Source organism: Mannheimia sp., from assembly GCF_056854775.1.
In genome coordinates, this window is sequence record NZ_JBXGGI010000104.1 from 1 (window position 1) to 50,938 (window position 50,938).

At 38.4% G+C, this 50,938-nt stretch carries 48 protein-coding genes, 3 tRNA genes and 3 pseudogenes; 26 read left to right on the plus strand and 28 right to left on the minus strand.

The genetic code is table 11. The features are described from left to right. The 3 genes and pseudogenes from ACJHV0_RS07175 to ACJHV0_RS07185 form a co-directional block, all read right to left on the minus strand. Nucleotides 1-2,001, minus strand: a 2,001-nt coding sequence (locus tag ACJHV0_RS07175) for an AAA family ATPase (RefSeq protein ID WP_483133782.1), incomplete at its 3' end; no start/stop codon positions are given. 256 nt (nt 2,002-2,257) lie between these two features. Further along, nucleotides 2,258-3,007 (minus strand): annotated as a pseudogene (cobB, locus tag ACJHV0_RS07180) (Sir2 family NAD+-dependent deacetylase); the annotation flags it as partial. A 90-nt stretch (nt 3,008-3,097) separates the two neighbouring features. Further along, a complete protein-coding gene (locus tag ACJHV0_RS07185; RefSeq protein WP_483133783.1) occupies nt 3,098-5,026 on the minus strand; it encodes a DUF262 domain-containing protein in 1,929 nt (642 codons plus the stop codon). Nucleotides 5,027-5,080: 54 nt separating this feature from the next. Between ACJHV0_RS07185 and ACJHV0_RS07190 the strand changes: the two are divergent. After that, nucleotides 5,081-5,158, plus strand: a pseudogene (locus tag ACJHV0_RS07190) (adhesin); the annotation flags it as partial. Between the two features lie 31 nt (nt 5,159-5,189). On the opposite strand, the gene ACJHV0_RS07195 reads toward ACJHV0_RS07190, so the two are convergent. Then, nucleotides 5,190-6,149 carry a PP2C family protein-serine/threonine phosphatase gene (locus ACJHV0_RS07195; RefSeq protein ID WP_483133784.1) on the minus strand — a complete coding sequence of 320 codons (960 nt, stop codon included), beginning with the start codon at nt 6,147-6,149 and terminating at the stop codon, nt 5,190-5,192. 281 nt (nt 6,150-6,430) lie between these two features. After that, entirely contained in the window at nt 6,431-7,390 is a 960-nt protein-coding gene (locus ACJHV0_RS07200; RefSeq protein WP_483133785.1) for a helix-turn-helix transcriptional regulator, read from the minus strand. A 148-nt stretch (nt 7,391-7,538) separates the two neighbouring features. Here ACJHV0_RS07200 and prfB point away from each other — a divergent pair. From prfB to ACJHV0_RS07230, 6 genes are all read left to right on the plus strand, one after another. Continuing rightward, a protein-coding gene (prfB, locus tag ACJHV0_RS07205) for a peptide chain release factor 2 (protein WP_483133786.1) occupies nt 7,539-8,637 on the plus strand; the annotation gives its coding sequence in 2 pieces (ribosomal slippage) (nt 7,539-7,613 and nt 7,615-8,637; 1,098 coding nt in all). A gap of 74 nt (nt 8,638-8,711) precedes the next feature. Beyond that, nucleotides 8,712-9,695, plus strand: coding sequence for an AEC family transporter (locus ACJHV0_RS07210; RefSeq protein WP_334235928.1), 984 nt, complete (start codon nt 8,712-8,714; stop codon nt 9,693-9,695). Nucleotides 9,696-9,716: 21 nt separating this feature from the next. Further along, entirely contained in the window at nt 9,717-10,802 is a 1,086-nt protein-coding gene (locus ACJHV0_RS07215) for a metallophosphoesterase (RefSeq protein ID WP_483133787.1), read from the plus strand. 230 nt (nt 10,803-11,032) lie between these two features. After that, nucleotides 11,033-12,097, plus strand: coding sequence for a galactose-1-phosphate uridylyltransferase (galT, locus tag ACJHV0_RS07220; protein WP_483133788.1), 1,065 nt, complete (start codon nt 11,033-11,035; stop codon nt 12,095-12,097). A 9-nt stretch (nt 12,098-12,106) separates the two neighbouring features. After that, nucleotides 12,107-13,261, plus strand: a complete 1,155-nt coding sequence (gene galK, locus ACJHV0_RS07225; RefSeq protein ID WP_483133789.1) for a galactokinase — start codon at nt 12,107-12,109, stop codon at nt 13,259-13,261. A 126-nt stretch (nt 13,262-13,387) separates the two neighbouring features. After that, the gene (locus tag ACJHV0_RS07230; protein WP_483133790.1) at nt 13,388-14,356 is read left to right on the plus strand and encodes a galactose-1-epimerase; all 969 of its coding nucleotides are present in this window, start codon (nt 13,388-13,390) and stop codon (nt 14,354-14,356) included. A 35-nt stretch (nt 14,357-14,391) separates the two neighbouring features. On the opposite strand, the gene ACJHV0_RS07235 is transcribed toward ACJHV0_RS07230, so the two are convergent. Next, entirely contained in the window at nt 14,392-14,949 is a 558-nt protein-coding gene (locus tag ACJHV0_RS07235; protein ID WP_483133791.1) for a YtfJ family protein, read from the minus strand. 192 nt (nt 14,950-15,141) lie between these two features. Here ACJHV0_RS07235 and yajC point away from each other — a divergent pair, with 192 nt between their 5' ends. The 4 genes from yajC to ACJHV0_RS07255 all read left to right on the plus strand — a co-directional run bounded on the left by yajC (nt 15,142) and on the right by ACJHV0_RS07255 (nt 19,733). After that, nucleotides 15,142-15,435, plus strand: a complete 294-nt coding sequence (gene yajC, locus ACJHV0_RS07240) for a preprotein translocase subunit YajC (protein WP_025236401.1) — start codon at nt 15,142-15,144, stop codon at nt 15,433-15,435. A 36-nt stretch (nt 15,436-15,471) separates the two neighbouring features. Continuing rightward, nucleotides 15,472-17,313, plus strand: a complete 1,842-nt coding sequence (secD, locus tag ACJHV0_RS07245; protein WP_483133792.1) for a protein translocase subunit SecD — start codon at nt 15,472-15,474, stop codon at nt 17,311-17,313. 10 nt (nt 17,314-17,323) lie between these two features. Beyond that, nucleotides 17,324-18,298: a protein translocase subunit SecF gene (gene secF, locus ACJHV0_RS07250; RefSeq protein ID WP_334234339.1), complete on the plus strand. Its 975-nt coding sequence runs from the start codon at nt 17,324-17,326 to the stop codon at nt 18,296-18,298. Between the two features lie 133 nt (nt 18,299-18,431). Then, nucleotides 18,432-19,733: an NCS2 family permease gene (locus ACJHV0_RS07255; protein ID WP_334229698.1), complete on the plus strand. Its 1,302-nt coding sequence runs from the start codon at nt 18,432-18,434 to the stop codon at nt 19,731-19,733. Nucleotides 19,734-20,023: 290 nt separating this feature from the next. Here ACJHV0_RS07255 and fbaA read toward each other — a convergent pair whose 3' ends face one another. Then, entirely contained in the window at nt 20,024-21,100 is a 1,077-nt protein-coding gene (fbaA, locus tag ACJHV0_RS07260) for a class II fructose-bisphosphate aldolase (protein ID WP_025216893.1), read from the minus strand. A 101-nt stretch (nt 21,101-21,201) separates the two neighbouring features. Next, on the minus strand, nt 21,202-22,377 hold the full coding sequence (locus ACJHV0_RS07265; RefSeq protein WP_025236405.1) for a phosphoglycerate kinase: 1,176 nt from the start codon (nt 22,375-22,377) through the stop codon (nt 21,202-21,204). Between the two features lie 218 nt (nt 22,378-22,595). Between ACJHV0_RS07265 and ACJHV0_RS07270 the strand changes: the two genes are divergently transcribed. Further along, a complete protein-coding gene (locus ACJHV0_RS07270; protein ID WP_334229696.1) occupies nt 22,596-23,984 on the plus strand; it encodes an SLC13 family permease in 1,389 nt (462 codons plus the stop codon). Nucleotides 23,985-24,072: 88 nt separating this feature from the next. On the opposite strand, the gene ACJHV0_RS07275 is transcribed toward ACJHV0_RS07270, so the two are convergent. The 5 genes from ACJHV0_RS07275 to ACJHV0_RS07295 all read right to left on the minus strand — a co-directional run bounded on the left by ACJHV0_RS07275 (nt 24,073) and on the right by ACJHV0_RS07295 (nt 30,775). Beyond that, entirely contained in the window at nt 24,073-25,431 is a 1,359-nt protein-coding gene (locus ACJHV0_RS07275) for a sodium-dependent transporter (RefSeq protein WP_483133793.1), read from the minus strand. Nucleotides 25,432-25,516: 85 nt separating this feature from the next. Then, the gene (locus ACJHV0_RS07280; protein WP_283386186.1) at nt 25,517-26,344 is read right to left on the minus strand and encodes a Dam family site-specific DNA-(adenine-N6)-methyltransferase; all 828 of its coding nucleotides are present in this window, start codon (nt 26,342-26,344) and stop codon (nt 25,517-25,519) included. An 8-nt stretch (nt 26,345-26,352) separates the two neighbouring features. Further along, a complete protein-coding gene (gene aroB, locus ACJHV0_RS07285; protein ID WP_334256841.1) occupies nt 26,353-27,441 on the minus strand; it encodes a 3-dehydroquinate synthase in 1,089 nt (362 codons plus the stop codon). A 29-nt stretch (nt 27,442-27,470) separates the two neighbouring features. Next, nucleotides 27,471-27,995 (minus strand): shikimate kinase AroK, encoded by a 525-nt coding sequence (gene aroK, locus ACJHV0_RS07290; protein WP_025236410.1) that lies wholly within the window; start codon nt 27,993-27,995, stop codon nt 27,471-27,473. A 230-nt stretch (nt 27,996-28,225) separates the two neighbouring features. Then, complete coding sequence (locus ACJHV0_RS07295) at nt 28,226-30,775, minus strand: penicillin-binding protein 1A (RefSeq protein ID WP_483133794.1); 2,550 nt, start codon at nt 30,773-30,775, stop codon at nt 28,226-28,228. 125 nt (nt 30,776-30,900) lie between these two features. Here ACJHV0_RS07295 and ACJHV0_RS07300 point away from each other — a divergent pair, with 125 nt between their 5' ends. From ACJHV0_RS07300 to ruvB, 11 genes are all read left to right on the plus strand, one after another. Beyond that, nucleotides 30,901-31,602: a competence protein ComA gene (locus ACJHV0_RS07300; RefSeq protein ID WP_483133795.1), complete on the plus strand. Its 702-nt coding sequence runs from the start codon at nt 30,901-30,903 to the stop codon at nt 31,600-31,602. Further along, nucleotides 31,578-32,099, plus strand: a complete 522-nt coding sequence (locus tag ACJHV0_RS07305; protein WP_483133796.1) for a hypothetical protein — start codon at nt 31,578-31,580, stop codon at nt 32,097-32,099. Before ACJHV0_RS07300 ends, ACJHV0_RS07305 begins: the two co-directional genes overlap by 25 nt. A gap of 1 nt (nt 32,100) precedes the next feature. Beyond that, nucleotides 32,101-32,634: a hypothetical protein gene (locus tag ACJHV0_RS07310; RefSeq protein WP_483133797.1), complete on the plus strand. Its 534-nt coding sequence runs from the start codon at nt 32,101-32,103 to the stop codon at nt 32,632-32,634. 1 nt (nt 32,635) lies between these two features. Beyond that, nucleotides 32,636-33,049 (plus strand): hypothetical protein, encoded by a 414-nt coding sequence (locus tag ACJHV0_RS07315; RefSeq protein WP_463626159.1) that lies wholly within the window; start codon nt 32,636-32,638, stop codon nt 33,047-33,049. Between the two features lie 8 nt (nt 33,050-33,057). After that, a complete protein-coding gene (gene pilQ / locus ACJHV0_RS07320; protein WP_483133798.1) occupies nt 33,058-34,371 on the plus strand; it encodes a type IV pilus secretin PilQ in 1,314 nt (437 codons plus the stop codon). A gap of 79 nt (nt 34,372-34,450) precedes the next feature. Further along, nucleotides 34,451-34,864: a transcription antitermination factor NusB gene (nusB, locus tag ACJHV0_RS07325; RefSeq protein WP_025236417.1), complete on the plus strand. Its 414-nt coding sequence runs from the start codon at nt 34,451-34,453 to the stop codon at nt 34,862-34,864. 62 nt (nt 34,865-34,926) lie between these two features. Then, the gene (gene thiL / locus ACJHV0_RS07330) at nt 34,927-35,907 is read left to right on the plus strand and encodes a thiamine-phosphate kinase (RefSeq protein WP_483133799.1); all 981 of its coding nucleotides are present in this window, start codon (nt 34,927-34,929) and stop codon (nt 35,905-35,907) included. Between the two features lie 5 nt (nt 35,908-35,912). Next, entirely contained in the window at nt 35,913-36,386 is a 474-nt protein-coding gene (locus ACJHV0_RS07335; protein ID WP_334235908.1) for a phosphatidylglycerophosphatase A family protein, read from the plus strand. 5 nt (nt 36,387-36,391) lie between these two features. Next, complete coding sequence (locus tag ACJHV0_RS07340; RefSeq protein WP_334234325.1) at nt 36,392-37,018, plus strand: LysE family transporter; 627 nt, start codon at nt 36,392-36,394, stop codon at nt 37,016-37,018. 108 nt (nt 37,019-37,126) lie between these two features. Then, complete coding sequence (ruvA, locus tag ACJHV0_RS07345; RefSeq protein WP_025236421.1) at nt 37,127-37,732, plus strand: Holliday junction branch migration protein RuvA; 606 nt, start codon at nt 37,127-37,129, stop codon at nt 37,730-37,732. A 10-nt stretch (nt 37,733-37,742) separates the two neighbouring features. Further along, nucleotides 37,743-38,747, plus strand: coding sequence for a Holliday junction branch migration DNA helicase RuvB (ruvB, locus tag ACJHV0_RS07350; RefSeq protein ID WP_025236422.1), 1,005 nt, complete (start codon nt 37,743-37,745; stop codon nt 38,745-38,747). 71 nt (nt 38,748-38,818) lie between these two features. On the opposite strand, the gene ACJHV0_RS07355 is transcribed toward ruvB, so the two are convergent. Genes ACJHV0_RS07355 through ACJHV0_RS07365 form a run of 3 tightly spaced genes read right to left on the minus strand, consistent with a single transcriptional unit; the run spans nt 38,819 to nt 41,021 of the window. Then, nucleotides 38,819-39,742, minus strand: a complete 924-nt coding sequence (locus tag ACJHV0_RS07355) for a phosphatidate cytidylyltransferase (protein WP_483133800.1) — start codon at nt 39,740-39,742, stop codon at nt 38,819-38,821. Nucleotides 39,743-39,745: 3 nt separating this feature from the next. Continuing rightward, nucleotides 39,746-40,372: a lysophospholipid acyltransferase family protein gene (locus tag ACJHV0_RS07360; RefSeq protein ID WP_483133801.1), complete on the minus strand. Its 627-nt coding sequence runs from the start codon at nt 40,370-40,372 to the stop codon at nt 39,746-39,748. Beyond that, a complete protein-coding gene (locus ACJHV0_RS07365) occupies nt 40,353-41,021 on the minus strand; it encodes a CDP-alcohol phosphatidyltransferase family protein (RefSeq protein WP_334234317.1) in 669 nt (222 codons plus the stop codon). Before ACJHV0_RS07365 ends, ACJHV0_RS07360 begins: the two co-directional genes overlap by 20 nt. 226 nt (nt 41,022-41,247) lie before the next feature. Between ACJHV0_RS07365 and oppB the strand changes: the two genes are divergently transcribed. The 3 genes and pseudogenes from oppB (at nt 41,248) to ACJHV0_RS07380 (ending at nt 44,688) form a co-directional block, all read left to right on the plus strand. Then, nucleotides 41,248-42,171, plus strand: coding sequence for an oligopeptide ABC transporter permease OppB (oppB, locus tag ACJHV0_RS07370; protein ID WP_025236426.1), 924 nt, complete (start codon nt 41,248-41,250; stop codon nt 42,169-42,171). 63 nt (nt 42,172-42,234) lie between these two features. After that, nucleotides 42,235-43,083: pseudogene (oppC, locus tag ACJHV0_RS07375) on the plus strand (oligopeptide ABC transporter permease OppC); the annotation flags it as partial. A 9-nt stretch (nt 43,084-43,092) separates the two neighbouring features. Continuing rightward, nucleotides 43,093-44,688 carry an ABC transporter ATP-binding protein gene (locus ACJHV0_RS07380; protein WP_283386199.1) on the plus strand — a complete coding sequence of 532 codons (1,596 nt, stop codon included), beginning with the start codon at nt 43,093-43,095 and terminating at the stop codon, nt 44,686-44,688. Nucleotides 44,689-44,743: 55 nt separating this feature from the next. Here the strand turns inward: ACJHV0_RS07380 and purN are convergent, their stop codons facing one another. The 12 genes from purN to ACJHV0_RS07440 all read right to left on the minus strand — a co-directional run. After that, on the minus strand, nt 44,744-45,382 hold the full coding sequence (purN, locus tag ACJHV0_RS07385; RefSeq protein WP_483133802.1) for a phosphoribosylglycinamide formyltransferase: 639 nt from the start codon (nt 45,380-45,382) through the stop codon (nt 44,744-44,746). A gap of 89 nt (nt 45,383-45,471) precedes the next feature. After that, nucleotides 45,472-45,546: transfer RNA gene (locus ACJHV0_RS07390), tRNA-Gln, on the minus strand. 25 nt (nt 45,547-45,571) lie between these two features. Next, nucleotides 45,572-45,656: transfer RNA gene (locus tag ACJHV0_RS07395), tRNA-Leu, on the minus strand. A gap of 3 nt (nt 45,657-45,659) precedes the next feature. Further along, nucleotides 45,660-45,736: transfer RNA gene (locus tag ACJHV0_RS07400), tRNA-Met, on the minus strand. A 170-nt stretch (nt 45,737-45,906) separates the two neighbouring features. Next, nucleotides 45,907-46,728, minus strand: coding sequence for a shikimate dehydrogenase (aroE, locus tag ACJHV0_RS07405; protein ID WP_483133803.1), 822 nt, complete (start codon nt 46,726-46,728; stop codon nt 45,907-45,909). Nucleotides 46,729-46,731: 3 nt separating this feature from the next. After that, the gene (gene tsaC, locus ACJHV0_RS07410) at nt 46,732-47,286 is read right to left on the minus strand and encodes an L-threonylcarbamoyladenylate synthase type 1 TsaC (protein WP_283386202.1); all 555 of its coding nucleotides are present in this window, start codon (nt 47,284-47,286) and stop codon (nt 46,732-46,734) included. Continuing rightward, on the minus strand, nt 47,279-47,815 hold the full coding sequence (locus tag ACJHV0_RS07415) for a DNA topoisomerase family protein (protein WP_334253600.1): 537 nt from the start codon (nt 47,813-47,815) through the stop codon (nt 47,279-47,281). The genes tsaC and ACJHV0_RS07415 overlap by 8 nt, the downstream gene beginning before the upstream one ends. Nucleotides 47,816-47,824: 9 nt before the next feature. Beyond that, nucleotides 47,825-48,136 (minus strand): N(4)-acetylcytidine aminohydrolase, encoded by a 312-nt coding sequence (gene yqfB / locus ACJHV0_RS07420; RefSeq protein WP_025236433.1) that lies wholly within the window; start codon nt 48,134-48,136, stop codon nt 47,825-47,827. After that, nucleotides 48,129-48,608, minus strand: a complete 480-nt coding sequence (gene recX, locus ACJHV0_RS07425; protein WP_334228913.1) for a recombination regulator RecX — start codon at nt 48,606-48,608, stop codon at nt 48,129-48,131. The genes yqfB and recX overlap by 8 nt, the downstream gene beginning before the upstream one ends. A 57-nt stretch (nt 48,609-48,665) precedes the next feature. Beyond that, nucleotides 48,666-49,772: a recombinase RecA gene (recA, locus tag ACJHV0_RS07430; RefSeq protein ID WP_025236435.1), complete on the minus strand. Its 1,107-nt coding sequence runs from the start codon at nt 49,770-49,772 to the stop codon at nt 48,666-48,668. A 91-nt stretch (nt 49,773-49,863) separates the two neighbouring features. After that, nucleotides 49,864-50,484 (minus strand): aminotransferase class IV family protein, encoded by a 621-nt coding sequence (locus tag ACJHV0_RS07435; protein ID WP_334248536.1) that lies wholly within the window; start codon nt 50,482-50,484, stop codon nt 49,864-49,866. Beyond that, a partial coding sequence (locus ACJHV0_RS07440) for a chorismate-binding protein (protein WP_483133804.1) occupies nt 50,462-50,938 on the minus strand: 477 nt, incomplete at its 5' end. The genes ACJHV0_RS07435 and ACJHV0_RS07440, both read right to left, overlap by 23 nt.

Genomic DNA, 50,938 nt, shown 5'->3' on the forward strand with positions numbered 1-50,938 from the left:
TTCCAGTGCTTCAAGCCAATCCGTACAATGTTCAAAGAGAGCAAACCGATGTCGGCGAGCCACCACTGTAAAATCGCCTAAGGTGAGATTCTCCAAGTAATCAAAACGGGAAAGCTCTTGCTCATTCAACTCAGGCAGCCCCAATTTTTTCGCTTGACTGATAGCGACAGTTTTACGTTGTTCCACGTTTAAATAGCCAAAATGGAGTTTGAGATCAAAACGGCGTAAAGCGGCTGGGTCAAGATTATCCATCAAGTTGGTGGAAACAATCAGCAAACCTTCAAATTTTTCGATTTGTGTGAGCATTTCATTGACTTGGCTATGCTCCCAACTGCGTTGCCCGCTTTCACGGGCAAACAGAAAGGTATCGACTTCATCGAAAATCAGAGCCATATTGTTCTCTTTCGCTGTTCGGAAGGCTTCGGCAATCTGGTGTTCGGTTCCCCCGACAAGTGGGCTCAATAAATCCGAGCCTTGTCGAACCAATGCTTGCAAGCCCATTTCCTGTGCCAGCCAATTTGCCCAAGCGGTTTTGCCTGTTCCCGGCGGGCCATAGCAACAAATTCGCCCACGTTTGGTGCGTTTTAGCCCTTCGCTGATTTTGTGCATATTTTCCGCACAATTTACCCAGTCTAAATTGTAGGCAATTTTGCTTTCAACAAGCGGTTCAATTTTGCGGAAACCTTGCGAAACCAGCGTTTGATTAAACATTCCCAACGCTTTTTCGGCAAAATCCGCTTGGTTTTCGATAGGAAGGCAGTTCATCACATTAAAGGTACGGGTTAATACCGCCGGCGATAAATCCGCATTTTGGGCAAAATGGCGGATATAGTCGGGCGATAATTTTTCACCAGCCAGTTCCATAATTAAGGTCTCTTTGTGCTTATTCGGCAGCATTGGCATTTCAAACACCATATCAAAGCGGCGGAGATAGGCGTTGTCAATGCAGCGGACTGAGTTGGAAATCCAGATCATTGGAGTCGCATTATTTTCCAAAAAATCATTAACCCAAGCCTTATGCTCTTGGGCGACAGAACGCTCGGTAAATGAACCGGCAAACACATCTTCCACTTCATCAAAAATAATGACCGCACTTTTGCCCGCCAGCAATTTTTGAGCCAAACGGCAATTCTCTAAACGGGTCGTACCACTTAACACATCGCCGTCTTTATCTTGGCTCGCCATTGTGTAAGCGGGTAGATTAAGCGTATTCGCCAACAGTGCCGCAAATTCGGTTTTACCTGTCCCCGCCGCCCCATAAAGCAGAATATTCACCCCTTTTTTCGCTGTTTTTGTGGCAATATCGAGGTAATTCAGCATCATTTCACGCTGCTCAGCGATATGATCATAATGACTGAGTTGTAGTGTTGAAGCGGCTGTCGGCACAGTAGCACGTTCAATTAAAGATTGCTCGCTAATCGGTAGAATCACAAAATCATCGAAATCTAAGGCATCGCCCCAACCCAGATAGTCGTGGAATTGATCGGGGCTATAACTGCGATCAATTAATCCATAGCCGGTTAATTTACCAGTTTTTGCCAGTACCGATTTCACTTCTTTATGATTGACGCCAAGCAAATCCGCCAAAATCAAGCAGGTTTGATTTAAATCCATATGCGGAAGATACTCTAATAAACTGCGGAAATTACGTTCAGCACGGAAGTGAAAAACAAATTGCATTACCGCTTGTTCGGTCAAGGTCAAATTCAGAAATTGAGCGAGTCGAGCCAAATTTTCATAGCCCATTTGCCAACGCTCCGGCAGCTCATTTTGGTTGAGAATAGCTTTATAACGCTCTTTTAATAACTCTCGGGCAAGCGGTTTTAATTCGCTCTCTTTTTCCATTTCTTGCGGCAAACCGATAGCAAATGCCACGTCATCATCACGATAATTATCATTGCGAAAAAACTCCGAAAATAATTTATGCTCAAACATCGCTTTCAGCATAATTTTTTCAGAATAAAGGGAAACGGTTGAAGGGTTTAATTGATAGTTACTCATAAAACATTCCTTTTGCTGATTTCACATCAGTAATTTTACTTATCAATACGACAAAGTGTGTCGCATAAATCGTGCGTTTTATGGTATTTTGATCGGACGAGAGGATTATAACGATGGAAAATAAAAAAGCAAGCGGTCAATTTTCGCAAAAAATTTGCAAATTCTAACCGCTTATGACTTAACCCCCTCCCCTTTGGCGGTACTTACGCCAAAAGGGGAAGAAAGATTATTTACCTCCCTAATAAAGGAAATGAATTTAGAGGCTTGCCAAAATCTCCTCCACAAACTGCGGTACAATCTCCGTTGCCTTACCATAGCGAGTTTCTTTAAACGCCGTTTTGACCTTACTCGGCTCTAAATTGAGTTCAATCGTATGCGATTTCCAGCGGTTTGCTTTTTCCACAAAGCCGGCGGCAGGATACACATTACCCGAAGTGCCAATAGAGACGAAAATATCGCAATCGTAAATCGCCTCGTCAATTTCTAGCATTTGGAACGGAATTTCACCAAACCAAACAATATGTGGACGCAGCCGTGCTGGTTGGGTACAGCAAGTGCAACGCTCGTTCTCGCTGACATCTCCTTGCCATTCATACACTGTTCCTTTGTTCGGACAGCGGACTTTCAGCAATTCGCCATGCATATGAATAACATTCTTACTTCCGGCACGTTCGTGCAAGTTATCCACATTTTGCGTCACAATCAGCAGATTTTCGCCAAGTTTCTCTTCTAATTTTGCCAGAGCAAGATGGGCGGCATTGGGTTGTACTTCGGGGTCAAAGAGCTTACGGCGGCGTTCGTTATAAAAGCGTTGGACTAATTCCCGATCCCGTTTATAGCCTTCCGGCGTGGCGACATCTTCCACCCGATGATTTTCCCACAAGCCGTCCTCGGCTCGGAATGTACGGATACCTGATTCAGCAGAAATCCCTGCACCGGTTAATACCACGATTTTCAGATCCTTTTTCATTTTATTTTTCCTATGAGTAATGAAGATTGTATTATTTTTACAGCGAGAATAAAGAGATTTATAAAATGAATTACAAGTAGGACATGCATAAAAAAGCGGTGTAAATTTACACCGCTATAATAAATATTAAATATCATCTAATCCCAATAGCTTTTCTTTATCAATCTCCCAAGATTCAAAATCAATATCCCAGCGCTCATCCATAAATTCTAACATTTTTAATCCTCTTGTCTTGATTTCTGCTACTGACCAATTCTCATGTTTAGAAACCTCAATTTCACTATATGAACCATTAGAAAAACCCCTTCCATTTTTATTCTCTTTTTTGGTAGGAAAATCATCATTTTGAAGCTCTGAATTTTTAGAACGGCTTAGTAGTAATAAATTTCCTAAATTATGTAAAACTTTCTCTCTCAATTTCTGTCCTTTAACAACACTGCCTATTTGCTTCTTCCAATAATTAGAATTGGCTGATTGTGGATAAATATGCTCTATGGTTTCATCTTTATTTCTCTTAGAAATTTCTTTCCAAGAAACTTTTTCTTCTCCTTTAGCTTTGTTTTGCAAATACATTTCATATTCGTATAAAAAATAAGTAATTCCCCACCAATCATAAAAATATCTTTTATTCTCTGAAATATTTTTCAAAAAGTTATCTACTCTTGCATAGCCGTCGTAAATAAAATCGCCATCATCATTGTCGAATCCACCATCAGTAAGATATCTAATTTCTTTCTGTAGTTCTTTCAATGAGATTGATTTGGTATGAAATTTATATGCCAAACGGAATATATAACTATTCCCTGTACTAGAGTTTTTCTGTGAGACAACAAAAACTAAGAAAATAAACCTTTCAATCTCTTTCAACAGAGATAATAAGTTATTTTCATTTTTTTCTTCTTTCATAACTGCCATTAGTAAGGGGGAAAAATGTCTCACCTTAATGCGATTTATTTTATATAGCCACTCTTTAATCTCTTCACTATAAGAAGATAACTCAGGGCTATTTAAGTAAACCCAGTACTTAATTGTCTCTTGTAAACTTTTTATATATTTCTTAATCTCTTCTGCAGTAATTCTTTCATTTTCTCTATATAATCCATTTACTGTAAAATGAGTATTGAGAAGATATTTAGCATAACTAGCAGCCTCATTTCTATTATAACGATCAAAATACATTACCCAGTGATCAAACAGAAAGCTATCATCATCTAATTGTTTATGGGTATTTTTACCAAGATATGCATAAATTGTTTTCCAAGCTTCATTAATATCTTTTCTTAGAGATTTATGCTCCCCTTCTAACATACTTGTCAGGTAAATTAATCTATTTTTTAATAACTCTAAGTTAGATAAGCTCTTACCTCTATTATTCATGGTTTCGAATGTTATATAAACATCTAACTCATTATCAATTTCATAAAAATTAAATTTAAAATCATCAACTAACTTAATAAATAATGATTTAATTTTATCCTTATCTAAATTATCTAATTTCTCACTAAAAAATATACTAGCACTCTTTAAATTTTTAGTATAGAGAGTATCATTAGGGACTTTATCAGAATATGATGAATCTTGTCCTAGAATTTGTGTTTTATAAAACTCATCACTTGGATCATCTTTTTCATATCCAAAAATATAAGATTTATATCCATCTTTATGACTACGATAAAGAAATTTCTCTATCCAAACAGACTTTCTTTCGAAATAAATCTCATCATCTTCATTTAACCTATTTAATATTTCATTAATCAAGATCATAGAAGTTGTAATTCTTTGCTGACCATCTACTAAATAATAAGCCTTAAATCCTGAAGAAAGTAGCCATTGATCATCTGACCATTTTTCACTACCTATAGTGTTGTTTTTATCAATACCTTCTACCGTTAATAAACCAGTGTAATGAACTTTTCCATTTTTTAATTGGTTCAGATCGTCCCAAAAGTCTTCTAATTGTAATTTCTCCCAAGAGTATCCTCTTTGAAAATCTGGAATTCTAAATAAATTTCTAGTAAAAATCTCATTTAGTGATTGTAACTTATTATCCGCCATAGGAATTTCCTTGTATAAATGTATAAAAGTGAAGAAATATTCATATAATACTGCCAAGCAAGCAAGCAAGCAAGCAAGCAAGCAAGCAAGCAAGCAAGCAAGCAAGCAAGCAAGCAAGCAAGCATATTTTAACCATTTGATTTTAATAGAAAATATATTACTTCTATAAAACTTTATCAATCATTTTCAATGCCCCCTCGATTTCCAAACTAAAAAAATGCATTTTCGGCACTCCAGAATTTATTAGGTTGATGCGTATCAAACCACTTTTTTCTGCTTGGCGGATAAGGTCGGCGGCGTAAATTAGATCATTTTTCATTATTCTCTTCTTGGTTTTATGGATTAATGTGACAGTATCGTGTTGAGTTATCCCCCCTACCCTCATTTCACAGACCACCACCGATAAATCATCATACAAGCGGTGCTTTTTGACCATTTTTCTGCAAATTTGCAGCCGTTCAGTATTGCAGGAGTAGCGTTGCCAAATCATTTTGAGCTGTTTAGGAGTGGGATAATCGTGTAAGCCGTCCGAGCAGAGCAAAATACTCTCGCCTTTTTCAAGTTGAAATTCGGCAGAATGAATACGGAAGTCAGCTGCCTCAACATCAGCAATAATGCAGTCTGACAATGCTCGGTAAATGGAGGCATATTCCGCTGGATCCTGTGCCAATCCTTGCATTTTCATTTCATTCAACACAGTGTGCTCCTCGCTTAGCTGCTGCCACTCCCCATTTGCCATAATTTTGTAAGCTCGGCTGTCGCCTACATTTAGAATTTTGCCTTTACCATTAGAAAGCAATTCACAACCAACAAAGGTGCTACTTATGCCAAAATGAGAAGCAGCGTATTTTTCACAAAGTGCAAATTGTGTGGCTCGCAACCACGTTGAATTTAGTGATTGGCATTTGCTCAACTGCTCCATTAAGAAACGGCTGGCAATTTGAGATTGAGGACTATGCGAAACGCCGTCCGCTACCCCGAAAATCACCTTGTTTTCATCCAAAATATAACTTTCGGCATTTTTCAGTTGCCATTGATAAACCGCTTTACCGTTAAAAAGTGCGTCTTGGTTTTTCTTGTGCTTGTTTCCTGCCTGTTGGCAGAAAGTGAGTTGAAAAGTCATTTAATCTCTCCCGTTTTTTTAAAACAGGCAAATAATGGGAATTAAAAGTCGAGAAAATCAAATTTCTCGATCAAAATCACAAAATTAGCCCGAAATTTGGCTTGGTTTTATGTGAAAGAATAAAGGAAATAAACTGGATGAAATTTCAACCATTAGAAATTTTCGAATAGTTCTATAAGAAGATAGCAGAAGGGTTAATTAAGAAATAGCACAGGCTCAAACGTTATAATACAAGCGGTATATCTTGCATTATTTTTTGCAAAACATCCCGCTTACTTTACCTAAATACTCTCTTTTTCTACATCCCAAATATCCTCACCAAATTTTCTTATCCACCATTCAAGCATATCATTATCGGCAACTGTTGCTTGGAAACGATAGTGGTTGTCAGATTCTTCGAGAATTTTTTGATCTTTTGAAAGTGGCGTTTCGGTGAGGTGGAAACCTGCCTGTTTATCGATAGAAAAAGTCAGTCGAATTTTATCGCCATTACCAAACCCAAGATGCTCGTCATTTTGGTACGCTTTCAAATCAAAATCTTTTGGACGTTCAAAGGTGAATGTAGATATTTCCGCTTTACGGATACGGTGCAGAGCAAGCAGTCGATTATCCTCAAATCCTTCATAACGACAAACCAGATAAATACTCGCTCCTTGTTGAGCAATCGCCAAAGGCATAACAGTTGCCGAGTGCTTTTTGCCAAATTGGTTTTGATATTCAATTTTCAGAAAGCGGTTTTGAAACAGAGCTTGGCTAACGGCAGAAAAAATCTCATCTTTGATTTTTGCCGGCACGAGTGGCAAGCTGGTTGGCGTCGAACAGACTTTATTTAGCCATTGATATTCGGGCTTGTCTTTACTACCTGACACCATTTTATCAGCTTGTTCAAAAAAGGGTTTCATAGATGCCATTAAATTTGCCGGAAGAAGGTATTTTAACTGCTGTTCTGCCAATTTCAGCAAAAGCGATTGTTGTTCATTGAGAATCGGCAAAGCCAACCCTTCCGAGCGAAGTTTCCAGCTATATCCGTAGGGCTTACTTCTTTCATCACACTCAATATCAAAATGCTCACACAGCACTTTTAGCGTGCGTTGAATGCTTCTTAAATCTCGCTCAAAGCCGGCATCCAATATCTGCTGGTGTAAGGTTCTCGCATCAATTTTCTGCGGTAGCTTGGGAATACGACGTAAAATCTCAAGTTGCAGTAGCGTTGCATCAATATCACTAGGTCTTTTTGCCATAATATTCTCCATAAAATATGCTTGGAATTATAGCAAGAACAAGCGGTCAAATTTGGGAAATTTTTTGCAAAAAATTCTGAAAATTTGACCGCTTGCGGTATAATCACGCCCTATTTTGCGAGCCCAAAACTGAAAAAAGGAAGACATAATGTTTGAATTGAACCCAATTAAAACCCAACTTGCGGATTTATCTCAACGAACTGAGGTAATTCGGGGGTATCTTTGACTTTGATACCAAAGTCGAACGCTTAGAAGAAGTGAATGCCGAGCTGGAGCAGCCGGATGTGTGGAATAAGCCGGAAAAAGCTCAAGCTCTCGGTAAAGAAAGAGCGATGTTGGAGCAGATCGTCAATACCATTCGCCAGTTAGAGCAAGGGATTGAAGATGTGGAAGGCTTGATTGAATTAGCAGTGGAAGCCGAAGATCAAGACACCTTTAACGAGGCACAAGCCGAAGCCGATGAATTAGAGAAAAAACTGGCGGATTTAGAATTTAAACGGATGTTCAGCGGTCCGCACGACAGTGCCGACTGCTATTTGGATCTGCAAGCCGGTTCGGGCGGTACAGAGGCACAAGATTGGACGGAAATGTTGTTGCGAATGTATTTACGTTGGGCGGAAAGTAAAGGCTTTAAAGCGGAACTGATGGAAGCATCCGACGGCGATGTGGCAGGAATTAAATCCGCTACGGTAAAAATTTCCGGCGAATATGCCTACGGCTGGTTTAGAACGGAAACAGGCATTCACCGTTTAGTGCGTAAAAGTCCGTTTGATGCGAACAACGGTCGCCACACTTCGTTCTCAGCGGCGTTCGTTTATCCTGAAATTGATGACGATATTGATATTGAGATCAACCCTGCCGATCTTCGCATTGATGTGTACCGTGCCTCCGGTGCGGGCGGTCAGCACGTTAATAAAACCGAGTCGGCGGTGCGTATCACCCATATGCCGAGTGGGATTGTAGTGCAGTGTCAGAACGGTCGTTCGCAACATCAAAACAAAGATCAGGCAATGAAACAGCTTAAAGCGAAACTTTATGAGCTGGAAATGAGCAAGAAAAATGCCGAGAAACAGGCAATGGAAGATAACAAATCCGACATTGGCTGGGGCAGCCAAATCCGCTCTTATGTGTTGGACGACTCTCGCATTAAAGACCACCGTACCGGTGTGGAACACCGCACCACACAGCAAGTGTTAGACGGCGATTTGGATAAATTTGTCGAGGCGAGTTTGAAAGCAGGGCTTTAATTTACAAACTTTCGAGTAAAAATAACCGCTTATATTCCTCCTATTTAAGGAGGAATATCATCTCAGGTAATCAAATGAATATTTTCGACTCTCTTCAATTTAGCATTAGCGTAACATTACCCACCATTTTATTAATGTTATTCGGGATTTTTCTACGCAAGCGAAAATTCATTGATGATGCCTTTTGCAATATGGCGTCAAAGGTGGTGTTTAACTTTACGCTACCGCCAATGATTTTCTTCAATATGCTAAAAAGCCCATTGGATTTCTCAAGCCAAATTAGCTTAATTTCCACCGGTGTGGGAGGGTCGATATTAATTTATTTATGGGCGGAATGGTGGGCGGCACGCCACATTGAAAACAGGCGTTATCGCTGTATTTTCACGCAAGGGACATTTCGTACAAATGCCGCAATTTTAGGCATTGCTTTAATCCTCAATGCCTATGGTGATAAAGCCTTAGCGGCTGCTTCGGTCTATATTTCCTGCTTAGTGATTACCTTTAATGTGCTGGCGGTGATTACGCTAACTTCATCATTGAGCGAGAAAAAAATCAATGTGGGTAGATTGCTCCTGTCGATTTTGAAAAATCCGTTGATTTTAGCCGTAATTGCAGGCTTAATTTTCAACTATTTTGAATTAGCCGGCTCAATTCCCAAACCGCTTGAATCCGCTGGCAAATTAATGGCAAGCTTAACGCTCCCACTCGCTTTAATTTGTACGGGGGCGAGCATTAATTTCAAACAGTTGAAGCAATTTAATCAAGGAACAGAAAGTACCATTAATAAAATTGTGCTGTTTTCTGCTTCCATTCGGTTAATTTTTGCCCCGATTTTCTTTCTCCTGCTCGGTAAATTTGTATTTAAACTGCCACCGATGGAACTCGGCATAGCCTTTGTTGCTGCCTCTGCTCCTGTGGCAGCAGCTACTTATGCAATGACGAGAAGCTACGGTGGAGATGGTGAAGCCGCAGCAAATTTAATCGGCATCACTACTCTTGGCTCAATGTTCAGTGCTAGCATCGGGCTATTTTTATTAAGACAACTAGGCTGGGTTTAGCCTCTCATTTAAGGAATGCTCTTGGAATATCGTTACTACATCACCACCGCCATTGTGGTTGTGGTACTACAACTATTTTTATATAGCTTTGCAAAAACAATCGGCTGGTTGTTTAATTTGTCGGCAAGAAGCCAAAACATCACTCACCTTATTACATTTTTAGCCATTAACACAATGGTTATTTTGCACGTTACTCGCACATTTACCCTATTTCGGGTAATGGCATTTGTATTGGTACTTTTGCTATTTGCATTTTTTGTGAGTTTTTTGACCGCTTGCATTTACAAACTAGCCAAAGGAAATCCTTCCGTTAATCGTAGCTTGAAAGTCATCTACCCTTTTGCCTTCTTAGGCTTAATCGGGCTTGGCTTTTACAATGCTTATGTGCCAACGGTAGTTCATTATTCCATTAAAATAGATAAACCGTTAGACAAACCACTCCGTATTGGTATGGCAAGCGATCTCCATTTAGGAAAATTATTTGGGGCTAAACAACTTGACCAACTGGCAGAGATTTTTAATCAAGAAAAAGTCGATTTGATTTTGCTACCCGGCGATATTATGGACGATAACCTCGAATTTTATCGCTCAGAAAATATGCAAGACTCATTTTCTAAACTCAAAGCACCATTAGGCGTTTATGCCACACTAGGCAACCACGATTTCTTTGGGGCTCAGGAAAGTATTGCACAAGCTATTCGTAACGCCGGCATTACTGTTTTATGGGATCAAGCGGTCGAAATTAATGGAAAATTTGCAATTGTTGGGCGTAATGATGATTTAGTGAAAAATCGCCCTTCTGCCGAGCAATTATTGCAATCAGTAAATACCAAATTGCCTGTGTTCTTACTCGACCACCGCCCAACTGAAATTGAAAAACACGCCAAATTACCGATTGATATTCAAGTTTCAGGGCACGCCCACAAAGGGCAAGTTTTCCCTGCCAGTATTATCACCAAAATAATATATAGACTACATTACGGCTATGAAAAAATCGGGTTGGGGCATTATTTTGTAACCTCAGGCTACGGTTTTTGGGGCATCCCGATGCGGTTAGGCTCGCAGTCAGAAGTGATGATTATTGATGTAAAAGGGAAAGATTTTTAATCATAGGGTGAAACTTGCCCGCTATTGCGATATAAATTGAAATAATTAGTAGGGCAAGCCACTAACATCAACAAACATCACCACAAAAACAAGCTGACAAAAATGGAGAACTGCTTGCAAAATTTTCCGCAAATCTGACCGCTTGACATCATTATTTTGTGATCTATATCACAGTCATTTTTCCTCACTTTCGCTATACTTTTCATATAGTTAATTTCGAGGAGTTTTATATGAGCGAGTTTGTCCTCAACGATCATCCACACCGCCGTTTTAATCCGCTGAAAAATCAGTGGATTTTAGTTTCTCCGCATCGGGCTAAACGTCCGTGGCAGGGGCAACAAGAAGAAGTCGTGCAAGACGATAAGCCGAGCTACGATCCGGCCTGCTATCTATGCCCCGGCAATAAACGCATTACCGGTGAACAGAATCCAAATTACACCAAGCCGTTTGTGTTTAAAAACGACTTTTCTGCCCTACTGCCAGACACACCTGCCCCAGAGCCGAACCAAGATCCGCTGTTCCAAATCTCACACACACAAGGTGAAAGCCGTGTGATCTGCTTTTCGCCCGATCATAGCAAAACCTTGCCACAACTCTCTGCTGATGAAATTACCGATGTAGTAACAGTTTGGCAAGAACAGGCAAACGAGCTGAAAGAGCGTTATCAATGGGTACAAATTTTTGAGAATAAAGGCTCAATAATGGGCTGCTCTAACCCTCACCCGCACGGGCAAATTTGGGCGAGTAATTTTCTGCCGAATGAAATCACCATTGAAGATGAATGCCAAGCCGATTATTTTGCAAAATATAGCTCACCACTTTTATTAGATTACGCTAAGCGTGAATTAGATAAAAAAGAGCGAATTGTAGTAGAAACGGAAGATTGGCTTGCCGTTGTGCCTTACTGGGCGAGCTGGCCGTTTGAAACATTGTTATTACCGAAAGCGAAGCAATTTAAGTCGATTACCGATCTGAACGAAGCGGAAAAAGCTGATTTAGCCTTAGCATTGAAAAAGCTCACGACTCGCTACGATAACTTATTTAACATTAGCTTCCCTTATTCAATGGGCTTCCACTTTGCTCCGTTTAACGGCAAAGAAAATGCACATTGGCAACTGCACGCCCATTTTTATCCGCCGTTGTTGCGTTCTGCTACCGTACGTAAATTTATGGTCGGCTATGAAATGATGGCAGAAACTCAGCGTGATTTAACCCCGGAACAAGCGGCAGAACGTTTAAATGCGGTAAGTGATACTGAACACTATAAAGATAAGAAACCACAAATCGAAAAATAAGGAATTTGAATGAAACCACAAGAAATTGCTTTTCAAAAATTTGAAGAACATTTTGGTTATAAAGCAGAACGCACGGTATTTGCTCCAGGCAGAGTGAATATTATTGGCGAACATACTGATTATAACGACGGATTTGTTATGCCTTGTGCGATTAATTACGGCACGGCGGTAGGCTTTGCTAAACGTGATGATAACAAATGGCGAGTGTTCGCCCTTGATATTAACGAACAAGATGAATTTGACCTAAGCCAGCCAATTGAGCCAAGTGAACACAAATGGGCGAACTATGTGCGTGGTGTGGTGAAATTTGTGCAAGTAAAATGCCCTGATTTCAAACAAGGGGCTGATTTAGTGATTACCAGCGATGTACCTATGTCATCAGGTTTAAGTTCTTCCGCAGCTCTTGAGGTATCAATTGGTAAAACAGCTCAATTGTTGGGAGATTTGCCGCTTTCTCATACTCAAATCGCATTAATTGGACAAGAAGCAGAGAATAAATTTGTCGGCTGTAATTGCGGAAATATGGATCAACTCACCTCAGCTTTAGGACAAAAAGATCATTTTTTAATGATAGATTGCCGTAGCCTTGAGATTAGTCCAACGCCTGAACCACAAGGTTATTCAATCGCCATTATTAACTCCAATGTGAAGCACGACTTAGTAACGGGTGAATACAACAGTCGTCGTGAGCAGTGCGAATTTGCCGCTCACTTCTTCGGTAAAGCAAAATTGCGTGATGTAAGTGCAGAGCAATTTATTGAACGAGCCGCAGAACTGCGTGATGCTAATGAACTTGCCTATAAACGTGCAAAACATATCATCAGCGAAAATCAGCGTGTGCTAGAAGCCGCAGAAGCTCTAAAAGCGAATAATATGGTTAAATTGGGCGAATTAATGGCAGCTTCGCACGACTCTATGCGTGATGATTTTGAGATTACCTGTCCTGAAGTCGATTGCTTGGCTGAAATCGCCCAAAAAGCAATCGGTAAAAATGGCGGAGCAAGAATGACAGGCGGTGGCTTTGGTGGCTGTGTAGTATGCTTAGTGCCAAATGATAAAGTGGAAGATCTTCGCCAAGCCGTTGCTGAAAATTATGAAAAGCAAACAGGCATTAAAGAAACCTTCCATTTATGTACGGCTTGTGATGGAGTCCGTGAGGTCTAAAATCTCCCGACCTAGCACAAGCCGTGCTAGGTTAAATTATCCTAGCTCCTTCGGAGCTGAAAAATAGCCACAGTGTGGCTCAGATTTCTAACCCCATACGGCTCGTATGGGGCAAAGAGGTATGTTATGAACCTATTCACCATCGAAAACCCATTTTTAAGAATTACCTTGTCAGATCTAGGGGCTACTTGGCTCTCTTGTGTAGTAAAAATGCCAAGTGAAGAGCGTGAAGTATTAGTAACCACTTCTGCAAAAAATTGGCAAAAACAGACCGCTTTCTTTGGGGCAACTATTGGGCGTTACGCTAATCGTATTGCCAATGCACAATACTCACTTAATGGAAAAACCTATCACTTAGCCAAAAATAATGGCAAGCATAATTTGCATAGTGGCGAGTTAGGCGGCGATAAAGTAGTCTGGAAAGTAGAAAGTCAGACCGAACAAGCGGTTAAATTTTCCTATATTTTTGCAGATGGCGAAGAAGGGTTTGGCGGTGAAGTGAAAGCCTTTGTAGAATATCGTTTAACCGATAATGAACTGCAAATCAGCTTTGATGCAACAACAAATCAAGATACACCACTTTGTTTAACCAACCACGCTTATTTTAATCTGCAAGGTTCAGAAAATATCTTAGATCACAAGTTGATGATTAATGCTGAGGCATATTTGCCAGTGGATTCAAGCGGTATCCCGAATGCTCCGCTTAAAAAGGTGGAAGGCACAGGTTTTGACTTCCGCACGGCTAAAAAAATCGGGCAAGACTTATTAGCTGATGACGACCAAAAAGCAGTAAAAGGTTACGATCACGCCTTTCATCTTACAAAAAATAGTGAAAATTTAACCGCTTGCTTAGCCGTAGAAGATTTGAAAATGGAGCTTCGCACCTCAATGCCAGCCTTACAAGTTTACACAGGCAACTGGCTAAAAGGGCAACCGAATTTGACTAATGGCGAATATGGAGATTATGCAGGCGTGGCGTTAGAGCCAGAGTTTTTCCCAAATTCCGTAAATCAACCTGAATTATTACAATTTGGCGGCATAACCAAAGCCGGAGAAAATTATCATCATACGATAAGTTATCGGTTTATAATTTGAGAAAAAATAGGCAGGTAAAACCTGCCTATCATTATTTACTGCATTAACGTTTTAACTAAGCTTATCACTTCTTCAATCTGTTTTGACGAAAGAGCACCTTCCGTTGCAAATTTGACTTTGCCTGATTTATCCAACACCGCAATAAAACCCTCTTTTTCTTTTAGATTCCACGCTTTTCTAACATTGCCTTGTTGATCTAGCACGACTTGGCTACGTGGATTTTCTAATTTACCGTCTTCAACATTATTTTTCACAAAAAGCCCGGTCCCCACAATCGCATCGTCCGCATTTACAATGGTTAATGTTTGATATTTTGTAGGATCAAAAGCTGCATTTTTGAGTGTATTAATTAAGGCTGCATTTTTACTCTTTACTGAACTTCTTGCTGCAAAATGAAGCACTACTCGTACTTTTCCGGCAACGGCTGATGAATTCCAACTTTTATAAGCAATTTTGCCTGATTGAATCACTAATTCGCCATCTTTTGCCACCGAAACGGCTGGCAAAGATTGATTTAATTTTACATTATGAGCAAAACTCATATTTGCAAAAAATAGTCCAAAAATAACCGCTAGTTTTCCAACTTTTCTCATTTTTTCTCCTCGTTTTTATAAAAACCGACATAACTTTGTAAACAAACGAAACGATTTTACCCAAATTTTTGTTTAAAAGAAAAGCATTCGATGAATTTTTCTACTCGTTAATTCATTGAATTTGTGGTATTTTAACAGGCGTTTTTATAACATCAATTTTTTATACCACTTAACACAATTTAAGGAGTTTTTATGCAACAAGGTGGCGGAATGGAAATGATCTTTATTCTGATTGTTTTCGGTGCAATTTTCTATTTTATGATTTATCGCCCACAAGCAAAACGTCAAAAACAACAACGTGAATTACTTGCAAGCTTAGCAAAAGGCGAAGAAGTATTAACCAGTGGTGGTTTAATCGGTAAAATTACAAAAGTAACCGCAGATAATGATAACATCGTTATCGCATTAAACGACACAACTGAAGTAACCATTAAGCGTGATTTTGTGGTTGCTGTATTACCTAAAGGCTCATTAAGATCTCTTTAATGCCTCTAATCAAACCTTAACATTTGGGGATTTATTGTGTTAAACCGTTTCCCTCTATGGAAGAATTTAATGGTGATCTTCGTGATCGCCATTGGTGCTTTATATGCCCTTCCAAATTTATATGGCGATGATCCGTCTGTACAAATTTCCGGTACTCGTGGACAACAAGCCACACCAGAAACCCTTACTCAAGTTCAATCTACGCTTTCATCAATGAACATTCAGCCAAAATCAGCCGTGTTAGAAAATGGTTCGATCTTGGTTCGTTTAGAAAGTACTGAACAACAACTTCCAGCCAAAGAAAAAATCTCTGAAGCATTGGGTAATAACTATTCTGTTGCATTAAACCTTGCACCGGCAACACCAAAATGGCTCTCAGATATTGGCGGAAGCCCGATGAAACGAGGCTTAGACTTGCTTGGTGGTGTTCGTTTCTTAATGGAAGTGGATATGAACACCGCTCTTGCTAAACAGCAAGATACCTTACAAGACAGCTTGCGTAATGATTTCCGCAAAGAAAAACTGCAATATAAAGCGGTCAAAAAAGGCGAAAATTTTGCAACTGAGATTGAGTTTGTTGATAACGAAACAGCTGAAAATGCGGTGCGTTTAATTCGCCGCTCTCACCCAACGCTTGATATTTTAGTTAAAGATAATAACGTAACTTTAACCCCGTCAGAGCAAGCTCTTTCTGATTCTCGTAGTATGGCAATTGAGCAAAATCTTTCAATTTTGCGTAAGCGTGTAGAAGAACTGGGCGTCTCAGAGCCAACCATTCAGCGTCAAGGTGCTGACCGCATTGTTGTGGAATTACCGGGCGTGCAAGATACTGCCCGTGCAAAAGAACTTTTAGGAGCAACTGCAACCCTTGAGTTCCGTTTAGTAAATACAGAAGCAAATTTAGCTTCTGCAGCTAAAGGGATTGTACCAGCCGATTCTGAAGTACAAAACACGCGTGATGGTGAACCTGTTGTATTACGTCGTAAGCCGTCTTTAGGTGGCGAGCATATTATTGATGCGACCGCAGGTAAAGATGATCGCGGCTTACCGCAAGTAAGTATCAAATTAGATACTGAAGGTGGCGATATGATGGGCGAAATTACTAAAATGGCAATTAAAAAACCAATGGCAACCCTTTATACCGAATTTAAAGATTCAGGTCGTAAAGATGCAAACGGCAAAGTCATTCTTGAAAAACACCAAGAAGTAATTAACGTGGCAACTATCCAAACCCGTTTAGGCAACCAATTCCAAATCACAGGTATTAACTCACCGGCTGAAGCTCAAAATCTTGCTGTATTACTACGTTCAGGTGCATTAATTGCTCCAATCGTGATTGTGGAAGAACGTACTATCGGGGCATCACTTGGTGCAGATAATGTTAAACAAGGTATGGAAGCAAGTATGTTAGGCTTAGGCTTAACCATTTTATTCTGTTTAGCATTTTATAAAATGTTTGGGGTATTTGCCTCTATAGCATTGGTTGCTAATATGATTTTAACCATCGGCTTAATGTCATTAATTGGGGCAACACTTACAATGCCGGGTATTGCGGGTATTGTACTGGCAGTGGGTATGTCGGTAGATGCGAACGTGTTGATCTATGAGCGTATTAAAGAAGAAATTCGTAACGGTCGCTCTATTCAACAAGCTATTCACGAAGGCTATAGTGGTGCATTCTCAAGTATTTTTGACTCGAACCTCACCACCATTTTAACCTCTCTTGTGCTGTATGCGGTAGGAACAGGTCCGGTAAAAGGCTTTGCGGTAACGCTTGCTTTAGGGGTAATTATTTCTATGTTTACCGCAATTACAGGTACTCGAATGCTGGTAAACTGGGTTTATGGTGGCAAACGCGTGAAGAAACTTTGGATTTAAGGTGGAATAAATGGCTATTGAAAATGTAAAACAAGATGTAGCAGACATTAAACTGCCTTATAAATTAATTCCGTTTATGAAATACCGCTTCATCGGTTTCATTTTTTCGATGATTGTGTCTGCATTATGTATTTTCACAATTGCAACGAAAGGATTTAACTGGGGCTTGGATTTCACAGGCGGTACGGTAATTGAAACCCAATTCTCTCAACCAGCAGATTTGTCAAAACTGCGTAGCGAGCTTGAAAATAGCGGCTATGGCAGTGCTTTAGTGCAAACAACAGGCAGTCAAAAAGATTTAATGATCCGCTTGTCTGCTAATGCCGGCGATATGAGCGTGGGAAATAAAGTGATGGAGATGATCCATCAAAAATTAGATCCAAATGCAACGATTAAAAGTATTGAGTTCGTTGGACCTAACGTAGGTGAAGAGCTTACACAAGGGGCAATTTATGCCACTCTTGCCACACTTGCGATGTTACTTATTTATGTAGGTACACGATTTGAATGGCGTTTAGCGGTAGGTGGTATTGTTGCTTTATTCCACGATGTATTAGTTACGCTCGGGGTATTCTCTTTCTTACAGATTGAGCTTGACCTTACCTTCGTAGCAGCGATTTTATCGGTAGTCGGCTACTCACTGAACGACTCAATTGTTGTGTTTGACCGTGTGCGAGAAAACTTCTCAAAAATTCGCCGTCTAAGTTCAATCGAAGTAGTGGATATTTCATTAAGCCAAACGCTTTCTCGTACTTTAATGACCTCTGTTACCACCCTCTTTGTGGTGTTAGCCCTATTCTATTTAGGTGGTCCAACACTTCATAGCTTCTCGCTTGCATTATTGATTGGTATTGCTTTTGGTACTTATTCATCAATTTATATTGCAATCGGTGTAGCACTACAACTTGGCTTGAAACGTGAGCATATGGTTCAGCCTAAAGTTGAAAAAGAAGGTGCAGATCAAGAAGCCTTTATTGATTACTGATTAACGGTAAGACAAAAGCAGGATTTATTCCTGCTTTTCTTTTTTTTACTTACGCAACCGTTTGCCAATTAATTTAAATTTCTGTAGAATTCGCCCACAAAATTTCCCATTTTATTTTTTCTTTGAGGTTTTTATGTCCTTATTTAAATTTGAAGAACGTGGTTCAAACGTTCGTCAAGAAGTGATCGCAGGTTTAACTACATTTCTCGCAATGGTTTATTCTGTGATTGTTGTGCCTGGAATGTTAAGCCAAGCAGGCTTTCCTGCGGAATCCGTATTTATTGCTACCTGTTTAGTTTCAGGTTTAGGTTCAATTTTAATTGGCTTATGGGCAAATGCACCAATGGCAATTGGTTGTGCAATTTCTCTAACTGCTTTTACCGCCTTTAGCTTAGTGCTGGGGCAACAAGTTTCTGTTCCTGTTGCCCTAGGGGCAATCTTCTTAATGGGCGTAGTGTTTACCATTATTTCTGCAACAGGTATCCGCACTTGGATTTTGCGTAATTTACCAAGCAGCATTGCACACGGTGCCGGTATCGGTATCGGTTTATTCCTACTCATTATTGCAGCAACCAACGTAAAATTAGTCGTGAACAGCGGTATGGATATCCCGGTAAAATTAGGCGATTTTACCTCATTCCCCGTATTAATGTCTTTAATTGGTTTAGCCGCTATTATTGGTTTAGAAAAGCTAAAAATAAAAGGCAGTATTTTATGGGTAATCATCGCAATTACCATTGTTGGGCTAATTTTTGATCCGAACGTAAAATACGCAGGCTTTTTCAAAATGCCAAGCTTTGGAGAAAATTCACTGTTTTTAAGTCTTGATATTATGGGGGCATTAAATACAGCCATTTTGCCTGTAGTATTTGCCTTAGTGATGACTGCAATTTTTGATGCAACAGGCACAATTCGTGCCGTAGCAGGTCAAGCTAATTTATTAGATAAAGACGGTCAGATTATTAATGGTGATAAAGCCTTAACCTCCGACTCTTTCGGCTCAATTCTATCAGGCTTATTCGGCACAGCCCCCGCAGCAGTTTATATTGAATCAGCAGCAGGTACAGCCGTTGGCGGTAAAACCGGTTTAACGGCGGTAGTGGTGGGTATCGGCTTCTTATTTATGCTGTTCTTTCAACCCCTTGCATTCTTAGTACCAAGCTATGCTACTGCCCCTGCGTTAATGTATGTGGGATTATTGATGTTAAGTAATGTTTCAAGATTAGATTTTAGCGATTTCGTTGGTGCAATGGCAGGTCTTGTATGTGCGGTATTTATTGTACTAACCGCAAACATCGTAACAGGTATTATGTTAGGTTTCGCAACACTCGTGATTGGTCGCTTAATTTCAGGCGAAGCAAGCAAGTTAAACTTAGGTACAGTTATTATTGCTATTATTTTAGTGGCATTCTATGCCTTTGGTTTAGCTATCTAATTTGCAAAAAATAGATGCAAAAAGACCGCTTGTAAACATTTTTGATCTGCCCCATAAACTGACAGTTCATAAATTAACTTAAATATTGAGCTCTGTACTGTACAGAGCTCTATTTTTTTAAGCTTAGTTTATTCATTCTATAATAACGAATATACCTGTATAACGCCTGTTTCAAATCAACAATGTAGAAAATTGACAACAATAAAAAATCTGCACCTTAATCAGTTGGTTTAATTGTTCAACTTTTGGGGTGCAGATCAAGCGGTCGAATTTGCTAAAAACTTTGCAAATTATAATACGTTCACGCAGTTTAAGTCTTCGAAAGATTGCTCTAAGCGTTTAGACATAGACTCTTCCATTTTACGTAACCAAACACGTGGGTCGTAGTATTTTTTGTTTGGTGCATCAGGACCGGTTGGATTACCTAATTGACCTTGTAGGTATGCTTCGTTTGCTTTGTAGAATTGAAGGATACCGTCCCATGCTGCCCATTGGGTGTCGGTGTCGATGTTCATTTTGATTGCACCGTAGCTGATCGCTTCACGGATCTCTTCACGAGAAGAACCTGAACCACCGTGGAATACGAAGTCTAATGATTTAGCCGGTAAGCCACGCTCTTTAGATACGAACTCTTGTGAAGCTCCTAAAATAGACGGTTTTAATTTTACATTACCCGGTTTGTAAACACCGTGTACGTTACCAAATGCCGCCGCGATAGTAAAACGTGGGCTGATTGGGCTTAATTGGTCGTAAACGTATAATACTTCTGATGGTTGAGTGTAAAGTTTAGACTCATCCACATCTGAGTTATCAACGCCGTCTTCTTCACCACCGGTTACGCCGATTTCAATTTCAAGGGTCATACCGATTTTATCCATACGAGCAAGATATTCACGGCAGATTTCCATATTTTCTTCGATTGGCTCTTCAGATAAATCGATCATATGTGATGAGAATAATGGACGACCGGTTTCTGCAAAGTGTTTTTCGCCCGCTTCTAGTAAGCCGTCAATCCAAGGAAGTAAGTTTTTCGCAGCGTGGTCTGTATGAAGAATAACAGGCACACCGTATTCAACCGCTAATTGATGAACGTGTTTTGCACCAGCAATCGCACCTAATACATCTGGGCGAGCACCTGAAGTTGGTTTGATGCCTTTACCTGCGTAGAATTGTGCACCACCGTTTGAAAATTGTACGATAACAGGTGATTTAACACGAGCTGCGGTTTCTAATACTGCATTTACAGAGTCAGAACCTACGCAGTTTACTGCTGGAATTGCGAAGTTGTGTTCTTTAGCGTAAGCGAAAACTTTTTGTACGTCGTCGCCTGTTACTACGCCCGGTTTTACGATGTTTAATAATGACATTTTTTGCTTCCTTTGTATTGTATGAAATGTGCAAACGCACATTGTTAAAATACGCGGTCAAATTTGCAATATTTCATTGAAATTTGACCGCTTGTAATCAATTAACCGTTTGCACGTTTCTCTAAAATTTCCACTGCCGGTAATACTTTACCTTCAACGAATTCTAAGAACGCACCGCCACCGGTTGAAATGTAAGAAATTTTATCTTTGATGCCGAATAAATCAATAGCCGCTAATGTATCACCACCGCCTGCGATAGAGAATGCACCATTTGCAGTTGCTTCAGCAATCGCATTTGAAATGATTTCAGTACCTTTGCGGAAGTTAGGGAATTCAAACACGCCTACCGGACCATTCCAAAGAATCGTTTTTGAATTGCGGATAATTTCAGCTAATTGCTCGGCTGATTTATCACCGATATCGAAAATAGATTCGTCTGCTTGTACTTCGTTCACCGCTTTTTCAGTTGCCGGTGCAGTTTCAGAGAATTCGGTGCCTACACGCACATCAACAGGCACAGGAATGTTCGTTACTTGTGCTAAGCGTTTTGCTTCAGGGATTAAATCTTCTTCGTATAATGATTTACCTACTGCGTTACCTTCTGCTGCAATAAAGGTATTTGCGATACCGCCACCCACGATTAATTGGTCAGCGATTTTTGATAAGCTGTCTAAAACCGTTAATTTAGTAGAAACTTTTGAACCACCTACGATTGCCAACATTGGACGTTGTGGTTCTTTTAATGCTTTGCCTAACGCATCTAATTCCGCTGCTAATAACGGACCTGCACAAGCTACAGGGGCATATTCTGCTACACCATAAGTTGAACCTTCTGCACGGTGAGCCGTACCGAAAGCATCCATTACAAATACATCACAAAGTGCGGCGTATTTTTTCGCTAATTCAGGATCGTTTTTCTTTTCACCTTTGTTGATACGCACGTTTTCAAGCACAACAATTTCGTTTTCTTTTACATCAACGCCGTCTAAGTAATCACGCACTAAACGAACCGGAACACCTAAGTCTGAAGCATTTAAGTAATCTACCACAGGTTGTAACGAATTTTCTTCTTCAAATACACCTTCAGTCGGGCGACCTAAGTGAGAAGTTACCATTACTTTAGCCCCTTTTTGTAAGGCTAATTTTAACGTTGGAATAGTTGCCACAATACGAGCATCCGATGTTACTTTACCATCTTTTACCGGCACGTTAAGGTCAGCACGAATAAATAAGCGTTTACCTGCTAAATCAAGGTCAGTCATTTTAATAACAGACATAGTTTGTTCCTCTTTTGATTAGAATTTAAAAAGTGATAACAACTTGATTATATCAGCTTCTAATCATTTTGAGCTAACCTAGATCAAATAAAGTGATAATTTTTATAAATTTTCTGAAAATATTTCTATTTAACAATTTTTTAACCTTTTTTTAATAAAAAGTTCTGGTATAGTGAAAAAACCTTCGATTTAAGATAACAAAATGATTAGGAGTTTATATGTCTAGCACAGCTAAAAATCCTTTAAGAGGGTTAATTATACTTGCTGTTGATATTGTGATTTTCTTTCTATTACTACAATATCTTCCTTTCAGTGAACAAGAAAATAGAGGCTTAGCCCTGCTTGTTTTTATTGGTATTCTTTGGCTTACTGAAGCCTTCAATATTACCGTAACTGCCTTGATGGTGCCGATATTTGCTATCGGGCTTAACGTACTACCCACCAAAGCCGCTTTTGCTCCATTCTCAGAACCAATTATTTTTATGTTCTTCGGAGGGTTTGTGATTGCAGCGGTGTTAAATATCCAAAAAATCGATCTTTGGATTGCTAATCACGTTATCCGCTTAGCCAAAGGTAATTTAAAACGTACTGTCATTTATCTATTTGCAGTAACCGCTCTACTCTCCCTCTTTATTAATAATACCGCTGTAGCCGCAATGATGTTGCCACTCACACTTGGTATTCTACACAAAGTAGATCTTAAAACTAACCGTAACCTTTATGTTTTCGTATTACTAGGAATTGCCTTTAGCTCCAGTATCGGCGGTATTGGCACACTAGTTGGCTCTGCACCAAATGCGTTATTGGCTTCTCAGATTAAAATCTCATTCTCTGAGTGGCTACCATACGGTATGCCGGTTGCAATTTTGCTGATGATTGCAATGGTTATCAGCTTACTCGTTATGCTAAAGCCAAACTTTAACGTGCCGTTTAATGTTGAAATTGAAGATTCGAAACTCAACGGAAAACAACTTGCTACTCTCATCATTTTTATCATTACTGCAATTTTATTGACTTTTAGTAGCTATATTGAGCCTTTTATCCGCAATGCCTTAATGTTAAAAGAATCAATTAAAAATTTTGATGCAGTAATTGCAATGGTCGCAGTTATCGCACTTTGTATTTGTAACACCGCTACTTGGTCTGAAATTCAAGGACGTACCGAATGGGGAGTGTTAATGCTATTTGGTGGCGGATTAGTATTAAGTATTGTGTTACGAGAAACAGGTGCGAGTAAGATTCTAGCAGATACTATCGTTAATTATATCGGTACGAAGCATTGGCTGATTATGACCTTAGTAATGACAGGCTTCATTGTATTTTTAACTGAGTTTACTTCAAATACCGCAAGTGCAGCCTTGATGTTACCAATCTTTATTACGGTTGCAAATTCGCTCGGTTTACCGCCAATTTCGTTAGCGGCAATCATTGCTTGTGGTGCTTCTTGTGCCTTTATGTTGCCTATTGCAACCCCTCCAAATGCAATTGTATTTGCAACAGGTTACATCAAGCAAAGCGAGATGGTAAAAGTCGGTCTTATACTAAATATTTTCTGTGTAACCATTATTGGTTGCTTGTCTTATTTCTTCTGGATGACTTGGCATTAATAGCAAAAAATTATGCTTTTTTAACCGCTTGTAAAAGTAAAAAGCTGTTTGAATACGCATTCAAACAGCTTTATTTATATGTTTCACTCTACAGTGAATTAAAGAAAATCACTAAAATAATCACAGGGATCACAAAGCGAACGTAATTAAACCAAATATTAGTCAATGTTTTACCCGCTCCAAGCTCTTCTTTTGCTTCATCTTTTAATACAAAACCGACAAAAATAGCACTACCTAATGCGGTTAAAATGAAGAGAATATTTCCGCTGATATAATCGAAGGCATCAAAAATGCTTTTGCCCATAATTTGCACATCTTTTAGCACATTATCACTTAATGCTGACGGGATATTGCCTAGTATAAAAATGGTTGCTAAGGTAATAAAAATTGCTTTCTTACGGCTGATATTTGCTTTTTCTTGAAGAGCAGTAATAATCACTTCATAAATTGTTAATGAGGTGGTTAAAGCCGCAACAACCAACAAAGCAAAGAAAATAATCGCAAAAATCGTACCTCCCCACATATTTGAGAAAACAATCGGCAAACTTTGGAAAACTAATGTCGGACCGGAATTTGGTGCAACACCAAAGCTGAATAGCGATGGGAAGATCATAAAACCGGCAAGAACCGCAATAATCGTATTCATCACGCCCGTAATAGTCGCCGTTTTAACGAGGTTTTCATTTTTATCTAAATAGCTTGAAAGCGTAATTAACACACCAAACCCTAGACTTAATGCAAAGAACACCTGCCCTAATACAAACACAAAAAGTTTTGGCGTGATTTTAGAGAAATCAGGCATCAGATAAAATTTAATTCCCTCAACCGCTCCTGGTAAAGTTACATTGCGGATAACCATTACCAGTAAAAACACAAATAGAATCGGCATCAAGTATTTAACTGAACGCTCAATGCCATCAACGATTCCTTTCACTAAAATAAAATAATTTACCAGCACAAAAATAGCAGTATAAGTAATAATAATTGCCGGACTATTAAAAATACTTTGTTGGAAAAATTGATACGTGGTTTCTACCGTAACAGGCATTGAAAGATCAAGGTTGCCCGTAATTAGGCTACCAATATAATTGAGTACCCAACCACCGAGCACCATATAATATGCCAGAATACCAAATGCACCGAGTAACCCCATATAGCCTAGTATTTTCCAAGCAGGGGAGATTTTTTTACCATTTGCCGAACCACCGAAGGCATCAACGGCATTCACTCGCATTCTTCTGCCAATCACATTTTCGACTAAAATCATTGGAATGCCGATCACGATCATTGCAATGCAGAATAGGAATACATAAGCACCGCCACCGTTTTCCCCCACTAAATACGGGAAACGCCACGTCGCTCCAAACCCTACAGTTGCTCCTGCAACAGTCATAATATATGCCAATCTGCTAGACCACGATTGACGCTCTTCATTTTGATTTGCCATTTGATACTCCATAGGCATAAAAATAAAAAATAACGATTAAATAATAAACACAAGCGGTGAAATTTTTAGAAAAATTTGCAAATGATTAGGAAAATAACGCAAATAGTTCGCCGACTTTAATTCGGGAATCCGCTTTCTGCCCAATTGAACGCTGCACTTGCACTGATGTGATTTGAGCGGATTGATAAATCAGCCGAGTAAAATCAGTGTCGTGATTTGAAATTAATACAGGAATGCCCTGCTCTTTCATCTCTAGGGCAAGATTTGCCAAGCGAGCTTGCTGTAACAAACTAAATCCCCCTCCTGCGTATTGAGTAAAGTTAGTCTCTTGCAATAACGGGGCATAAGGAGGATCGCAATAGATAACACAATCTATCGCACTATTTTTTACCAGCTCAAACACCTGTTCAAAATCCGCACAAATAAAAGTCGCTTTTTGAGCTTTTTCTGCAAAAAACCGCAACTCATTTTCAGGGAAATAATGGGTTTTATAACGCCCAAACGGCACATTATAACCTTTTTTTTGGTTATAACGACATAACCCGTTATAACCAAAACGATTTAAATAGAGAAAAATAACCGAACGGCGAAAAATATCTTTGGAACGATTAAATTCCGCACGGCGTGCTTTATAAAAGGTTTCAGTATTCGCTTTTGGGTGTAGAAAAAGCAATTTTGTTTGAGCGATATAATGCTCAACATCTGCTTTTACCGTATTGAAAAGATTAATTAAATCAGGGTTAATATCGGCAAGGATATAGTGTTCAAAGTCAGTATTCAGAAACACCGAACCCGCACCGACAAAAGGCTCAACTAGACAAGCCTTTTTCGGCAAATGGGTTTGAATATCTGAAATAAGGCGATATTTACCGCCCGCCCATTTTAAAAAGGCTCGGTGTTTAGAATGACTCATTTAAATTTTTAACGCTGGGTAAAACGTTCTATAGATGCCAGCACTTGTTCTTCGGTTGCTCTTGCTGAGACATAAGCTTGACCTAGTGATTTCAGTAAAATCAAACGTAATTGCCCGCCTAATACTTTTTTATCTCGCCACATATACGGCAAGTATTCCAAAGGCTCCATACCATCCGGCGAAATAGTAGGTAGGTTTGCTCTCGCCAGTAATTTTTCTAAACGAGCTACATCTTCCACATTCAAATCACCTAAAATGTGCGACAAAGCAGCCGCTTCAAGCATACCAACCGCAACAGCTTCACCGTGTAGCCATACGCCATAGCCCATACGAGCTTCAATTGCGTGTCCAAAAGTATGTCCCAAATTAAGCAACGCACGATCGCCTTTTTCCGTTTCATCACGGGCAACAACATCTGCTTTTAATTGGCAACAACGTTGAATGCAATATTCCAGTTCATCTTGTTTAAGAGAAACTAAATCATCAATATGCTTTTCAAGCCATTCAAAAAAAGTAATATCAAAAATCGCTCCGTATTTGATTACTTCTGCCAAGCCGGCACTCACTTCTCTTTTTGGTAAAGTCGCAAGCGTTTTAGTATCCACAATAACAGAAATAGGCTGATAAAAAGCCCCAATCATATTTTTGCCAAGCGGGTGATTAACTGCGGTTTTACCACCAACGGAAGAATCCACCTGTGCCAATAACGTAGTTGGGATTTGGATAAAACGAATACCACGTTGGTAAGAAGCGGCGGCATAACCTGCCACATCGCCAATTACACCGCCACCTAAAGCAATTAAGGTGCTATCACGATTATGATTTTTTTCTAATAACGCAGTAAAAATCAAATTTAACGAATCCAGATTTTTATGCTCTTCGCCATCAGGAATTAGCACCGAATCTACTTGGCAGCCTAATTCGGTTAAAGTGCGAGTAACAGTTTCGAGGTAATGAAAGGCAACGGTTGGATTGGATACAATCATCACTTTATCGCCTGCTTTTAACGGCGAATAGCTTGCAGCCTGAGCAAGTATTCCCTCTCCAATAATAATCGGATAGCGGCGTTCTTTTAATTCCACATTAACCTGTAACATATCTCGCTCCTTAGCTTAATTTAGGTTTCCTATGCGACTAAATTATCCATCATATCAATGATTTGATTTGCAACCACTTTTGCACTTTGTTCATCAGTATGGATAGTGATATCCGCAATTTCTTCATAAAGCGGATTGCGGATTTTCGCTAATTCTTCTAATGTTTTACGTGGATCTTCTGTTTGTAACAGAGGGCGTTTTTTATCACGTTGCGTACGCTCAAATTGCTTATCCACCGTTGTTTCTAAGTAGATCACGATACCACGAGCCGATAATACATTGCGGTTATCTTTTGACAAAATAGAGCCACCGCCCGTTGAAAGCACAATACCGTGATTTTGCGTTAATTCGTTCAGGATACGCTCTTCACGCTTGCGAAAACCCGCTTCACCTTCAACATCAAAGATCCAATCAATATCTGCACCGGCTCTTTCTTCAATCACGCTGTCGGAATCCAAAAATTCCATTCCTAATGTTTGAGCCAGTTGGCGACCAATTGTGCTCTTTCCAGCCCCCATCGGTCCAATTAGAAAAATATTACGTTTTTCAGCCATTATTTCTTCTTCTATTATTAAAATTTATAAACATTTGATTTGTGAAATTAAAAGAAAAAATGACCGCTTGTTCTACAAGCGGTCTGATTTCTTATAAAAATTGCAATAAAATCCGTTTATTGACTAAAGATATATAAATAACTCACAAATCGCCCAAAATAAAATTGGTCGTTATTATCGCAAGAAATGCCCCTATTTTTCAACTTTTAAGAGCATATTCCTCACAATTTTTAGAATAACTCTCCACTTTGCAATACTCCAGGCGGTGGAAGCCCTAACCGGGCAGGGGCAGTTTGTGCTGGAGATTTTTCAGTATAACCTCTTTCAACCACATAACGTTTTGTTGGTTCAGTACCTTTGATAAAGAACTCTTTACTCCCATCGCCCAAGAAACCGCTGTTTGGATCAATTTTTACTTCAATGATATTTTTAGGCACGACTTGATTTTCAACTTGCTTATCTGCTAATGCAACTTTCATATAATTTATCCAAGCAGGTAAAGCAGTACTTGAGCCCGTTGCTCCTTTACCTAGCTCTTTTTTATTATCATCAAATCCAACATAAACAACTGTCGAAATATCTGCACCAAAGCCGGCATACCAAGTTGCTTTGGAATTATTCGTTGTACCGGTTTTACCACCTACATCAGCACGCTTAATCGTATTTAACATCTTATAACTCGTACCTCGCCAGCCATATTCAGGCTCACCGGTAACCGCTGTTGCTAATGCACTACGCATTAAAAATGCTAATTCATTACTGATAACGTGTGGTGCATAACGTAGCCCTTTAACGTGATGAGAAGATTCCGCCATTAAGCTTGGTGAACCCTTTTCTACGTTATTTTCCGGTAATTCCGTTTCAATTTCATCCGTTTCTTCAACAACTTCTTCACTATTAGAAGTGGTTGCAGTTGTTGTACCAACCTGTGTTTCATCGTGAATTTTAACAGAGTCAAAATATTTAGGCTCAGGATAAATAACCGGATTATCACAAACAGAACAAGCTACTACAGGGTTTGCTTGGTATAGTTCGTAACCTTGAGCATCAATAATGCGATCAATAATATATGGCTCAATTAAGTAACCTCCATTATTAAATACAGCATAAGCACGAGCCATCTCTAATGGTGTGAATGAAGCTGCACCTAAGGCTAAAGATTCTGTTGCCACATATTGGTTACGGTTAAATCCGAAACGTTGTAAATAATCAGCAGTATAATCAATACCTGCCATTTGTAGCACACGAATTGCCACCATATTTCTGGATTTACCTAAAGCAACCCTTGCTCGAGTTGGACCACCATAAACCCCATCAGCATTTTTCGGCTTCCACTCTTTTTGCCCTGGCTTTTTAATTACAATTGGACCATCACTAATAGTAGTTGAAAGACTTAATCCCTTATTCATTGCCGCTGCATAAATAAAAGGTTTAATTGCAGAGCCAACCTGTACTACCGATTGTGTCGCACGATTAAAACGACTTTGCTCAAAGCTAAATCCCCCTACAATAGCTTCAATCGCCCCATTTTCACTATTAATAGAGACTAACCCTGAATTTACTTCAGGAATTTGTCCTAAAGCCCAATCTTTACTTTTATTTTGCCTTACCCAAATTTGCTCACCTACTTTTAAGCCTTTAGGAGCAAAAGAAGCATTAACACGCTTTAATATAGAAGCTTCTCCGTTTGCTAACAAAATCGTATATTTTGATTTGTCTGCTTGCATTACTACCGCAGGTGTAAAAGGCTCTGATTTTGGTAATTTACTTAAATGGTCGATAATTTTTTCATCATCCCAAGCATCATTTCCTGCCCATAATTTTTCAGCTCCACGCCAACCACGTCTGCGATCATAATCAATCAAATTTTCACGCAATGCATCTTGTGCAGCTTTTTGGTCTGCAGAAAGCACGGTTGCATAGACTTTTAAACCTTTGTTATAAGCAATATTTTCACCATAACGTTTTACAATTTCTTGGCGAACCATCTCTGTAACATAATCGGCTCTAAATTCTAAGGTTGCACCATAGTAATTAGCCACAATTGGCTCAGCTTTTGCTTTTTCGTACTCTTCTTGAGTAATATCCTTAGTTTCAAGCATCCTTCCCAAAACTACATTACGGCGATCTTCTGCTCGTTTTACTGAATAGAGTGGGTTCATCGTTGATGGTGCTTTTGGAAGCCCCGCAATAATCGCAATTTCCGAAAGGGTTAAATCGTTTAATGCTTTATTAAAATAGGTTTTTGCCGCTGCAGCTACACCGTGTGAGCGATACCCCAAATAAATTTTGTTTAAATAAAGCTCTAAAATTTCATTTTTCGTCAGAACTTGTTCAATTTCTAACGCTAAGATAGCTTCTTTAGCTTTACGCTCAATACTACGCTCAGGTGTTAAGAAAAAGTTTTTTGCTAATTGCTGAGTAATAGTACTTGCCCCTTGTGTATCGCCCTGACTGGTACGCCACAATGCCCGCATAATCCCTTTAGGGTCAATTCCTTTATGCTCATAAAAGCGAGCATCTTCCGTTGCTAAAATTGCTTTTATAAGCATTGGGGGAACATCTTCAAGTTTAACCGGAATACGACGTTCTTCGCCCACCTCACCAATTAATTTACCGTCTAAGGTAAAAATCTGCATTGGTTGTTGTAGCTCAACATTTTTAAGCGTTGCAACATCAGGTAAGTCAGACTTGATATGCATATAAAGTAAACCGCCAATTACTCCACCTAAAATTAACAGTGAAAGTAAAGCACTAAATATTATTTTTGCGATCCGCATCGAAAAAATCTCTTTTGGTTAATGACGAAATGTAAATTTAAAGCCAATATTAAGTTGCTAAGTATAAGCGAAAACGCCCATTTAGCCTAACTAAATTGCTATAAATTTTACTTATTGAACTTATTATGAAATTACTTAAACCATCAGTGAAAAAGCCTCTATCGCCCATAGTTTTAGGCTTAAGTGAAGATGAGCAATATTATTGCTTAGTCAAAAATCAAGCTGAAAAATTCAGTACTTTTTGGCAAAAAAAGAGTGAAGGGTTAGAAATGGATATTCAAAAGATCATCAAAAAAGAAACTGTGAATGAACCTTTTATCCTTGTTCGTACTATTCCTTACCAATATATCTGGCGAAAAACAATTTTTATCTCTAAAAAACTTGATGAAATCCAGTTACATCAGCAAGTTATCCAAATTTTAAAAAATGAGCAGCCACTTGCAATTGAATTACTCAATTTTGATTATCAACGATTGCCAAGTAGTAATACCAATCTTGATAAAATAACAATTTATGCATTAAACAAAAACTATGCCGAAAGTTTAAACCAATTTAACAATATATTAGATTGCGAGCTACATTGTTATATTCGAGGTATTTTTCATTTAAATCCTCAACTTGATAATAACTTTCCCTGTTTTTCTTTTAAGCAAAAAATAGTTCAATTTACGGAAAGTGAATTACTATTTCCTCAAATTGAACCTAAAGATTGCACTCATTTAGCTAATATTATGATTACCGATATTAATATACCATCTGATGAAGCAAAACAACTTTATTGTCTCGCACTCGGAGCAAGTTTATGGAATGGCAAGGCATTGATTTAAGTGATAATATAAAAAGTAAATGGGTATTTACTCACTATAAAAGCATTAAAAATATCGCTTATACTTTTTTATTAATGAGCCTTATTAGCTTCTATTTACTTTTTTATATTATTCATAAAAATAATGAAATTAAGTCTCTTACACAGCAATTAGAAAAACTGCAAACAGATACTTTTGATTTTGAAAACAAAATTTCACTCATTCAAAATGGAAATAATATTACTTTACCTTTTGCTGAGAATAAGAAAACCGAACAGTTATTTACAATAATTAATAATATGCCTTTAAAAAATGGAGGCATAGATACAATACAGTTATATCAAGAAAAAGAGCTTTATTTAAGAATAGGGGGTAATTTAAGTATAGAGGAAGACTTCAACAAGCTAGAGCAATATTTATATCAAAAAGAATTTATTGAAACGAAAACAGAGCAAGTAAGTGTTAATCATAAAAATGAAATATCTTTTACATTCAGCATAAAACATAAAGGAAATTAAGATGATTTTAATTAAAAACAAGCTAGAAAATTTATATTTAAATCCGAATAGCACTATCTTCAAAGTGGTTAATTTCATTAGAAAAAACCAAAAAACAATACAAGCTTTTATGTTCTTCACTCTTATTCTTTTACCTATACTTTATATAATCAAAATTCACTTAGATATTAATCAGCTCTTAGAAAAGATAGGCGAGCAAAATGTAAACCTTACTCATCAGGAAAATTTATACAACCAATTATTTGACAAGGTTAAATCTAAAAAAACAGAAAATAACTTAACAAATATTAATACTACAATACAAAAAATAGCTCAGAAACATCATCTTAATATTGATAATCTAAATTGGAATTTAGAACAAGGTAAAAGCATTGAATTAAAAATAACTGCTGATAGCCATTCATTGTTTAATTTTATTAACGATCTTAACAAAATTGAATATTTAAAATATCACTTGCTTACTTTAACTAAATCTGCAGAAGATAGAAAAGTAGAACTCACTACTACATTAGTGGTTTTAGCCAATAAGGAATAATATGCGTAACTATTTTTTCTCTTTTTTATTCATTAGTTTTAACGCTACGGCTGTCGATCCATTTTTTGGTGAACAGCCTCAGATGAAAAATGAACAGAATACTGTTGAAGTTCTACCTGAAATTGCAAAAAATTCGGAAAATTTAACCGCTTGCAAGACTTTGGAGCATAAAAAATCTCTCAATTTACTTACTGAATTTGAGAAATTAAAACTTATTGGCTTAGTTAAAATTAATGAACATTCTACAGCCTTGTTTATCGATGAAAAAGAACAATTACTTGATTTCAAGGAAAACCAGTTCATTCAAAATCAAGAAATTGAGATAAAAAACATTAATTTAAAATCACTCACTTATATTAATTGGAAACTCACAAAAGAGTGTCATTTTCCGTATGAGATCACCATAAAACTATAGGGGTTAGTATGTTCAGAGTTTTTCTTTATTTATTATTTAGCTCTTCACTAGCGTTGGCTGATACTATTTCTCTTGCAGTAAAAAATGCACCAACTTCACTTCTGCTTACTTATTTATCCGAAGAAACAGGGAAAAATATAGTATTAGAGGATGATATTCAAACTAAATCTACATTAAGATTAGAAAATAAATCTATTGAAGAGATATTTAAAACTCTCAGCAAAGTGAATAAATTATCGCTCACTTATGAAGGTGATATTGTTTATCTTAATAAGAAAGAAGAAAAAATGGCTGATTTAAATACAATACCTATTACCCATTTGCAAAATAACGGACAAAATCCACCGCTTGTAACCACTCCAAAGTTGATGACTAAAACGATAAAGCTCAATTATGCGAAAGCCTCAGAAGTGATTGAATCTTTAACTAAAGGTAGTGGTACGTTTTTATCTGAGAATGGCTATATCCATTTTGATGAGCGAAGTAATAGCTTAATTATTAAAGATAGTGCGAAATCACTGCAAAATATTGAGCGATTAGTCAAAAAACTAGACCAACCTACAGAACAAATTGCGATTGAAGCTCGCATCGTTACTATCAGTAGCGAACATTTGCAAGAACTGGGGGTGCGTTGGGGAATGTTTTCCAGAGGAGCTGATCACTATAAATTTGGCGGACGACTTGAAGGTAATGGATTAAATAATGTAGCCAATAATCTCAATGTGAATTTCCCTGTTGCGAATGGAGCTTCCGCCGTTTTACAAGTGGCTTCCATTAATAGCCGTGTGCTAGATTTGGAACTTAGTGCATTAGAGCAGGAAAACAGTGTGGAAATTATTGCCAGTCCTCGTCTTTTAACCACGAATAAAAAACCTGCAAGCATCAAGCAAGGTACAGAAATTCCTTATGTAATGTATAACACCAAATCAGAAGCAACCGATGTCGAATTTAAAGAAGCGGTGTTAGGATTGGAAGTTGTTCCTCATCTTTCTACTCAAAATCAAATTTTGCTGGATTTAGTCGTAACCCAAAACTCGCCGAACTCTCAATCCGGTAGTAGCGGTTTAATTACTATTGATAAGCAAGAACTCAACACACAAGTTTTTGCTAAACACGGGGAAACTATTGTATTAGGTGGAATTTTTCAACATTTAGCCCAAAAAGGGGAAGATAAAGTGCCTGTTTTAGGTTCAATTCCCTTTATTAAGCGTTTATTCAGCCAAACTAGAGATAAAATCAGCAAACGAGAACTCGTCATTTTCGTTACTCCCTACATTCTTCAATCAAACGAAAAAGTAAGCAGTACGAAAAAATCAAAATAGCGAAGATAAACGCAAGCAAAAATAGGGGAAGTATGCTAGAATCAGCCGTCATTTTTTGTGTTATAGAATTAGAGGTTTTATGAAAGTTTCCCCACGTCGCCGTGCAAGAGAGTGTGCGGTTCAAGCCATTTATTCTTGGTATATCTCCAAAAATACGGTTGAAGAAGTGGAATTAGCATTTATTGCCGATCAAGATATGAAAGGCGTGGATATGCCTTATTTCCGCAAACTTTTTCGTGGCGTTGTAGATAATGTTGAAGCCATTGATGAAGCATTACGCCCTTATTTAGATCGAGCTGAAGACGATATCGATCCTATCGAGCGTTCTATTCTTCGCTTATCAGGCTATGAACTAAAATTTGAAAATGATGTGCCTTTCCGTGTTGTAATAAATGAAGGTATTGAAGTCGCAAAAGTGTTTGGTTCTGATGACAGCCACAAATACATCAACGGTATTTTAGATAAACTGGCTCCGGCACTCGGTAAGAAATAAAATATTCCCCAATTTTGTATGAAATTGGGGATTTTGTTGATCATAAGGTTTAAGGATATTTTATGGGTGAATTTGATATTATCGAACGTTATTTCAATGCCTCTCAACGCCCGGCTCGCAGAGATGTTGTGCTGGCTATTGGCGATGATTGTGCAGTTACCTCACTGAAACCAAATCAACAACTTGCTATTACAACAGATACATTAGTTTGTGGTGCTCACTTTCTTCCCACTATTTCACCTGCTGATTTAGCATATAAAAGTGTGGCGGTAAACTTAAGCGATCTCGCCTCAATGGGGGCTGAGCCTGCTTGGATCTCCTTAGCTTTAACCTTACCTGAAATCGATCACGATTGGTTGGCTGAGTTTAGCGAACATTTCTTTGATATTTTAGATCACTATAATGTTGATCTCATTGGTGGCGATACAACCAAAGGGCATTTATCTTTAACCATTACGGCACAAGGTATTGTGCCTCAAGATAAAGGACTATTCCGCCACAATGCCAAAGTAGGCGATTGGATTTATGTTTCCGGCACACTGGGCGATAGTGCCGCCGGTTTGCAATTACTGCTTAACCGGAAAACCGATAATATAAGTTGGAATAAAGATGAAAGCTATCTTATTCAACGCCATTTACGTCCAACACCCCGTGTATTGCTTGGCTTAACGATTGCTACTATTGCTAATGCTGCTATTGATATTTCAGACGGTTTACTTTCTGATTTAGGGCATATTTTAAAACGCAGTAACTGCGGTGCGGTCTTAAATCTTGATGATTTACCACTTTCTGAATCTCTACTAAACTGCTATTCAAAAGAAGATGCCGAACATTTTGCATTAAGTGGCGGGGAAGATTACGAGCTTTGTTTTACCGTTCATAACGATAATAAACACAAACTAGAAAAAGCCCTCGCCAACATTGGCGTAAGCTATACTTGTATCGGGCAAATTCGCTCTGCCAAAGAAGGCTTAACCGTACTACGCAATAATGAAATCGTAACATTACCCGCTCAAAGAGGCTTCGATCATTTCAAAAAATAACGATTATGAAACCAATTAATCTTAAAAATCCAATTCATTTTTTAGCAGTAGGCTTTGGTTCCGGTTTATTAAGACCAGCCCCCGGCACTTGGGGAAGCCTAGTAGGTTTAATGCTTGCTATTATTTTATGGACAGTAACCCAGTCCAGCATTTTTTTTGCGATTCTTACCCTAATTAGCTTTATTTCAGGGTGCTATATCTGCAACAAAACCAGCCAAGATCTGAATGTTCACGATGATGGGCGAATTGTTTGGGACGAAATCGTTGCTATCTTTTTAATGTTTACTTATCTACCTGAATATAATTTATTAGGTTATGTATTAGCTTTTATCAGCTTCCGCATTTTTGATATTCTCAAACCATTCCCAATCCGCTATTTTGACGAAAAATTAGAAAGTGGTTTAGGCATTATGTTTGATGATATTCTTGCAGCCATTTTTGCTCTTATTTCACTTCATCTTTTGTACTATTTTATTTAAACATTATGCTGACAATTTTATTTATCCACTTAGCCGGGCTAATAACTCCCGGTCCCGATTTCTTTTATGTAGTAAGACAATCCGCAAGCCACTCAATTAAAAAAGGCATTTTAGCGGCAATCGGTATTTCTATTGGCATTATTTTTTGGGCAAGTTTCGCTATTTTCGGGCTGGCTTGGTTAAGCAAAAGTATGGGTGAAATTTTCCAATATAGTGTTATGTTAATTGGTGGTTGCTACCTTGTATATATCGGCTCAAAAATGGTAAGAGTAACTGAAAGTGTTACATTTAAAGAACATAAAACCAAACTAATGCCGCTCAATAACTGTGAAGAAATTAGAAAAGGCTTATTAATCAATATTTTCAATGCGAAAGCAGGCGTTTACTTTACCAGCGTTGTTTCTGCTTATTTAAGTAATTTCACTCAAACATCACAAATGTTTGAGCTACTCTTTTTATTTGTGATAAGCACATTAGCTTATTTCTGTGTGGTAGCCCTACTCTTTTCTCGTAAGCCTATCAGACAATTTTACTCAAAGCATAGTCGCTATATTGATAACATCTCAGGTGTGATTTTTATCCTGTTTGGCTTGATGTTGATTTATGAAGGATTTACTCATCTCATCAGCTAACAAGCGGTCGTTTTTTTACAAAATTTTGCATATTTAACATAAATTCAATAGTGTTATTTTATACAGTTTCTGCTATGCTACTGCCAATTTTAACTTTCGGATAAAACAATGATAGGACGATTACACGGCAAGATTATTGAAAAGCAGCCACCAGAAATTTTACTGGATGTACAAGGTGTAGGCTATGAGCTGCTACTTCCAATGACAAGTTTCTACAGCCTACCACAAATAGGTGATGAAACGACTATTTTCACGCATTTAGTTGTGCGAGAAGATGCTCACTTGCTCTTTGGTTTTGCTCAAAAACAAGATAGAACCTTATTTCGTGAGTTAATTAAAACCAATGGTGTTGGTCCAAAACTTGCTCTTGCCATTCTTTCTGCAATGTCGGTTTCACAATTTGCGACAGCAATTGAAAATGAAGAATTAGCAAAACTCACGAAAATTCCGGGTATTGGTAGAAAAACCGCAGAACGTTTGCTTGTTGAGCTAAAAGGTAAATTCAAAGGCATTGCCCAAAGCGATTTCTTTGTTGAAGTTTCACACGATCAAATTGTGGCAAGCAGCACACCAGACCCGGCAAATGAAGCTCTTGATGCTCTAATTGCTTTAGGTTACAAACCAAATGATGCAGAGAAAATGATCAAGAAGGTCAATAAAGCAGGAGCAACGAGCGAGCAGCTCATTCGTGAGGCATTAAAAAATTCCTTATAAGTATTAAATTATGATTGAAGCAGATAGAATCATCAGTGCCTCGCCAAAGCGTGAGGAAGAAGTCATCGACCGAGCAATTCGCCCTAAATTACTTACCGATTACGTTGGACAGCCCTCTGTGCGTGATCAAATGGAGATCTTCATCAAAGCCGCCAAATTGCGTGATGAGGCTCTCGATCATTTACTGATTTTTGGTCCTCCCGGTTTAGGTAAAACCACCCTTGCCAATATTGTGGCAAATGAAATGGGCGTGAATATCCGCACGACTTCCGGACCTGTATTAGAAAAAGCTGGCGATTTAGCCGCAATGCTCACTAACCTTGAGCCTTATGATGTACTTTTCATTGATGAAATTCATCGCCTATCTCCTGCTATCGAGGAAGTGCTTTATCCTGCAATGGAAGATTATCAACTCGATATTATGATTGGCGAAGGTCCTGCCGCACGATCAATTAAACTTGATCTACCTCCCTTTACCTTAGTGGGGGCAACTACTCGTGCTGGATCACTCACCTCACCATTACGGGATCGCTTTGGCATTGTACAGCGGTTAGAATTTTATTCAGTGGACGATCTCACGTTAATTGTAAAACGCAGTGCGGACTGTCTCAATCTTAATTTATCCGCAGATGGAGCTTATGAAGTAGCTCGCCGCTCACGTGGTACACCTCGTATTGCTAACCGCCTACTTCGCCGTGTGCGAGATTACGCTGATGTTCGCAATAACGGCATTATTACGTCTGATATTGCAAAGCAAGCCTTAGCAATGCTTGACGTAGATTCTGAAGGTTTTGATTTTATGGATATCAAACTCTTGCAAGCGATTGTAGAGCGTTTTGACGGCGGACCTGTTGGTTTGGATAACCTTGCAGCAGCGATTGGCGAAGAGCGAGATACAATAGAAGACGTACTCGAGCCTTATCTCATTCAACAAGGCTTCCTGCAACGCACGCCAAGAGGCAGAATTGCAACCAATAGAACCTATGCCCATCTTGGTATTACTAAAATTGGCTAACTCACAAGCGGTTGCTTTTGTTTAAAAATTTGCAAAATTTTAGATAAAAACCACCGCTTGTTGAGCATTCCCTATGCCCAATAATACCTCACAATATGAAAGAACACAGGAGCAGAAAAACAAATTGAATCTACTCTATCAAGCATTCCGCCGTGTCCTTTAATCATTCTGCCCCAATCTTTTACGCCATAATCTCGTTTAATTGCAGACATCACCAATCCGCCAAAAAAGCCCATTAAACAAATCACAAAACCAATAAAACCTGCTTGTAACGTTGAGAATGGTGTAATAGGAGCAAGCAAGATTGCAATAGCAGTTGCACTTAAAATACCTCCTACTGTGCCGGCAACTGTTTTAGATGGCGATAGACTTGGCATAATTTTACGTTTACCGACTAATTTGCCCCAAATGTACTGCAACACATCACTTAATTGAACAATTGCAATTAAGAAAATCAGCAGTTGGATATTTTGATTTTTATCTAATCCTTGAACATTTAAGGTAAGCAATGCCGGAACGTGCGAAAGACAGAAAATACTGATCATCGCCGCCCATTGAATTTTGGCTGAACGCCCTAAAAAATGCTCGGTTTTGCCTGTTAAGCTTCCTACAATCGGCAATAATAAAAAGCCATAAATAGGAATAAAAATAGAGAACATTCCATACCATTCTGTCCACACAAAATAGTATTGTATCGGTAGTAGTAAATAGAAACAGACTACTAAGGCGTAATAGTCGTGCCTGTCTTGATAGACCAGCGTCATAAACTCTCGCAATGCAGCAAAAGAGATAAGGAAAAAGAGCAAAATTGTGCCGTTTTGCCCGAATGCAAAAGCAAATAACAACACAAAAAGCATTACCCACCAGGCATAGATACGAGCATTTAAATTCTCAATGGTATTCGTATTGCCTTTACGTTTTTTAAGCACAAAGCCAATTAATGATGCCAAAACTAAAATCCCGAAAAAAGAGAGAAAAATTGTACTCATTGTCATTATTTACTCCTTATGCGTTGGGGAAAGAGCAAGCAACGCTTGGCGTGTGCGTTCGATAAAATCGGCTTTTTCTTCACCTTCCTGCAATGAAATTGCTTCACCAAAACGAACCTGGCACATTAGCGGAATAGGCAAAATTGCTCCTTTTGGTAAAACTTGTTTCATATTATCAATCCAGACCGGTACAAATTGAATATTAGCTTGTTGTTTGGCGAGATGATAAATCCCACTTTTAAAAGGTTGTAGTACTTCTTCACTTAAATTACGTGTACCTTCCGGGAAAATAATCAGATTTTCGCCTGTTGAAAGCCGGTTAGCCATATTTTCAATCGCAAGTTGCGGATTATCACTATTACGTTCTACCAACAATACATTAAAAACAGCATTCGCAATAAAACGGCGAACAACTCCTTTCTGCCAATAATCCGCCCCAGCAACAGGGCGGGTTTTTAGGCGTAAATGTTGAGGTAATGAAATCCAAACTAAGATAAAATCACCGTGGCTATGATGATTTGCGTAATAAACCGTCGGTACGCTATTTTCAGTTAATTGTTGAGGACGAACACCCGTAATAAAAGAGGTAAAAAAGCAAATAATATGGTCAATAAATTTAGCGAGTAACCTTTTCATTCTGTTTCTCCAAAGAATTAAGCTCGGCTGAAATCGCCATTGTACGAACATAGCAAGTATAAGCTGTGCCAAGTGTGATAATAATTAAGGTTGCAGAAAGTGTATAAGCGGTTAAATTAAAATAGATTTCTACCGCAGCAAGCAAACAACCCACCGTGATTGCTGCCATTCTTTGTTGTTTTGCCATCGGACCTTGAAAACGTTGCGATAAACCTAAACTTCCGCCAAAGATACGAATATAGGCAGTTAAAGCCGCCAACAATGCTGCTAGCCAACCTAACCAGAAAAATGGTGTAGCATAGCCTAATGCAATTAAAAATAAACTGTCTGCTACCCTGTCTGGAAATTCATTAAAAATTGCTCCATTTGCGGTTTTCTTTCCGCCTTCTACTGCTACCATTCCATCAAACAAATTACACAACAGACGCATTTGCACCATCAAAGCACAGAAAATCAGTGCTGAAATTGATTGGCTAAAAAATAAAGCGGCTGCCCCAAATAACGCAAACAACATACTTAAACACGAGATTTGATTAGGTGTTGGGAAGCTTTTACGGGCAAGCCAAGCAGCAAACCCTGCAAGCCATTTATTGTTGCGGGAACTTAACGGGCGGCGATTTTCTATCTTATTTTCAAGATTTTCAGACATCGTATTTTCCTTTTAGATATAAAGGCTTTTACTTTAACTTAACTTTTACTAGATAGATAGCAAATTGCACTACTTTTGTTTAATAAGCTTGCAAAATTTCAACAAAAAATAACCGCTTGTAAATTATATTTGATCACAAAAATAACTATAACTAATCAATATCTTTACAAAACCTTTAATTTACGCTATTAATTGCCTACCAATATAACTAAAAAGAGTGGTACTTATGCTGAAGTTTATTTTTAAACGTCTTCTTGAGGCGATTCCAACCCTATTTATCCTCATTACCTTTTCTTTTTTCCTGATGCGGCTTGCTCCCGGCAGCCCGTTTACCAGTGAAAAAGCTTATCCACCAGAAGTAATGGCAAATATTGAAGCCAAATATCATCTGAATGAGCCACTTTATAAACAGTATTTTCTTTATATGGAAAATCTCTCGAAAGGGGATTTTGGTCCTTCATTTAAATATAAAGATCAAACCGTAAACAGTTTGATTGCCTCTGCATTTCCTGTTTCGATAAAACTAGGCATTACTGCTTTTATTTTTGCTGTCATTATTGGCTTAACGGCAGGAACAGTTGCTGCCCTTAAGCAAAACAGTAAATGGGATTATTGGGTGATGGGCTTTTCAATGACAGGGATCATTATGCCAAGCTTTGTATTCGCTCCACTTTTGGTTCTCGTCTTTGCTATTTATCTCAAATGGTTACCTGCCGGTGGTTGGAATGGTGGTCAGATCTATTATATGGTACTACCTGTTCTTTCTTTAACCATCAGCTATGTTGCTGGGATTGCCCGTATCACACGAGGCTCAATGATTGAAGTGTTACATTCAAACTTCATTCGTACCGCTAAAGCGAAAGGCTTACCGATGAGTAAAATTATCTTCAAACACGCTTTACGCCCAGCTTTACTGCCAGTGATTACCTATTTGGGTCCAGCCTTTGTAGGAATTATTACAGGCTCAATGGTAATTGAAAGCGTATTTGGCTTACCGGGTATTGGGCAGCTTTTCGTGAACGGAGCGTTAAACCGCGATTATTCTTTAGTGCTAAGTCTTACCATTTTAGTTGGCACATTAACTATTTTATTTAATGCGATTGTCGATATTTTATATGCGGTAATCGACCCGAAAATTCGTTATTCATAAGTAGGAGCGGAAATGCAAAATTCTGATAAAAAACAACCGCTTGTTGATGTTACCTCAACGATTCAAGGCAGAAGTTTATGGCAAGATGCCCGCCGCCGTTTTTTCCGCAATAAAGCGGCTGTGGCAAGTCTGATTATTCTTTGCTGTATTATCCTTTTTATTATCTTTGCCCCAATGCTAATGCCGTTTAGCTATGAAGATACCGATTGGAATATGATGGGTATTCCGCCGGATTTTGAGTCTCAACACTATTTTGGTACAGATTCATCAGGGCGTGATTTGCTGGTGCGTGTTGCGATGGGTGGACGTATCTCATTAATGGTAGGCATTGCCGGTGCATTAATTGCTGTGCTTATCGGCACAATCTACGGTGCAATTTCCGGCTACTTCGGTGGCAAAGTGGATATGGTAATGATGCGTTTTTTAGAAATTTTAAGCTCATTCCCATTTATGTTCTTTGTTATTTTACTTGTTACCTTCTTCGGACAAAATATTTTCTTGATTTTTATTGCAATCGGAATGGTGGCGTGGCTCAACCTTGCCCGTATTGTGCGAGGACAAACCCTTTCACTTAAAAATAAAGAGTTTGTGGAAGCTGCGATTGTATGCGGTGTTTCTCGCCGCCAAATTATTTGGCGACACATTGTGCCAAACGTTTTAGGCTTAGTAGTAGTTTATGCTTCCCTTGAAGTACCCTCTCTGATTTTATTTGAATCTTTCTTAAGTTTCTTAGGGCTCGGTACACAAGAGCCGATGAGTAGCTGGGGAGCATTATTAAGCGATGGTGCAGCACAGATGGAAACTTCCCCTTGGTTGCTCGCATTCCCTGCATTTTTTTTATGTTTAACGCTATTTTGCTTTAACTTTATTGGTGATGGCTTGCGTGATGCACTCGATCCAAAAGATAAATAGAGGTTTAAGATGAAATTATTAGAAGTAAATAATCTTGATGTTTATTTAAAAACGGACGAAGAATTAGTTCACGCAGTTCGTAATGTCTCTTTTTCGATTGAAAAAGGACAAACTCTCGCAATTGTTGGGGAATCCGGTTCAGGTAAATCAGTTACCTCAATGGCAATTATGCAATTATTGCCAAAAAATATTGTTAAATTTGGCGAAAACTCCAGAATTGTGTTTGAAGAGCAGAACCTGTTAAATCTTTCTGAAAAAGAAATGCAGGCAATTCGAGGCGATCGTATCGGTATGATTTTCCAAGAACCGATGACCTCGCTTAATCCTTATATGCCGATTGGTAAACAAGTGGCTGAAGCAATTCAAACGCATAATCCACAAATTACCAATGCTCAAGCCGAAAAATTAGTATTGGAAACCTTACAGAAAGTAAAAATTCCTGATGCCGAAAAGAAAATGGTTTGTTATCCGCACGAGTTCTCAGGCGGTCAGTTACAGCGTATTATGATTGCGATGGCAATTATCAATAAACCGGATTTATTAATTGCTGATGAGCCAACGACAGCGTTAGACGTAACGACCCAAGCAGAAATTCTTGATTTAATGCACGATCTACAAAGTGAAATGGGAATGGCGATTATCTTAATTTCTCACGATCTACGCTTAGTGCATAAATATAGTGATATGGTTTGTGTAATGCAAAATGGAGAAATTATTGAGCGTGGTGAAACGGAAACGGTCTTTACCAACCCTCAGCACCCTTACACTGTTGAGCTATTAACCCCGATTCCAAATAACTTAAAAAGTGAATTGCCACTCGATGCTCCAACCTTAATTAAGGCAGATAATATTGAGGTAGACTATATTTTAAAACGCTCGCTATTTGGCAAACCGAAAAAAGTATTTAATGCCTTAAAAGATATTTCACTACACCTTAAAACAGGCGAAACACTAGGAATTGTAGGCGAATCCGGCTCAGGAAAATCAACACTTGGGCGTGCGATTATGCAGATTTTAGACTATCGTGGCAACATCACTTTTGCTGACCAAGATATGACAAAACTAAGTAAATCTGAGCAGAAAGCATTAAAAAGAGATATGCAAATGGTATTCCAAGATCCATTTAACTCTCTTTCTCCACGTTTAACGGTAGGCGAAATCATCGCAGAAGGTTTAACTGTGCATTACCCTCAGATGAGCAAAGCAGAACGCCGTGAAAAAGTGATGAAAATTTTGGAAGAAGTAAACTTAAATCCTGCAATGATCAATCGCTATCCGCACGAATTTTCAGGCGGACAACGTCAGCGTATTGCGATTGCAAGAGCAATCATTTTAGAACCAAAATTTGTGCTTTTAGATGAGCCAACCTCTGCACTTGACCGCTCAACACAAATTACCGTGATTGAATTGCTCAATCGATTACAGAAAAAATATGGCTTAAGTTATATATTTATCAGCCACGATTTAGCGGTAATTAAAGCATTAAGCGATCGAGTGATTGTAATGAGTCAAGGCGATATTGTGGAAAGCGGCTCTGTACAGCAGATCTTCGAAACCCCACAACAAGCCTATACCAAGCGGTTAATTTTAGCCTCTAATTTGTAAATAACGCTATAAAAAAGAAGCTGCAGTTGCAGCTTCTTTTTTTATGGTAATGCAATTACTCTTCTGCATACCCTGTAGCAGACAGTTCTTTCCCATCTAAATATGCTTTTCTATTTTTGGCAACTAAACGCCCTGAGCAAAACCACTCAACAACTAATGGATAATATTGATGCTCTTGTTCAACAACACGAGCCATCACATCTTCAACTTCATCATCAGGGTAAATAGGAACTTTTGCTTGTAGCACAATCGCTCCTGCATCAACTTCTTCATTTACAAAATGAATAGTTGTTCCGTGTTCAGAATCACCTGCTTCCATCGCTCTTTGGTAAGTGTTTAATCCCGGATATTTTGGTAATAATGAAGGATGAATATTTAGAATTTTTCCCTCAAAACGTTGGGTAAATTCAGGCGTTAAAATCTTCATATAACCTGCAAGCACGATTAATTCTGCACCTAATTTTTCAATTTGTTCAGCAATAGCCAAATCCATTGCTAAATTACTTTCATAATCTTTACGAGAGAATACAAAGGTTGGAATGCCTTCTTGTTTAGCTCTAACTAAGCCATACGCATTAGCTTTATTGCAAATTACACCACAAATTTGACCGCTTGCATTAACTGATTTTTGACGATCAATAATCGCTTGGAGATTTGAGCCATTACCTGAAATTAACACAACAAATTTTTTCATTTTAATTACTTATTGAAAATTAATAATAGCTTACATTATGCCCTGAATTAACCATACAGTACAGAAATTAAAAAAAGAATAGGAAGATATGGCTGGGGTACTAGGATTCGAACCTAGGGATGCCGAGATCAAAACCCGGTGCCTTACCGCTTGGCGATACCCCAACACTAATTTTTGTTAATCGATAAATGGTGCGGGACGAGGGACTTGAACCCACACACCTCGCGGCGCCAGAACCTAAATCTGGTGCGTCTACCAATTTCGCCAGTCCCGCAAATGGTGGCTACAGCGAGATTCGAACTTGCGACCCCAACATTATGAGTGTTGTGCTCTAACCAGCTGAGCTATGTAGCCCTTTGCGTTCACCATATCGGCTAACGGAGTGCATTATGCTGATTTTAAGGCTCTCCGTCAAATACTTTTTTTTGAATTTTTTGATTTTTTGGTTTGCTTGTATAGATATTCGTCGTTTTGTCGGAAATATACCGTTTTTTGTTTATAAAATAATAGCTTATCTTTTACTATTATGCAGATTGCATCTCTTGCTTTAATTGTTTGAGTACGGATTCAATATCAGGAAACTTATCTTCCCACAATGCAAAAGCAAAAGCAGCTTGTCCAACCAACATTCCTAAACCATCTTGATATTCGATAGCACCACAATCTCTCGCATAATTGAGAAATGGAGTTTGCATATTAACGGCATATTGCATATCGTAAATTTTGGCTGAAGCCATTAAAGATGTTGGTAATTCAACATATTTTCCCTGTAAGCCTAAAGAAGTGGCATTAATGATTAGATCAAACTGCTGTTCGGTAAGCTCCTCTAAGCAAGCGGTCTGAATTTTGCCAAATTTTGCAAATTTTTCCGCTAAAATGACCGCTTTATCTATAGTACGGTTATAAATCGTAATCTCTAGCCCAGACTTAAGTAACGGAAGCAATACGCCTTTGGTTGCTCCTCCTGCCCCTAAAATTAAGGTCTTTTGCCCTGTTGTTAGCCAACCAAGCCGTTCTAAATCAGCCGCTAAACCTTTACCGTCGGTATTATCGGCATATAAACGACCGTCATCTAATCGTTTTAAAGTGTTACAAGCCTCTGCTAATAAGCAACTTTCACTATATTCATCAGCAACAGCAAATGCCCGTTCTTTAAAGGGAGCTGTGATATTACACCCTTTCGCTCCTGAATTAAAAAACTCCACTAATTGTTGCTCAAAGGCAATTTCATCACCTAATTTCGCAACATATTCAATCTCTCGTTGAGCCTGCAAGCCAAAAAGTTGATGAATACGAGGTGATTTACTTTGTGCAATTGGATTGCCCCAAACAGCATATTTGTTCATTATCTATCCTTGTCTAAAAATCTGTTGCGTGAAAATATCTCGAATTTCAGAAGGATTTTCTCTGCCTAAAGTTTCTGCATTTAATGCAGGAAAATCGTCTCCAAATTGAACTCGTACTTCCTCTGAATTTCTGCAAGGCGACTCGCCGGTTAAATTGGCACTGGTTGAAGTAAGAGCAAAACCGGTTGCCTCGCAGAGTGCTGCTACAGCAGGTACTTTGCATAAACGCACGGCAATAGAATCAAATCTGCCTGTGAGGTAACTCGGCACACTATTTTTTACAGGCACAATCCAAGTAATAGCTTGCTCACCAATTTGGTTTAGCTGGTGCCAAGCCTGCTCTGTCATTCTGTTGTCATCAATATAAGGAAGAAGATATTTTAAATCGGAAGCCAGTAAAATTAAGCCTTTTTCTTCAGGACGTTGCTTTAATGCAAGTAATTTCCTCACTGCTTTTTCACTTTGCGGATTGCAACCTAAGCCAAAAACCGCTTCGGTTGGATAAGCCACAACTTCTTCTTGCTTTAATTGATTAACTATTTCTAAAAAATTATTCATTCGCTTTTACTTCAGTTTGGTGTTGGCAGCTTTTGTTAGCACAGATACTGTATTGTCTACCCTTCACTTTTTTGATGGTAGCAAGTTCGCAACCACATCTTTCACACTGTTGCTTCATCGGTCGAGTTGCTAAGGTAAATTTACAATCAGGGAAGCCTGCACAGCCATAAAATGTTTTTCCCGACCGTCCTTTCCTAGCAACCAGTTTATGTTGCTTGCATTCAGGGCAATCAAATTCTTCTTCTACCTCAGCTTCTTCGTGAACAATAAAATGGCATTCAGGATAGTTACTGCAACCAATAAAAATGCCATAGCTGCCTTGCTTTAATTGGAGATGATGTCCGCACTCAGGGCAACATTCTTCCAACGCTTTAATAATATGATTTTCTTGGTGCAATGGCTTGATGTAATCACACTTAGGATAAGCCGAACATCCCAAAAACAAGCCTTTCTTCCCTTGTTTAAGTTGTAAGGGAGAATGACATTTGGGGCATAATTCGACTTGTTTGGTGGATTTAAAAAGTACCATAGCATTAACTTAAATCAGCTTGAAATCAATCACAAAAAAGGAATCGTCATTCGGATAAATCTCTCGGATGACTTTTTTCAATTCAGCTAAGCTCATATTCTCTTGTTGAGCGTGTTGATCATTTAGCTCATCATATTGAATCGGAGTAACAGAAAGTACTTTGATGTTAGCAAAAAATCGATCCGTTTCGTTGGTAAAAACGGCTAATTCTTGGTTAGGGTGAAAGTAAGATTCTGATTTATCCCGAATGGTAATAGTTTTTTTACCACTTACAATATCCGCTTCAAATCGGCTAAAAAAGGTAATTTTCTCTCTATTCATATTCATCACTGTTATAATCTATACCCATTAAATGGCTAAAATGATCATTGTAAAAACCACGGCTGACCATAAACCGCCACATTTTTTGTTTGGCTTTAAGATCCCATACAAGCGGTCGTTTTTTCTCAAAAATTTGCTCGGCTAATTCAAACCAATCTACTTCTGCATTTTCGAGTTCTTGGTTAATTAGCCAATCTTTAATTCCTTTGAGCTTTAATTCTTGCTTTAGTCGGCGAGGACCTACACCTTGCATTGAGCGGTAACGAATAAAAGTTACACAAAAACGTTCATCACTTTGCCAATTATTGACTTGTGCCTTTTCTATTGCTTCATCAATTTCATCAAAATCATATTCTTTTTGCTTCAATTTTTGGCGAAGCTCTTGCTCACTGTAATCACGCTTTGAGAGTAAATATAGCAGATAATTAACCGCAGTGTATTTATTTGTTTTAGTTGTAGAAATGGTTGTCATAAGTTGAAATAAAAATGCGATTTTCACATTGAGCGAAAATCGCATAAATTTAGTTAATTATAGTTCTTCTTCATTAAACTCTTCGCTGTCATCATCTGAATTGTTGGAATCTTTAGTAGAAACCAAATTTGGATTAGCAATGAGTAAATCTCTCACATCTTTCTCAATTTTCTCTGCGATTTCAGGGTGTTCTTTTAACCATTTAATCGCATTGTTTTTACCCTGACCGATTTTTTCGCCTTCATAAGAGAACCAAGCTCCCGCTTTTTTGATAAAGCCATTTGCTTCTGCCAGAATGAGTAATTCATTAGTGCGAGCAATCCCTTCGCCATACATAATATCGAATTGAACTTCACGGAATGGCGGAGCAACTTTGTTTTTTACCACTTTTACTTTCGTTTCACTACCGATAACTTCATCACCATCTTTTACCACACCTGAACGGCGAATGTCTAAACGCACAGAAGCATAGAATTTTAACGCGTTACCACCTGTTGTAGTTTCCGGATTACCAAACATTACACCAATCTTCATACGGATTTGGTTAATGAAAATAACCAAGCAGTTTGTTGCTTTAATATTTGCGGTTAATTTACGCAATGCTTGCGACATTAAACGAGCTTGTAAACCCATATGGGAATCACCCATATCCCCTTCAATTTCTGCTTTTGGCGTAAGTGCGGCTACAGAGTCTACAATAATTACATCCACCGCACCGGAACGTACTAGGGCATCACAAATTTCTAATGCTTGTTCACCGTTATCCGGCTGTGAAATTAATAATTCGTCTGTATCTACACCTAATTTACGGGCATAAACAGGGTCAAGTGCGTGTTCTGCATCAATAAAGGCACAAGTTTTACCTGTTTTTTGTGCCTGAGCCACAACAGATAAAGTTAAGGTTGTTTTACCTGAAGATTCCGGACCATAGATTTCAACAATACGCCCCATTGGTAAACCACCAATCCCTAATGCGGAATCTAACCCTAAAGAACCGGTTGAAACTGCTTCAATATCTAATGTTTGCGTATCGCCCAATTTCATAATTGAACCTTTACCGAACTGTTTCTCAATTTGAGCTAATGCAGCAGCAAGTGCCTTCTCTTTTTGTTCCGGTTCAACCTGTTTTACAGGTGTATTTTTTTGACTTTTCTTCTCAGCCATATTTTATCCTTTGTCAATTTTAATAAACGCTTATTGCGTAAAATAACTGTATATTATTATAGTATATACTTATCCAGTTGCAAGTATTTTTTTAAACTTTTCGATCTAGATCACAAAAATAGATTTGTGAACAAGGTAAAGCTCTTGATTCATCAAATGGGTTAAGTGCATTAATTAACATTATTTTTTCATATTGCCCTAAATCAGCTTGAGTGATTTTCGTTAAATTCACTTTATTCTGTTCTAGCAATTGAGTTAATTGAGTGCCTTTCAACAAATAATCTTGCGGACTACACCAAACTCCATCTTTTAGAAAGAGTAAGTTACCAATAGAGCAATCACTCACATTGCCATTATTGATAATCACCACTTCTTCATTTTGCAAAATATTGAGTAAATCAAACCGCTTGCGATCGCTAAATTTTAAGTGATAATCCCAATTTTCCACCTCCACACAACGAAAACGTTCGACTTGTTTTGGCGAGTATGCAAAAAATTTTATCTCAAATTCGGAAGCATTATAATCAATTCGGCAACGTATTTTGCCTTGTTGATAAGCCTCTGGAACCACTAAAATCTGTGCCAGTGTAAACGTTGGCTCACAGTCAAAATATTTTTGCACAGCTTGTTCAAAACGCTTCTGATGATAATCCAAATTCTGAACTTTTCCATCAATAATTGAGAGAGTTTCAAAGAGTGGAAATTGGCACATAGACTTTCTCTAAAATTTCGTTATATTCATCTTCTAACACACTTTGTGAAGTAATTCCGCCGCCGCTGCGGAATAATAATCCATTTGCAGTTTGCTCGATGTAGCGAATTGCTACCGCACTTTCTAAACTTTCGCCATCGAAATAGCCAAAAATGCCTGTGTAGTAACCACGTTTGCCTCGTTCTGCCTGCTGAATAATGGAAACCGTTTTCTCTTTTGGAGCTCCACTAATTGAGCCAGCTGGTAATAAAGCAGCTAAAATAGATCCAATATTTTCTTGCCAATTTTCAGCTAATTCACCGCAGATCTCGGAACTTGTCTGCAAAATCGCCCCGCGATGGGTGTGTACCTTCTCCGCATAACGATATTTTGTAACCTCAATATTTTGAGCAACTAAGGCGAGATCGTTTCGGATCAAATCTACAATAGTATTATGTTCGGTAAACTCTTTTTC

Coding starts and splice junctions, on each gene's coding strand:
- ACJHV0_RS07195 (WP_483133784.1), bottom strand. CDS start 6,149: ATGACTTTTCAACTCACTTTCTGCCAACAGGCAGGAAACAAGCACAAG.
- ACJHV0_RS07255 (WP_334229698.1), top strand. CDS start 18,432: ATGTCCTTATTTAAATTTGAAGAACGTGGTTCAAACGTTCGTCAAGAA.
- ACJHV0_RS07230 (WP_483133790.1), top strand. CDS start 13,388: ATGAACCTATTCACCATCGAAAACCCATTTTTAAGAATTACCTTGTCA.
- ACJHV0_RS07270 (WP_334229696.1), top strand. CDS start 22,596: ATGTCTAGCACAGCTAAAAATCCTTTAAGAGGGTTAATTATACTTGCT.
- yqfB (WP_025236433.1), bottom strand. CDS start 48,136: ATGAATAGAGAGAAAATTACCTTTTTTAGCCGATTTGAAGCGGATATT.
- ACJHV0_RS07335 (WP_334235908.1), top strand. CDS start 35,913: ATGAAACCAATTAATCTTAAAAATCCAATTCATTTTTTAGCAGTAGGC.
- galK (WP_483133789.1), top strand. CDS start 12,107: ATGAAACCACAAGAAATTGCTTTTCAAAAATTTGAAGAACATTTTGGT.
- galT (WP_483133788.1), top strand. CDS start 11,033: ATGAGCGAGTTTGTCCTCAACGATCATCCACACCGCCGTTTTAATCCG.
- recA (WP_025236435.1), bottom strand. CDS start 49,772: ATGGCTGAGAAGAAAAGTCAAAAAAATACACCTGTAAAACAGGTTGAA.
- aroK (WP_025236410.1), bottom strand. CDS start 27,995: ATGGCTGAAAAACGTAATATTTTTCTAATTGGACCGATGGGGGCTGGA.
- yajC (WP_025236401.1), top strand. CDS start 15,142: ATGCAACAAGGTGGCGGAATGGAAATGATCTTTATTCTGATTGTTTTC.
- nusB (WP_025236417.1), top strand. CDS start 34,451: ATGAAAGTTTCCCCACGTCGCCGTGCAAGAGAGTGTGCGGTTCAAGCC.
- ACJHV0_RS07235 (WP_483133791.1), bottom strand. CDS start 14,949: ATGAGAAAAGTTGGAAAACTAGCGGTTATTTTTGGACTATTTTTTGCA.
- ACJHV0_RS07310 (WP_483133797.1), top strand. CDS start 32,101: ATGATTTTAATTAAAAACAAGCTAGAAAATTTATATTTAAATCCGAAT.
- thiL (WP_483133799.1), top strand. CDS start 34,927: ATGGGTGAATTTGATATTATCGAACGTTATTTCAATGCCTCTCAACGC.
- fbaA (WP_025216893.1), bottom strand. CDS start 21,100: ATGTCATTATTAAACATCGTAAAACCGGGCGTAGTAACAGGCGACGAC.
- aroE (WP_483133803.1), bottom strand. CDS start 46,728: ATGAACAAATATGCTGTTTGGGGCAATCCAATTGCACAAAGTAAATCA.
- recX (WP_334228913.1), bottom strand. CDS start 48,608: ATGACAACCATTTCTACAACTAAAACAAATAAATACACTGCGGTTAAT.
- ACJHV0_RS07280 (WP_283386186.1), bottom strand. CDS start 26,344: ATGAGTCATTCTAAACACCGAGCCTTTTTAAAATGGGCGGGCGGTAAA.
- ACJHV0_RS07315 (WP_463626159.1), top strand. CDS start 32,636: ATGCGTAACTATTTTTTCTCTTTTTTATTCATTAGTTTTAACGCTACG.
- ACJHV0_RS07365 (WP_334234317.1), bottom strand. CDS start 41,021: ATGTCTGAAAATCTTGAAAATAAGATAGAAAATCGCCGCCCGTTAAGT.
- ruvA (WP_025236421.1), top strand. CDS start 37,127: ATGATAGGACGATTACACGGCAAGATTATTGAAAAGCAGCCACCAGAA.
- secF (WP_334234339.1), top strand. CDS start 17,324: ATGGCTATTGAAAATGTAAAACAAGATGTAGCAGACATTAAACTGCCT.
- ACJHV0_RS07200 (WP_483133785.1), bottom strand. CDS start 7,390: ATGGCAAAAAGACCTAGTGATATTGATGCAACGCTACTGCAACTTGAG.
- ACJHV0_RS07300 (WP_483133795.1), top strand. CDS start 30,901: ATGAAATTACTTAAACCATCAGTGAAAAAGCCTCTATCGCCCATAGTT.
- tsaC (WP_283386202.1), bottom strand. CDS start 47,286: ATGAATAATTTTTTAGAAATAGTTAATCAATTAAAGCAAGAAGAAGTT.
- ACJHV0_RS07435 (WP_334248536.1), bottom strand. CDS start 50,484: ATGTGCCAATTTCCACTCTTTGAAACTCTCTCAATTATTGATGGAAAA.
- pilQ (WP_483133798.1), top strand. CDS start 33,058: ATGTTCAGAGTTTTTCTTTATTTATTATTTAGCTCTTCACTAGCGTTG.
- ACJHV0_RS07265 (WP_025236405.1), bottom strand. CDS start 22,377: ATGTCTGTTATTAAAATGACTGACCTTGATTTAGCAGGTAAACGCTTA.
- ACJHV0_RS07210 (WP_334235928.1), top strand. CDS start 8,712: ATGAATATTTTCGACTCTCTTCAATTTAGCATTAGCGTAACATTACCC.
- ACJHV0_RS07355 (WP_483133800.1), bottom strand. CDS start 39,742: ATGACAATGAGTACAATTTTTCTCTCTTTTTTCGGGATTTTAGTTTTG.
- ACJHV0_RS07380 (WP_283386199.1), top strand. CDS start 43,093: ATGAAATTATTAGAAGTAAATAATCTTGATGTTTATTTAAAAACGGAC.
- ACJHV0_RS07295 (WP_483133794.1), bottom strand. CDS start 30,775: ATGCGGATCGCAAAAATAATATTTAGTGCTTTACTTTCACTGTTAATT.
- ACJHV0_RS07305 (WP_483133796.1), top strand. CDS start 31,578: ATGGAATGGCAAGGCATTGATTTAAGTGATAATATAAAAAGTAAATGG.
- ruvB (WP_025236422.1), top strand. CDS start 37,743: ATGATTGAAGCAGATAGAATCATCAGTGCCTCGCCAAAGCGTGAGGAA.
- ACJHV0_RS07185 (WP_483133783.1), bottom strand. CDS start 5,026: ATGGCGGATAATAAGTTACAATCACTAAATGAGATTTTTACTAGAAAT.
- aroB (WP_334256841.1), bottom strand. CDS start 27,441: ATGTTACAGGTTAATGTGGAATTAAAAGAACGCCGCTATCCGATTATT.
- ACJHV0_RS07275 (WP_483133793.1), bottom strand. CDS start 25,431: ATGGCAAATCAAAATGAAGAGCGTCAATCGTGGTCTAGCAGATTGGCA.
- ACJHV0_RS07360 (WP_483133801.1), bottom strand. CDS start 40,372: ATGAAAAGGTTACTCGCTAAATTTATTGACCATATTATTTGCTTTTTT.
- oppB (WP_025236426.1), top strand. CDS start 41,248: ATGCTGAAGTTTATTTTTAAACGTCTTCTTGAGGCGATTCCAACCCTA.
- purN (WP_483133802.1), bottom strand. CDS start 45,382: ATGAAAAAATTTGTTGTGTTAATTTCAGGTAATGGCTCAAATCTCCAA.
- ACJHV0_RS07340 (WP_334234325.1), top strand. CDS start 36,392: ATGCTGACAATTTTATTTATCCACTTAGCCGGGCTAATAACTCCCGGT.
- ACJHV0_RS07415 (WP_334253600.1), bottom strand. CDS start 47,815: ATGGTACTTTTTAAATCCACCAAACAAGTCGAATTATGCCCCAAATGT.